The organism is uncultured Vagococcus sp. (assembly GCF_963518325.1).
In the GTDB taxonomy this organism is placed as follows: domain Bacteria; phylum Bacillota; class Bacilli; order Lactobacillales; family Vagococcaceae; genus Vagococcus_D.
On the sequence record NZ_CAUQJB010000013.1, the window covers coordinates 1 to 57,671 of the forward strand.

General features: G+C 38.5%; 51 protein-coding genes and 3 pseudogenes (1 of these 54 running past the window's edge). 35 read left to right on the forward strand and 19 right to left on the reverse strand.

The features are described from left to right. Positions 1-236 precede the first annotated feature (236 nt). From RWN13_RS11990 to RWN13_RS12000, 3 genes are read right to left on the reverse strand one after another with little or no spacing between them, the layout of a single operon-like run. Positions 237-2,012, reverse strand: a complete 1,776-nt coding sequence (locus tag RWN13_RS11990) for an ABC transporter ATP-binding protein (RefSeq protein WP_314063791.1) — start codon at positions 2,010-2,012, stop codon at positions 237-239. A gap of 22 nt (positions 2,013-2,034) precedes the next feature. Next, positions 2,035-3,399 (reverse strand): glycosyltransferase, encoded by a 1,365-nt coding sequence (locus tag RWN13_RS11995; protein WP_314063792.1) that lies wholly within the window; start codon positions 3,397-3,399, stop codon positions 2,035-2,037. 9 nt (positions 3,400-3,408) lie between these two features. Beyond that, positions 3,409-6,393: a thiopeptide-type bacteriocin biosynthesis protein gene (locus RWN13_RS12000; RefSeq protein ID WP_314063794.1), complete on the reverse strand. Its 2,985-nt coding sequence runs from the start codon at positions 6,391-6,393 to the stop codon at positions 3,409-3,411. A gap of 180 nt (positions 6,394-6,573) precedes the next feature. On the opposite strand from RWN13_RS12000, the gene RWN13_RS12005 reads away from it, so the two are divergent. The 16 genes and pseudogenes from RWN13_RS12005 to RWN13_RS12075 all read left to right on the forward strand — a co-directional run bounded on the left by RWN13_RS12005 (position 6,574) and on the right by RWN13_RS12075 (position 19,603). Continuing rightward, on the forward strand, positions 6,574-6,744 hold the full coding sequence (locus RWN13_RS12005; RefSeq protein WP_314063796.1) for a hypothetical protein: 171 nt from the start codon (positions 6,574-6,576) through the stop codon (positions 6,742-6,744). 434 nt (positions 6,745-7,178) lie between these two features. Next, complete coding sequence (locus RWN13_RS12010; protein ID WP_314063798.1) at positions 7,179-7,493, forward strand: PadR family transcriptional regulator; 315 nt, start codon at positions 7,179-7,181, stop codon at positions 7,491-7,493. A gap of 5 nt (positions 7,494-7,498) precedes the next feature. Next, positions 7,499-8,263, forward strand: coding sequence for a hypothetical protein (locus tag RWN13_RS12015; protein ID WP_314063801.1), 765 nt, complete (start codon positions 7,499-7,501; stop codon positions 8,261-8,263). 153 nt (positions 8,264-8,416) lie between these two features. After that, the gene (locus RWN13_RS12020; protein WP_314063804.1) at positions 8,417-9,019 is read left to right on the forward strand and encodes a recombinase family protein; all 603 of its coding nucleotides are present in this window, start codon (positions 8,417-8,419) and stop codon (positions 9,017-9,019) included. Continuing rightward, entirely contained in the window at positions 9,009-9,314 is a 306-nt protein-coding gene (locus tag RWN13_RS12025; protein WP_314063807.1) for a BRCT domain-containing protein, read from the forward strand. The genes RWN13_RS12020 and RWN13_RS12025 overlap by 11 nt, the downstream gene beginning before the upstream one ends. Before the next feature lie 178 nt (positions 9,315-9,492). Continuing rightward, the gene (locus tag RWN13_RS12030) at positions 9,493-9,972 is read left to right on the forward strand and encodes a hypothetical protein (RefSeq protein WP_314063809.1); all 480 of its coding nucleotides are present in this window, start codon (positions 9,493-9,495) and stop codon (positions 9,970-9,972) included. A gap of 153 nt (positions 9,973-10,125) precedes the next feature. Beyond that, the gene (locus RWN13_RS12035; RefSeq protein WP_314063811.1) at positions 10,126-10,653 is read left to right on the forward strand and encodes a GNAT family protein; all 528 of its coding nucleotides are present in this window, start codon (positions 10,126-10,128) and stop codon (positions 10,651-10,653) included. Positions 10,654-10,864: 211 nt separating this feature from the next. Continuing rightward, positions 10,865-11,438: pseudogene (locus RWN13_RS12040) on the forward strand (recombinase family protein). Between the two features lie 330 nt (positions 11,439-11,768). Then, positions 11,769-11,873, forward strand: coding sequence for a putative holin-like toxin (locus RWN13_RS12045; RefSeq protein ID WP_314063813.1), 105 nt, complete (start codon positions 11,769-11,771; stop codon positions 11,871-11,873). 364 nt (positions 11,874-12,237) lie between these two features. Next, complete coding sequence (locus RWN13_RS12050) at positions 12,238-13,221, forward strand: tRNA-dihydrouridine synthase (protein WP_314063814.1); 984 nt, start codon at positions 12,238-12,240, stop codon at positions 13,219-13,221. A 188-nt stretch (positions 13,222-13,409) separates the two neighbouring features. After that, a complete protein-coding gene (locus tag RWN13_RS12055) occupies positions 13,410-14,306 on the forward strand; it encodes a metallophosphoesterase (RefSeq protein WP_314063817.1) in 897 nt (298 codons plus the stop codon). A gap of 150 nt (positions 14,307-14,456) precedes the next feature. Beyond that, a complete protein-coding gene (gene mnmH, locus RWN13_RS12060) occupies positions 14,457-15,503 on the forward strand; it encodes a tRNA 2-selenouridine(34) synthase MnmH (RefSeq protein ID WP_314063820.1) in 1,047 nt (348 codons plus the stop codon). A 155-nt stretch (positions 15,504-15,658) separates the two neighbouring features. Continuing rightward, positions 15,659-15,778, forward strand: a pseudogene (locus RWN13_RS23655) (hypothetical protein); the annotation flags it as partial. Between the two features lie 58 nt (positions 15,779-15,836). Continuing rightward, positions 15,837-16,241, forward strand: coding sequence for a YbaN family protein (locus RWN13_RS12065; RefSeq protein ID WP_314063823.1), 405 nt, complete (start codon positions 15,837-15,839; stop codon positions 16,239-16,241). Next, positions 16,234-17,946, forward strand: a complete 1,713-nt coding sequence (locus tag RWN13_RS12070; RefSeq protein ID WP_314063825.1) for an ABC transporter ATP-binding protein/permease — start codon at positions 16,234-16,236, stop codon at positions 17,944-17,946. Before RWN13_RS12065 ends, RWN13_RS12070 begins: the two co-directional genes overlap by 8 nt. Before the next feature lies 1 nt (position 17,947). After that, a complete protein-coding gene (locus tag RWN13_RS12075; RefSeq protein WP_314063827.1) occupies positions 17,948-19,603 on the forward strand; it encodes an ABC transporter ATP-binding protein in 1,656 nt (551 codons plus the stop codon). Positions 19,604-19,655: 52 nt separating this feature from the next. Here RWN13_RS12075 and RWN13_RS12080 read toward each other — a convergent pair. After that, positions 19,656-20,410, reverse strand: a pseudogene (locus RWN13_RS12080) (MurR/RpiR family transcriptional regulator). A 176-nt stretch (positions 20,411-20,586) separates the two neighbouring features. Here RWN13_RS12080 and RWN13_RS12085 point away from each other — a divergent pair. The 4 genes from RWN13_RS12085 to RWN13_RS12100 all read left to right on the forward strand — a co-directional run bounded on the left by RWN13_RS12085 (position 20,587) and on the right by RWN13_RS12100 (position 24,963). Continuing rightward, entirely contained in the window at positions 20,587-21,966 is a 1,380-nt protein-coding gene (locus RWN13_RS12085; RefSeq protein WP_314063829.1) for a glycoside hydrolase family 1 protein, read from the forward strand. A gap of 23 nt (positions 21,967-21,989) precedes the next feature. Then, positions 21,990-23,315, forward strand: a complete 1,326-nt coding sequence (locus RWN13_RS12090) for a PTS transporter subunit EIIC (RefSeq protein ID WP_314064030.1) — start codon at positions 21,990-21,992, stop codon at positions 23,313-23,315. Between the two features lie 80 nt (positions 23,316-23,395). Continuing rightward, positions 23,396-23,626, forward strand: coding sequence for a hypothetical protein (locus RWN13_RS12095; protein ID WP_314063830.1), 231 nt, complete (start codon positions 23,396-23,398; stop codon positions 23,624-23,626). A 254-nt stretch (positions 23,627-23,880) separates the two neighbouring features. Next, entirely contained in the window at positions 23,881-24,963 is a 1,083-nt protein-coding gene (locus RWN13_RS12100; RefSeq protein WP_314063832.1) for a hypothetical protein, read from the forward strand. Between the two features lie 53 nt (positions 24,964-25,016). On the opposite strand, the gene licT is transcribed toward RWN13_RS12100, so the two are convergent. From licT to RWN13_RS12115, 3 genes are read right to left on the reverse strand one after another with little or no spacing between them, the layout of a single operon-like run. Beyond that, the gene (gene licT / locus RWN13_RS12105; protein ID WP_314063835.1) at positions 25,017-25,868 is read right to left on the reverse strand and encodes a BglG family transcription antiterminator LicT; all 852 of its coding nucleotides are present in this window, start codon (positions 25,866-25,868) and stop codon (positions 25,017-25,019) included. Between the two features lie 41 nt (positions 25,869-25,909). Then, a complete protein-coding gene (locus tag RWN13_RS12110) occupies positions 25,910-27,352 on the reverse strand; it encodes a glycoside hydrolase family 1 protein (protein WP_314063838.1) in 1,443 nt (480 codons plus the stop codon). Between the two features lie 21 nt (positions 27,353-27,373). Continuing rightward, the gene (locus RWN13_RS12115; RefSeq protein WP_314063841.1) at positions 27,374-29,233 is read right to left on the reverse strand and encodes a beta-glucoside-specific PTS transporter subunit IIABC; all 1,860 of its coding nucleotides are present in this window, start codon (positions 29,231-29,233) and stop codon (positions 27,374-27,376) included. 442 nt (positions 29,234-29,675) lie between these two features. Here RWN13_RS12115 and RWN13_RS12120 point away from each other — a divergent pair, with 442 nt between their 5' ends. From RWN13_RS12120 to RWN13_RS12155, 8 genes are all read left to right on the forward strand, one after another. Then, complete coding sequence (locus RWN13_RS12120) at positions 29,676-30,539, forward strand: helix-turn-helix transcriptional regulator (protein ID WP_314063843.1); 864 nt, start codon at positions 29,676-29,678, stop codon at positions 30,537-30,539. A gap of 133 nt (positions 30,540-30,672) precedes the next feature. Then, complete coding sequence (locus RWN13_RS12125) at positions 30,673-30,876, forward strand: CsbD family protein (RefSeq protein WP_314063846.1); 204 nt, start codon at positions 30,673-30,675, stop codon at positions 30,874-30,876. Between the two features lie 150 nt (positions 30,877-31,026). Further along, a complete protein-coding gene (locus RWN13_RS12130) occupies positions 31,027-31,266 on the forward strand; it encodes a helix-turn-helix transcriptional regulator (RefSeq protein ID WP_314063849.1) in 240 nt (79 codons plus the stop codon). 322 nt (positions 31,267-31,588) lie between these two features. Beyond that, entirely contained in the window at positions 31,589-32,821 is a 1,233-nt protein-coding gene (locus RWN13_RS12135; RefSeq protein ID WP_314063852.1) for a cation:proton antiporter, read from the forward strand. A gap of 335 nt (positions 32,822-33,156) precedes the next feature. Then, entirely contained in the window at positions 33,157-34,239 is a 1,083-nt protein-coding gene (locus RWN13_RS12140) for an iron ABC transporter permease (protein ID WP_314063855.1), read from the forward strand. A gap of 3 nt (positions 34,240-34,242) precedes the next feature. Beyond that, positions 34,243-35,007, forward strand: coding sequence for an ABC transporter ATP-binding protein (locus RWN13_RS12145; protein ID WP_314063858.1), 765 nt, complete (start codon positions 34,243-34,245; stop codon positions 35,005-35,007). Positions 35,008-35,032: 25 nt separating this feature from the next. Beyond that, positions 35,033-36,055, forward strand: a complete 1,023-nt coding sequence (locus RWN13_RS12150; RefSeq protein ID WP_314063860.1) for an ABC transporter substrate-binding protein — start codon at positions 35,033-35,035, stop codon at positions 36,053-36,055. 48 nt (positions 36,056-36,103) lie between these two features. Then, positions 36,104-36,421, forward strand: coding sequence for a MazG-like family protein (locus tag RWN13_RS12155; RefSeq protein WP_314063863.1), 318 nt, complete (start codon positions 36,104-36,106; stop codon positions 36,419-36,421). Positions 36,422-36,455: 34 nt separating this feature from the next. Here the strand turns inward: RWN13_RS12155 and RWN13_RS12160 are convergent, their stop codons facing one another. Together RWN13_RS12160 and RWN13_RS12165 are read right to left on the reverse strand one after the other, a co-directional pair. Next, complete coding sequence (locus RWN13_RS12160; protein ID WP_314063866.1) at positions 36,456-37,964, reverse strand: response regulator; 1,509 nt, start codon at positions 37,962-37,964, stop codon at positions 36,456-36,458. Positions 37,965-37,995: 31 nt separating this feature from the next. Next, entirely contained in the window at positions 37,996-39,708 is a 1,713-nt protein-coding gene (locus RWN13_RS12165) for a sensor histidine kinase (protein WP_314063869.1), read from the reverse strand. 150 nt (positions 39,709-39,858) lie between these two features. Here RWN13_RS12165 and RWN13_RS12170 point away from each other — a divergent pair, with 150 nt between their 5' ends. The 5 genes from RWN13_RS12170 (at position 39,859) to RWN13_RS12190 (ending at position 44,992) form a co-directional block, all read left to right on the forward strand. Next, entirely contained in the window at positions 39,859-40,884 is a 1,026-nt protein-coding gene (locus RWN13_RS12170) for a glycoside hydrolase family 18 protein (protein WP_314063872.1), read from the forward strand. A 142-nt stretch (positions 40,885-41,026) separates the two neighbouring features. Then, entirely contained in the window at positions 41,027-41,908 is an 882-nt protein-coding gene (locus RWN13_RS12175) for an ABC transporter permease subunit (protein WP_314064033.1), read from the forward strand. 18 nt (positions 41,909-41,926) lie between these two features. Continuing rightward, positions 41,927-42,847, forward strand: a complete 921-nt coding sequence (locus tag RWN13_RS12180) for a carbohydrate ABC transporter permease (protein ID WP_314063875.1) — start codon at positions 41,927-41,929, stop codon at positions 42,845-42,847. 21 nt (positions 42,848-42,868) lie between these two features. Next, the gene (locus tag RWN13_RS12185) at positions 42,869-44,320 is read left to right on the forward strand and encodes an ABC transporter substrate-binding protein (protein ID WP_314063877.1); all 1,452 of its coding nucleotides are present in this window, start codon (positions 42,869-42,871) and stop codon (positions 44,318-44,320) included. A gap of 57 nt (positions 44,321-44,377) precedes the next feature. After that, positions 44,378-44,992 (forward strand): DUF624 domain-containing protein, encoded by a 615-nt coding sequence (locus RWN13_RS12190; RefSeq protein WP_314063880.1) that lies wholly within the window; start codon positions 44,378-44,380, stop codon positions 44,990-44,992. Positions 44,993-45,054: 62 nt separating this feature from the next. On the opposite strand, the gene RWN13_RS12195 is transcribed toward RWN13_RS12190, so the two are convergent. The 10 genes from RWN13_RS12195 to iolA form a co-directional block, all read right to left on the reverse strand. Then, positions 45,055-45,465, reverse strand: a complete 411-nt coding sequence (locus RWN13_RS12195; RefSeq protein ID WP_314063881.1) for a hypothetical protein — start codon at positions 45,463-45,465, stop codon at positions 45,055-45,057. Continuing rightward, positions 45,462-45,905: a LytTR family DNA-binding domain-containing protein gene (locus RWN13_RS12200; RefSeq protein ID WP_314063884.1), complete on the reverse strand. Its 444-nt coding sequence runs from the start codon at positions 45,903-45,905 to the stop codon at positions 45,462-45,464. Before RWN13_RS12200 ends, RWN13_RS12195 begins: the two co-directional genes overlap by 4 nt. Positions 45,906-46,041: 136 nt before the next feature. Continuing rightward, positions 46,042-46,896 carry a class II fructose-1,6-bisphosphate aldolase gene (gene fba, locus RWN13_RS12205; RefSeq protein WP_314063886.1) on the reverse strand — a complete coding sequence of 285 codons (855 nt, stop codon included), beginning with the start codon at positions 46,894-46,896 and terminating at the stop codon, positions 46,042-46,044. A gap of 10 nt (positions 46,897-46,906) precedes the next feature. Next, on the reverse strand, positions 46,907-47,926 hold the full coding sequence (gene iolG / locus RWN13_RS12210; protein WP_314063888.1) for an inositol 2-dehydrogenase: 1,020 nt from the start codon (positions 47,924-47,926) through the stop codon (positions 46,907-46,909). 34 nt (positions 47,927-47,960) lie between these two features. Further along, positions 47,961-48,854 carry a myo-inosose-2 dehydratase gene (gene iolE, locus RWN13_RS12215; protein WP_314063890.1) on the reverse strand — a complete coding sequence of 298 codons (894 nt, stop codon included), beginning with the start codon at positions 48,852-48,854 and terminating at the stop codon, positions 47,961-47,963. A 223-nt stretch (positions 48,855-49,077) separates the two neighbouring features. Continuing rightward, entirely contained in the window at positions 49,078-50,109 is a 1,032-nt protein-coding gene (iolG, locus tag RWN13_RS12220; protein ID WP_314063894.1) for an inositol 2-dehydrogenase, read from the reverse strand. Positions 50,110-50,203: 94 nt separating this feature from the next. Next, positions 50,204-52,117 carry a 3D-(3,5/4)-trihydroxycyclohexane-1,2-dione acylhydrolase (decyclizing) gene (gene iolD / locus RWN13_RS12225; RefSeq protein ID WP_314063896.1) on the reverse strand — a complete coding sequence of 638 codons (1,914 nt, stop codon included), beginning with the start codon at positions 52,115-52,117 and terminating at the stop codon, positions 50,204-50,206. Between the two features lie 25 nt (positions 52,118-52,142). Beyond that, entirely contained in the window at positions 52,143-53,111 is a 969-nt protein-coding gene (iolC, locus tag RWN13_RS12230; protein ID WP_314063899.1) for a 5-dehydro-2-deoxygluconokinase, read from the reverse strand. 32 nt (positions 53,112-53,143) lie between these two features. After that, on the reverse strand, positions 53,144-53,956 hold the full coding sequence (gene iolB / locus RWN13_RS12235) for a 5-deoxy-glucuronate isomerase (RefSeq protein ID WP_314063902.1): 813 nt from the start codon (positions 53,954-53,956) through the stop codon (positions 53,144-53,146). A gap of 72 nt (positions 53,957-54,028) precedes the next feature. Next, positions 54,029-55,489, reverse strand: a complete 1,461-nt coding sequence (iolA, locus tag RWN13_RS12240; protein ID WP_314063904.1) for a methylmalonate-semialdehyde dehydrogenase — start codon at positions 55,487-55,489, stop codon at positions 54,029-54,031. Between the two features lie 437 nt (positions 55,490-55,926). Here iolA and RWN13_RS12245 point away from each other — a divergent pair, with 437 nt between their 5' ends. Together RWN13_RS12245 and RWN13_RS12250 are read left to right on the forward strand one after the other, a co-directional pair. After that, positions 55,927-56,682 (forward strand): DeoR/GlpR family DNA-binding transcription regulator, encoded by a 756-nt coding sequence (locus RWN13_RS12245; protein ID WP_314063907.1) that lies wholly within the window; start codon positions 55,927-55,929, stop codon positions 56,680-56,682. Positions 56,683-56,960: 278 nt separating this feature from the next. Beyond that, on the forward strand, positions 56,961-57,671 hold the 5' portion of the coding sequence (locus RWN13_RS12250; protein ID WP_314063910.1) for a substrate-binding domain-containing protein. Its footprint extends 243 nt past the window's final position; only the first 711 of its 954 coding nucleotides appear in the window; the start codon lies at positions 56,961-56,963; the stop codon falls past the right edge of the window.

Consider the following 57,671-nt stretch of genomic DNA (forward strand, 5'->3'; position numbering starts at 1 on the left):
GTTTTGGTGGCTCAAGCTATCCGAATTGATGGCTCAAATCAACCCGAAATAATCATTTCTTTAAGCACTTTGCCAATATGACAATCATCGGCAAAGTGGTCCGTTTGTAATACTTCCTTCAACATTCTGATCAGCTCTCTTCTGCCTCATAAATGGATTTTAAATTAACAAAACCCACATAACATAACAATCTTATACTCATTCATCCACACTAATAGCTCTATTAAATGAAAAGTTCAGTCTTCAATTATATTTTGAATATGATAAAACTTCTCAAAATTACCTGCTTTTTCTATTAAATCATCAAAACTTCCATGGTCTTCAATTTTTCCGTTGTTTAGAAAGAGTATTGTCCCTCTTAATTCAAAATTTCTTAATCGATGAGTTATAAAGATACCTATTTTTTTTTGACTTAATTTTTGAAAACTTCGATAAATATTACTCTCAGAAATAGGATCTAAGGAAGAACTAGGTTCATCCATAACAATTAAAGAAGAGTTTTCTCTGAAAAATGCTCTTGCAATAGCAATTTTTTGCCATTCGCCACCTGATAACTGCTTTCCATTTTCAAACCAATTACCTACTTGTTGTTCAAACTTATTAGGTAGCATTTCGATAAAATCAGCGTTAGCTTCTTTACTAGAATATATAATTTTATTAATATCAGCTGCAGCCTCAATATGGCTTGCTGATATTGAATCTCTTACTTTAAATTCGTATTTAGCAAAATCTTGGAATATGGCTGATAAACAAGATTTATAATTATCACTGCTTATATTTTTAATATCAATTCCATTTACTAAGATTTCCCCTTCAAAAGAGTCATAAAATCCTAAAATTAATTTTATAAGAGTGGTTTTCCCCGATCCATTTTTCCCTGTAATAATATAATTTTTTCCTTGCTCAAATAAAAAGTTCACATTTTTCAAAATATAATTAGAAGTATTTTTATATTTAAATGAAACATCTATTAATTCCAATGTTCTGATCTCACTAATTTCAATCTTCTCATTAGTATCAGTAATTCTTTCATTCTTCCAATTTAATACAGTGACAATATCATTGGTGTAAAGTGTATCTTGATATGTTTGAAAAATTAACGAAGTAATTGCGTTAAAACTATTTTTTGTATTTGATACTGAATTTATATACGTCATTAAAGAGCCAATTAAAATGACTCCAATACTAGCATCGTAAAATATTAGAAAAATAATAAAAGATGTTGATAAAATTGAGAGGAATTGAACTAATAAATTCAAAGAAGATCTCTTTCGGTACATTTTTTTATTTTCCAAAATAAATTTACTTCTTATATTCATAAACTTTTCTAAGAAATAATCTTCTAATGAAAACAATTTAGTTTCTTTAATATTGGTGTCTTTATTAAGAAGATGAGCAAAATACCAACTAGATCGCTCATATTTGGTTCTATTATATCGTATTTCATATTCTTGTTTTCCCAAATTAATCATTTGTATACTACTTAACAAAGGGAATACTATTATAAATAAAATAGTCCACCATCGCCAATTTATTAAAATAATCATAAAACTAATAGACGTAACACTTTGAGAAAATAGAGTTAAAATATTATTCATTACTTTATAAGGATAAATCCCACCTGCATATTCCGCACGCTGAATTAAATCATAAAAATTAGAGTCTTCAAATTGCTCAAAATTTTGTTCATTTATCACACGAAGCAACATAGTACTGAATTCAAAATTCAATAAATCAGAATACTTTGAAGATAGATTTTGAATCAGAATATTTATCATTTCTGAGATTAACAGAATTATCGGATATAAAACTAAAGCAAACAGAAATGTAGAGTTGGTAAAATTTATTCCAATTTGAATACTATTGATTATATTTTGTGTATTAATCAAACTAAAAACTGATAAAAAAACTAATATAGCGTTTAAAAGCATCAACACTAGAAAATAAAATTTGTTGACGCTAAAAGAAATTTTTAGTATATTTGAAATATTTTTGAAGACATTAGTTTTCATAAAGACTCCTTTCAAAAAATCACTAATTTTTTTCTATTAATTCAAAAATAAGTTGCTTTAAGTTATTGTCATTCCAGTACAATTTTTTTAAATAAGCCATCCTTTCTTTTATTAGTATTTGGTTATCTTCTATCTGCTGTAATGCTTCGTCATTTGTGTATTGTGTAATCCCCTTAATTGTTAATGTTCTTGCAACTCCATATTTTTCCAGAGTTATCCCATTCATGACTTGTTCTGGGGAAATCGGTGTTATTATAATTGGGACTCCAAAATAAATTGATTCAAATATACTATTGGCTCCGCCAGCATTTATGAATACATCAGCATTTTCTAAAATATATTTTTGTGGTAAGTAGGAACCAAAAAAAACTAAATCTGAACTTCTACTATCTATAAAAATACTATCGGTATCTATTTTTAAAGACGAAATTATAACTTTATAATTTTTTTTAATTAAGCTTTTAACCCACTGAGAATAAAAACTTGACTCTAGATTTACAAAAGACCCTGTTGAAATATAAGCAATTTTTCTATGCACATTGCTATTAATAAATTTTTTTAAATCCTCAGAAATATTAACATTATTTTCTTTTTGAAAATCCTTAGCATAAGGATGAACAAAGTAAAAATTTTGATGTTTTGAATATAGACTTATTTCTGAATGAAGATCAGGAATAGAAAATATTATATTATTTTTTTCTTTCAAATTGTAAGTAGGATATGGAAATAGTTTAGGAATATTCAACTCATAAGAAACTTCTTCATAAATATGCTTGATTTCATCAAATAGACTTTCGAAAAAAGAATCGCTCAACAAAGAATCATTACCAATATTAAAAAAACTTGAGTATAATTCTCTTTTGGAGGAATTTAGATAGTCAAATCCATAGGAATTATTTGTTATGTATTCAATACATTTAATATTTCTTTCTTTTGCAATAGAGCTAGAATAATTTTCTAGTGTATCTTTGAAAATTAAATTAGGCTCAATAATATCAATAAGGTTTTCTGAAAATAAATAGTTGCTTTTTTTAAAGTTATAAATCTTTAATGCATCTGCTCTAATTGTATTATGTATATATGACTCTAATCCCTTAATTATACTATTATCTATCTTGTTTAAGTGATTTTTCTTTATCGAATTAAAAAAAATTCTATTCTCAGTATCTATTTCTTCTAAAATTTTATTTTTTTGATTAAGATGTGTTTTTTCAGAATAATTTTTCGGATATGATACAAATCTGCATCCTGAGCTCTGAATTATTTCTTTATGTTTTCTTATTCCGACACAAAAAACATCGTATTCATTAGATAGATTTTTCAGCAAAGGGATTATCGGAAAAATGTGACTATCAAATTCAGCTGTAAAGAATAATAATTTTTTCAAAATATCACCTCATTTTTTTTTTGCGTTTTCATATGAAAAAACATTGTGGATAGTTTTGGAGACCATATTTTGAATAAAAGTTTCTTTATCTCTATCGACACCATAATAACGATTACAAAACATATGTATTATACTCATTAACACATTAGTTTTATCGTTAGTTACATACGGTTCATTTTTCTCTAAACTTATCCAAATATCTTTGAGTATTTTTTTTTGACTATCTAATATTTTATTTATTTCCAAATTACTGATATCTTTTTCATTAATAAGTAAATTCATATATTCATGTCGTTTTGCTCGAAATTCTTTTTTGTGTTTTTTTCTATTACCTAAACGTTCAATAAAAGACAAAATTTCTTCATCTGGCATTTCTGTATCCAATATTAACCTAGAAATCGCTATAATCGCTAAAGAATCTTTATCAATATTCCTTTCTTCACGATATTTATTCAACTCTAAGACAACCATACTATTTAGAAAAAATAGATATTCCATTTTAGAAAAAATTTTTTCTCCTCCGTATCTAGAGATTTCTGGAATATAAGTATCGATTATAACAGTGCTAGTAATGTGATTATCTTCTAAATATTTTGTTAGATCTGTAACAATATTGGCAGATATATTAACTTTCGTGGAGTATTTAAATCTGAGACGAATATGTGGTTTTGGGTCTTCATACCTAATGAAAAAAAATTGATCTATATTTTTATCTTCCAACATTTTCTTTAAAAAAGGTGATAATTTTTTATTAATCAAATAGTCTTCTAATATTTTAGTAGTATATATTTTCAAGTAAACATAATTGTCGAATGGCAAAAATCGCTCTTTAATTTTTTTAATTGGTTCAAAAGAATATCTATTACTTATATCAGTAAAATCTTTATTACTATAATTAAAATAAAATACACATTCTGATAAAAAAACCTCTTCATCAGACACGTCATTATATAATATATTTTCAACAAGTTGTAAATTCGGATTTTTTTGGTACGATTTATAAATATACTTTTGAGTGTTATAATCCATGATATTAATGAGGATTCTATTATCAAATTCTTGTATAAATATAAATTGTTCGATATTCATTTCTTTTGAAAAATCTAAAAAACGTCTAATAAAACTATCTTCGTTGAGATTTTCAAATTCATGAGGGGGTAGTACCCATTTTTTTTCTGATAAAACGATATCTTTATATGTTATTCTAGGTAATATTGTCAACTTTTGCATACTGGATTGTATTTTATTTAACAGGGTGAAGGTGTTTTTCCTTTGATAATATTTTGAATTTAATAAAAATTGGATTACTGGAGGCGCAAAATCAATCCTAGTGGAGTGCGTAGCAAAAAATACTAAACGTCGATTAGTTTCTTTATGCTTGAAATAAATACCTTTTGGTGTAACATTAATAATAATTTCAGAGATTGATAGACGCCTTTTATTACTAATATTTCGGTCAGAACATCCAAACTCCATTACATATTTTTTATTAGATTTGGTATTGATTATATTACATATACGATCTATTTGAGGATAGTATGTTATTTCAACTGAATCATATAAATCATTACTTTCTAAGCTTGAAAAATATGAATCGTCACTTTCTTCAACTTGATATAGAAACCTACCAATCGTAGACCCAAGATTATTATTTCCCAACATAGGAGACATCGAAAATGTTTTTTTTCTATTTTTTTCTTGAACAAACATAGACAACTCTATACGGTCATCGTCGATATAATTATTATTTATCGATTTCATTTTTAAACTGTTAAAGTCTGATATGTCTATTTCACTCATTTCAGATAAACATTGTATGTTGTAAAGTAATTCTTTTTCAAAGCTAATATCTGTATTATTCAATATATTTTGTGCATCAAACCTAGGCAAACCAATTCCCGTATTTTCATTGATCACATCAGCCAACAACTGTTCAGTATTTGAATAACGTTCTATATATTCCCCACCCCAATTTTCTATATTTGGAAAGTAATAGAAATCACTATTACATTTCAAAAAAGATACCAAATCAAGTAACTTGGCTTTATCACTAGTACTTAAATACATGGTATTTTTCTTAAAAGAGTCGATTCGAATATAGTTCTTAGAACTATATATACTGCTCATTAATTTTATAATTTGATCATATATCTCAATTCCTGTACCGATGGAGGTTTCATTATATTGATTTATTAAAATAGCAACCTTCTCTAACTTATTAATCAATTCATCATTTTGGTTATATTTGAATTCAGCAATTGTTGCTAGTAGTTCGGTCAAGTAATCTGATACAAGAGGACCACTTCTAATATTACTTAGTAAAAATTCTTTTTCTAATAAATCTTTTAAAAAATCTGAAAATACACTTTGTTTAACATCTGGATAAGTAGATTTAAGTATATTTTTCAGATCCTCTACTCGAATAAATTCTAAAGAATTGTCTTTGATTAACTTTACAGCGTTTGTACAGTTAATTACACTCTTATCTCCAATTTTATTTTCATTTTGAATGAAACATGTATTCCACTCATTAATATATTTTTCACCTAATTCTAGAGTATAAGAATTCCATTTCACTGTTAATTTATCAAAGTTATCCTTTTCTATCATTTTGAATATTGGACATATCCATTCCATATCAACTCTAGCTCGCTTTTCAATTTCAGCTATACTCTTATTATTTTTTTCTTTTTTAAAATTTCCATAAGAAATATTAGACAGTAGTCCATATGGCGTTGTCCGCGCTGACATTCGCGATATATAATTTTTTAAGCTAATTTTCACTTTTTCAATATCTCTGGAACCATTCTTTAATGAATCAAATAGATCATATGAACTAGTTTGTATAATTTCTTGAACATCTAATCGGCTATTAAAAAAACTAAGCAAATCTTCATCAGAATTATCTTCCTCTAGCCATTTCAAGTAATTACTTATTGGTAATACTGGAGACCTTGTGAAAAAAAAGTCTAACATATTATATTCTTTTTCCATTTTATAACCTACCTTTTTATTTATTTACTAATATCATATATAATAACACAAAAACCCTATAAAAATACCTTTAACATCGATAAAAATAGTTTTTCTTTCAAAAAAACAAGAAAACGCTTTTACTTTTGTTTTTTTATGGTATAATATAAATTATAAACGGAATGAAAGGAGGTAATGAACTTGGAAAATAATGACTTTAATTTAGAAGCAATGACTGTTAGTATACCTAGTAGTGAGCATGTACAAAATAATCAAGAAGTTCAAGGAAGATCTTGGACCATAGCTATTTGGACAATAACAATCAGCATGCAAACAAGTACAACTGGTGCATTCCCATATACAACTATTTAACTCACTTAACAATCGCTAAATTAATATTCCTATATTGAGAATAAAAAAAGGAATCGTATTTTTCGATTTCTTTTTTTTATTGACTCCCTCCTTTGTTATTCAAAACATTGGTAACTTTCCTTATACCACTCGCCTTCTTCAAAAACTCTCTAAGCTTTTGCTTACTCCCCAATTTTTTGATCATAAGACTTGATACCAAAAATATCTGTAGCATTAAACCGGTTAAGTTAAAATTAATTTCATAACACAAATACTAAATTCTTAAAGACATTCAGATATAATTATTACCAATAACCACTTAAAGAAAGTAAATCGAATTCAAGTTAGACTTGTAATTAGACCTCATATCCATTTTAATTGGATTTTCGAAAAAAACATGCTACAATAAAGATAGGTCGCAATACGACCTATCTTTATTACTTGGAGGTGATCAATTGTTTGACAAATATATTCCTTTGAGTGAGCCCAGTTGTTATATACTACAATCTATTTACTCCAAACCAAAACATGGTTACGCTCTCGTTCAAGATATAAAAAAAATGAGTGGTGGGACAATAACTATTAGTAATGGGACGCTTTATGGTATTTTGAAACGTATGGAAATGGATCAACTGATAGAACGGAGGTCTTCTGATGATAAAAAAATTTATTATATAACCCACCTTGGAAAAGATATACTTCATCAAGAATATAAAAGAATAAGTAAAATTATTGCTAATTTTGAAAACATAGAATTTTGCAAAGGATGATAAAGATGACTATAAAATTTATACCAACTAAAAATGTTTTGCTAGATGAAGAGAAAATATATTTAAATGATATGTTAAAAAAAGGTTTGATACTGCGTAATAAAGGTTTGATTTTTTACCATTTTGAAAAAAAAGATATAGAATCAATAAATAATTTATCCAACAATATTTTACTAATTGACAACAATGAAAATAACTCCAGCTTAAATCTATCAAGTGCAAAAGTATTAATAAAAAAAATAAATAAAAAAGAGAATACAACAGTTCTTTATACATTAACTGACAAAGAATCCCGATGGTTGTCAGATGATTCTTACTTATTAAAGTGGTATCAAAACAGACAAGGAAGATATTTAAATTTGGCTAATTTGTTTGGTTTTATAGCCGCCTTAATATTTGTTTTGGCCATAACACCTTTTAATATGCCAACTTTTATTTTCTTACTCTTCCCATTCTTTTGTGCTTTAGCAATTCCTAACTTAAGAAAATCAGACTTTTGTTTTGATGGTGCTAAAAAGATTACATATGAAATGGGAAAACTCACTGGTTTTGAAGCTGAATATTTTTTAAGTTTTTTAAAAAATATTGACGTAAAAGATTTAGAATCAGAACTATCATTATTAGGTTATTGTAAAAAAATGAATGAAAACACTTACAAAATAAAAACACCTATGTCTAAAAATGAGTTAATTGACTTCATAATGGAAGCTGGAAATCTAAAGATAAAAGACTTTAGCATTGTACATTTAGGAGAATTATATGTACCATAATCAAACAAGTTGTTTTTAAGAGTAGTCCGCTTTATTCCATCGCTAGTGTCAACAACTATATAGTTGTTGGCACTGTTTATATTTCCTGTTATAATAAGCTTTGTACGATATCTTAAACTTATGTCACAAAGTCAAAGGGAATTATTTCGAAATATGGACAAAAAAAGAATTTATGGATATGCGAGGGTCAGTACAACGAGTCAGTCGCTCGCACCACAAAAAGAAGTATTGATTAATCAAGGCGTTCTGAGAAAAAATATTTTTGCAGATAAATTTACCGGAACTAAAACAGATCGGCCAGCATTCAATCAATTGTTAGACACTGTAAAAAATGGTGATACTGTTATTGTGACAAAATTAGATCGGTTTGCCCGAAACACAAAGGAAGCGCTACAAGTAATAGAGACGCTTTTTCAAAAAAATGTTTCTATCCACGTGTTGAATTTAGGTAGAATTGAAAATAATCCTGTGGGTAAAATGATGTATACTCTTTTGTTAAGTGTGGCTGAAATGGAACGTGAAGTGATTATAGAGCGTTCTCAGGAAGGGAAAGCTTATGCTAGAAGACATAAGCCGAATTACAAAGAGGGCAGACCAGAGGCAATTTTAACACAGCGTAAGCGTGATGCCTACAATATGTTGAAAGAATGTAGCTATAAAGAAGTTGCTGATCGGACAGAATTTTCTGTCTCTACTTTACATAGAATTCGTCGTCAAATTGAAAAGGAACAGGATGGTATTTCTGATGAAAACTAACTTACGCGGACAATTAGTTGTTTTTACTGGCAGCTTAATCACTATGACAAGAAAAGAAGCTTGCCATCTTGTTTTATCAGCAAAAGGAAATATTGCTAATCATGTTTCAAAAGAAACAAATATCCTTGTCGTTGGTCACTACTCTAAAAATTTATTTGATAAGGAACAGTTAACTAAAAAAGAAAAAATGGCTCAATTATATCAATCTGAGGGATTTCCAATCATGACTATAAATGAAAAGCAACTTTTGAAATATGCTATCGATGACTTAAAGAGTAAGTACACATCCATATAAAGTAACAGATTAATCTCTAAAAATATAAAGAACTCAACCAGAAAGTAAATACGAGAATAAAGAAAATAGCGGATAATTTAGGTTTGAATGGGAAAATACAATATACCATTTCCTCAAATTTACTTTACAATGAAGTTTTGTATCAAATTCAAAATATAATGAAACGGAGTAGTTAAAAATGAAAAAAATATTTGTCAGTCGTCCTAATTCGTATAACCCTATGTATAAAAGTACTGTACTAAGATTAGAAAAAATTATAAGAAATCGTGGTATGGAACCAGTGACTATTGGAGCTACTTATTTTCCTAATGAATCTCCTATACTAGCAATTAAAAATAAAATGCAAGAATGTGACGGAATTATTATCTTAGCTCTTCCTCAGATATATGTAGAAAAAGGGATTTCAAAAAAAGGGTCTCCTTCAGAAGCGAGTATTGTGGAAAAGCAATATCCGTCTCCTTGGAATCAAATTGAAGGTGCTATGGCTTACATGCTAGAACTGCCTATGATGATTATCGCTGAAGAAGGAATCAATGATGGTTTATTAGAAAACGGTACTTTACCAGTCTTTAAGAATGAATATAATTTACGCTCATACCATTGGATAGAGCAACAAAATTTTTTAGAACCTTTTAATGAATGGCACTCTAGATTGTGATTTTTTTGCTTGGTATAATGCGCATTATGTTAACTAATCTGTTAAATAACTATTTTAAGAAAAATTGATATTCTGCTTCTATACTATATAGCTTCAATATGCTACACTTATTGATAATATTTTTAAATACATCGTTTAAGGAGAATGAGTTAAATGCCAAAAACACTTGAAACTCCTCGTTTACAATTACGAAAAATGACTCCTGCTGATTCTGCTGAAGTTTTTCAAAATTGGACAAGTTCTGAAGTTGTTGCTAAATATTTAACTTGGGCTCCCCATTCTTCTGTAGAAGTAACAAAAGACTATTTAACATTCGAAGAAAAGAATAGAGAAGAGGGGTGGGGAATTGTCTTAAAAGAAACAAATCAATTAATTGGAAATATTGCTGTCATTGATAATAAACCTAAAATTAAAACTAAAACAATTGGATACGTTTTAGGCGAAAAATTTTGGAATTATGGATATATGAGTGAAGCTTTAACAGAAGTTATTAATTTTTTATTTGAAACAACAGATGTGAATAGGATTGAAGCTGAACACGACATTAAAAATCCTGGCTCTGGTCGAGTTATGGAAAAATCGGGTATGATTTTTGAAGGTGTTTTACGAAAATCTGGTTTTAACAATCAAGGTATTGTTGATGTGGCAGTTTATAGTATTTTACGTTCTGACTCAATATAAAAATATAGAATTTAACTAGGTATAATAGCGATTATGTCAATGCACGAATATCACACAACTGTGTTGCGTTAGCGTTCTATCAAAAACGACGAGTTCAGAGAGAGTATAATACTATCTCTGAACCTTGGATAGTTCACTCATTTTTTATGTCAAAACTTCTGCCAAAAACAACATGTCTTTAACTAACTTTAACAACACTTTTTGATACGTAATGTTACTTCTGTGTTTTGCAAAAATTACCAATTTAAACCAATTCGGTGTGGAACTATTTTTCACTGAAAAGAAATCAGGAGCATCAGCTAATAATCGAGAAGAGTTTAAAAAGCAATTGAATATGTTAGGTATGGAGATAGTTTTATGGTTAAAGCAATTGACCGACTCGGAAGGAATTATGATAAAATAATTCAGATGGCTAATTTATTAAAAGAAACGAGGTTCAACTGGTTATTACTAGCTTGCCAATAATGGCTGAAGCAATAGGTAATCCTTTATTAGATAAATTTATCAAAGATTTGATTGTTCAAATTCTAGCGATGATTGCAGAACAAGAACGAGCTGAGAGTAAGCGACGTCAGGAACAAGGGATAGAATTGGCAAAGAAGCAAGGCGTTTATAGCCGTCCTATCCTCTATTCTCCCACGTAAGCAGACCTACAGAAACGTATCATCTATGAACGAGTGATTGACATGTTGAAGGCTGGAAACTTAAGTACAGAGATTGCTAAGACGAATGGAATCACAAGACAAACTGTTTATCGAATGAGAAATAGCTTAAATCTAAAATAGATAAAGAGGTTGAGGCTTCAGGGGATGAGCAATAAACTGAGTGGTCAATTAGTTGTTTTTACTGGAAGTTTAATCACTGTGACAAGAAAGAAAGCTTGCTATCTTGTTTTATCAGCAAAATATAGACCAAAACTTATTCATACATACTAAGAGAAAAATATAAGAAAGTCAGTTGATTAAGATAAATTTTTTTCTGAATGTTATAAAATCCATGAATAAGGAAAATAAAAATGAAAAAATACGTAAAACCACTCATTATAGTTGTTATAGGATGTATTTTGTATTTATTGACTATAAGAGGGGTAATGAGATAGGAAAGGAGATGCCCTTTTGTCCGCAATAGAGGCAATTCAGTTAATTTTAGCCTTTGGTATGTTTACCATTGCTTTAATTAAATTGATTGTTGATTTGCTGAAAAAAGACAAAGAAAAGTAACCGTCAACTTTTGCAGGAGGACGATTACTTTTAAGTAAATAAAATTTTCTTGCTACCGTCTTTAGCGGTACTTCCATTAGGGGGCATGTTAGCGCATGTCCTCTTTTGTTGCCTTTAGTATAGCATTATTCGTAGGATATTTCAATTTTTCTCTCTTTGAATCGATGAGACTTAATTCAGGGGCTTGACTCTAGCAGTTACATCCAACGCGTATGAAGCACACGACAGAAAAATATAACGAACAAGGCCCAGTCACACTATTTCCCATTCCCTAAACATTCCCTTTGATTCTTAGGCGTTTTCCTAGTATAATTATGATGTTTTTGGGAGACGAAATAGGACCCGATGGAATGGAGACTAGTAAATGACAACTAATTTTTGGGCAGACTTACCTAAGCCCTTTTTTGTATTAGCACCAATGGAAGACGTGACTGATGTGGTCTTTCGCCATGTCGTAAAGGAAGCTGGGGCACCGGATGTCTTTTTTACTGAATTTACTAATTCAGATAGCTATTGCCATCCAGATGGCAAGGAGAGTGTCCGCGGACGCCTACTGTTTACAGAAGATGAACAGCCAATGGTCGCCCATATTTGGGGCGATAAGCCAGAGTTCTTTCGGGAGATGAGTCTTGGTTTGGCCGAAATGGGTTTTAAAGGAATCGATCTTAATATGGGATGTCCTGTTCCAAATGTGGCTGGTCGTGGCAAAGGCAGTGGTCTGATTTTACGGCCAGAGGTGGCTGCTGAATTGATTGAGGCTGCTAAGGCGGGAGGCTTGCCGGTCAGTGTCAAGACTCGGATTGGCTATGCCCAATTGTCGGAGTTGGAAGATTGGATTAGCCATTTGCTAAAACAAGATATTGCCAATTTATCGGTTCATCTGCGGACACGGAACGAAATGAGTAAGGTGGACGCTCACTGGGAGATGATTCCTCAAATTATGGCACTTCGCGATCGTCTGGCACCTGAAACGCTGATTACGATTAACGGTGATATTTCTGATCGCCAAGCCGGCTTGAAGCTTGCTGAAGAGTACGGGGTGGATGGGATTATGATTGGCCGTGGCATTTTTAGAAATCCTTATGCCTTTGAAAAAGAACCTAGAGAGCATTCTGCTCAAGAATTGTTGGGATTGTTGCAACTGCAACTGGATCTACAGGATCAGTATGCAGAATCAATTCCACGCTCAATCGTTGGTTTACATCGTTTCTTTAAAATTTATGTCAAAGGTTTTCCTGGAGCCAGTGACTTGCGGGTGAAACTAATGACGACTAAATCAACAACAGAGGTTCGGCAGTTATTAAGGGATTTTGAACAAGGCAAATCAATTGAACACGACGAGGATTGAGACGCTGATTATAATAAGAGGCTGGGACAATAGTCCCAGCCTCCGATGCGTTTACGAACGTTGTGCAGGGCTCGGAGTAAAAGGACTTTATGTCCTAGCTTGTTTTTATTAGGAATTTTTGAGGGGATTGGGTGAATCAGTTTTACTCATCCCTTCTTTAAGCTATACTGGAAGATGGAGGGCGAAAAATGGGCAAATTAGCGATTCTTAGTGATTTACATGTGGATAGTAATCAACTTGGCGAGCTGGAGCTGGGGCTGCTTGTAGAGGTGCTGCAGGCCAAGGGGATCACTCGTGTCCATTTAGCTGGTGATACTGCCAATAAGCTGGAACTGTTGTTGGCGACGGTTAGATTTATTGAGGGACATCAGATTCCTGTTACTTATAACTTTGGCAATCATGAGCTGCCTGATTTAGATGAATGGGCCATGGAATATTATGAGGATCCTCATTTTTTAAATCTTCGAACAATTCCTTTGGCTGAGAATCAGGTATTATTGGCTTTTAATGGCTGGTATGATTATAGTTATGCGATTGAAAAGGATGATAGAAAGATTTTAGCCTCAAAAAACTTGTATTGGTACGATCGTTTTATTCAGCGTGAATTAGATGACCCTAGTACCCAAGACGTGATTTTAGGTCGGTTGGCCATTATCTTGGATCAACTGGCAGAGACCGATCAACAAGTAGTGGTGGCCACTCACTTTGTACCTAAAAGAGAGTTTATCGTTTATCAACAAGGTAAATATGAACGTTGGAATCAATTAAATGCCTTCCTCGGATCTGAAAAAACCGGAGAGCTTTTTGATCGGTATGACAATATTCAACAGGTAGTTTTCGGTCATACTCATCGTCGTTTCCCCGATCAGTTATTAGCTGGGACGTTATATAGTGCTAGGCCGTTTGGCTATTTTTATGAGTGGCACCTAACCCGTGAGTTTATGCTGACGAATCAGTTGATGGCCTCGTTTAACCCCATGAAAGTTCGGGGAGTGCTTAAAAATCATAAAGAGGCCTTTGGGCTTTTCCGTAGGGAACACTTGCAGCGGGAGTTTGCTGAAAGTCTGACAGTGATTGATTATTAATAAAGAGGGCTTGGCGCTAGTGTCAGGTCCTTTTTATTTGATTGAAAGATTAAGGTGGATGGTGGCAGAAAAAATAAAACAGGAAAAGTCTAATAATTAATAGTATGATAGAAGGTAATCAATAAAATGCAAGCAAAGGAGGGGCAGCAAATGAAACCAACGGTGACTTATCAGGAGATTATGGACGCCAGCACCAAGAAAAAAATCTGTTTTGTGGACGTTCGCAGTCCTAAAGAGTTCCAGCAGTCAACGATTCCTGGTGCGGTTAACATTCCAGTTTTAGATAATCAGGCTCGGGAAAAAATTGGCCTATTATATGTCAGTGGCAAGATTGATGAAGCTAAACAATATGGTATTGAGTGGGCATCGGGCCAGTTGCCTAGTATGTTTGCCCACTATCAGCAGCTCTTGACGGATTTCGATGAACTGACTATTTTTTGCAGTAGAGGGGGGATGCGTTCAAACTCGATTTATTCCTTATTAAAAGCTCTGGGACTGCCCGTCAGTCGACTTCAAGGTGGTTATAAAGCCTATCGTCATCATGTGGTGTCCCACTTGGATGAAGAGCTGACAAAGGTCAAGTTTATGACTCTTTACGGCCTTTCTGGCAGTGGCAAGACAGATATTTTAAAGGAGTTGGCGGCACTGGGGGTGCCTGTTCTGGACTTAGAAGGATGTGCCAATCATCGGGGGTCTTTGTTGGGAAGTATTGGGTTAACAGAACCCCATACGCAAAAAATGTTTGAAAGTTTACTTCTCGACGCTAGTCGTCAATGGCAGGCAGGTGCGACTGTTTTTACTGAAGGTGAGAGCAAACGAATCGGTCGGGTCATGATGCCTCCTAGTTTATATACGGCTATTCAAGCAGGTGAGAAGTTGTTGATTGAGGCAGATTTGGCTAAGCGAGTGGCCCAGATTCATCACGATTATGTGGTCAATACGGATGAGGCAGAATTGAGTGTGACCCTAGGCCAGCTGAAGCGGGTTATTAATCCTGAGAAAGTTAAGCTGATGCAAGGGCAGTTGGAAGCTGGGGCAGTCGATCAAGTGATTGAAAAGTTGCTGGTGTCTTATTATGATCCTCAGTACAGCTTTCATAAAAAAACATATGCTGCAACCTTTAGTAATCAGGATAGCCATGAAACGGCTAAAGCCATTTTATCCTGGTATCAAGGAAGAGCTAAAAATAGGGTGTAACCCAAATAGAATTAACAATGAGAATCATTCTCAAATAACATGTTATGTGATATAATAAACAAGTGATAATTAATGTGGGTTAGGTAGAAGATGAAAGCGAAAAATAAGGGGCCTGTCTAAGAAGAAATCAGGTTGATAAACGTGATGCTCAGAAAGGATTGGATTTTTGTCATTTTAAAGAGACGAAACCGATCTATCAGCATTGGCCGATCCATTGTTATAGACGTTATGGCGAACAAATGATACGAATTATGGGCTATTGCCACGACGGCTAATTCATCACCCTATCTTAAGGATTAAACACGCCTATCGGGGCATGATACGGAGGAAAAAATGAAAAAAGGATTATATATTGGCTTAGGTGGAGTGACACTTGCTTTGGGGACGATTGGTATTTTTGTGCCGTTTTTACCGACGACTGTCTTCTATTTATTAACTGGCTTCTTTTGGCTGAGAAGTTCGGAGAAACTGCATACTAAATTTATTCAATCGGAAAGCTATCATAAGTACGTCGAGGAGCCCTTGGTTAAAAGGAAAATGACGACTAAAAGCATGGTGAAAATGTTTATTGTCATGTTTATCGTCTTCCTGATACCTTGTATCTTGGTGGATAACTTAGTGATGCGGGTCACAATGGGCATTGTGTATGTGTCTCATGTCATTTTTTTGACTTGGTATTTAAAGGGCAAGAAAGCAAAAGTAAGCGAAGCGGTTGAACTAGGTGATGCCAATGATTGATAAACGATTGTTTCAGTTAATCGAAAAGAGGCCATTGATCTTAATGGTCTTATTTCGAGTCATCAATTTAGGGGCATCGATGATGTTGTGGTTCGTTTTTGCCCGCCAGTTAGCTGCCTATCTTAATGGGGATGTGGTTGTTTCTCTGGAACTGACGGTGACGATCTTGCTGGTGCTGTTGACAAAAGCTGTGGTGGTTAAATTAATGGAGAAACAAACCTATCGAGCTTCAGGGGAGTTGCGTTTAGCCATGCGAGAAGCGGTGATGGAGAAAGCTTTTCGTTTAGGAAAGAGTGGGCAATTGCCTGCCGCCACATTGACTCAACTGGCAGTGGATGGGATTGAGCAATTGGAAATCTATTACGCGCGCTTTTTGCCTCAATTATTCTATTGTTTAGTGGCCTCGCTGATGATTTTTGCCTCATTAGTTGGATTTGCTTGGCAACCGGCTTTAGTCTTGTTGTTATGCATGCCGGTGATTCCGATTGTCATCATGGCTGTCATGAAAATTGCCAAACGAATTTTAAGTCACTACTGGTCGGATTATACCAACCTAGGTGAAAAGTTTCATGAAAATCTCAGTGGCTTAAGTGTGCTGAAAGCCTATTCTCAAGATGAAGCCAAACAAGAGGCGATTGCCAGTGATGCGGAGCGTTTTCGCAAATCGACCATGAGTTTGCTCTCCATGCAATTAAATTCGATTACCATTATGGACATTATTTCTTACAGTGGCGCGGCTTTAGGGATTGGTTTGGCTTTGATTGGCTATGCCAATGGCAGGGTCAGTACTCTTGGCGTGTTGATGTTTTTGCTATTAAGTGCCGAATTTTTTATTCCCATGCGTCAATTAGGATCTTTGTTTCATGTGGCTATGAATGGGATCAGTGCCTGTGGGAAGTTGTTTGCTTATTTAGAATTGCCAGAACCGGTTTTTGGGACGGAGACCTTGTCAGAGCCGTTGACCAAGTTGGTAGTCGACCAGTTGGAATTTGGGTATGAAGAAGACCAGGCGTTGGTTTTGGCAGATGTTTCAGTCACCTTCACTAAAGGCAGTTTCTCGGCCTTGGTTGGGAAATCTGGTTCTGGTAAAAGTACCTTTGTCCGGCTGCTTCTGCATCAGTTAGCGGGCTATGGCGGCAGGATTTTATGGAATGATCGGCCCTTAAAGGCCTTAAGTGGTGAACTGATTCGTCAGCAAGGTCTGTTGGTGGACAATCACGGTTATCTTTATCCAGAGAGCATCCGAGATAATTTGTTAATCGGTAAGTCCCAAGCTAGTGAAGAGGAATTATGGCAGGTTTTAGAGCAAGTTCATTTAAAAGAGTTTGTGGAAGGTCTATCCAAGGGATTGGATGAGCCTTTGTTGGAAGATGGTGGGAATTTGTCTGGTGGTCAGAGACAGCGATTATTACTAGGAAGAGCTTTATTGCGGGATGCTCAACTTTATATTTTCGATGAAATTACGTCAGGTGTGGATTTAGCCAGTGAAGAGATCATTTTAGGGGTCTTGCAAGAGTTGGCCAAGGAGAAGATGGTGTTGTTTATTTCTCATCGCTTATACAATGTCCTTGATGCCGATCAACTGCTAGTTTTTGAAAAAGGCCAATTGGTGGAAGTGGGCTTGCCTGCAGATCTGCAGCGGCATTCGACGTATTTCAACCATTATTTTCTAGAAGAAAAACAATTGATGAATGGGGGGGCTTAGTATGAGCCAGTGGACGGTTATTCGGTGGTTATTGTCTTTTGTTAAGCCTCTCAAAGGTCGGATGACCTTGGCGATTGTCTTAGGGATTATCAGTAATCTGGCGGTGATTGCTATTTCAGTTATTGGGTTGCAGGGTGTCTTGGCTATTCTTTTGAGCCAACCAGTCAACCCTCATGGTTTGTTAGTGCTGATGGTTGGTTGTGGGGTGATTCGAGGGGTGGCTCGTTATTGTGAGCAGTACTTAAACCACGATATTGCCTTTCGGTTATTGGCGATTATCCGTCAGCGAATCTTTGCGACCTTACGACACTTAGGGCCGGCTAGACTAACAGGGAAAAAAAGTGGTGATTTAGTAGCGGCAATCACGACTGATGTGGAAGCCTTAGAGGTTTTCTTTGCTCATACGATTTCCCCAGTATTTATTGCTTTAGGGACGACGTTGGTGACAGTCGGCTACCTAGCTAGCTATCATCTGGGGTTAGCTTTACTGTTGTTGTTCGGTCAGTTCTTGGTCGGGGTGATGTTACCGGTTATGAGTTATCGCCACTATCAGGCGATTGGCCCTGCTTACCAAACGGAATTTAATGGCTTAAATCAACAGGTGATGGAAAACATTGCCAGTTTACAGGATATTTTTCAATTTGGTTTGAAAGAACAGCGCTTAGCTAAATTAAGGGCCAGTGGTCAGGCTCTTAATCAGCAGTATCAGAAACGTTTAAAGCAGGGGAGTGGGTTACAGATCTGTAGTGAAATCACCTTGATTGGGACGGCAGGTATTATTTTTATAGTCGGAACAGGCCTTCATTTACCTATTGGGACGGTTTTAGTCGGGACAATTCTTAGTTTGAGTTCCTTTGGCTCTGTGTTAGCATTAAATGGCTTGGGTAGTGGCTTGTTAACAACTTTAGCAAGCGGTCGTCGTCTGTATGAGTTAACCCAAGAGCAAGCCAGCGTTTCTTTTGTTGATAGTCAGACAGTGGTTGAGGAATTAAGAGAGCTTCAGTTAAAGGATGTTGGCTTTCGTTACAATCAGGGGCAAGAGGTCTTGAAAAAGGTCTCTTTATCGTTGAAACAAGGCCAGTGGTTAGGCATTGGTGGCGAGAGCGGCAGTGGGAAAAGTACTTTAGTGAAGTTATTGATGCGCTACTGGGATCCCGATGGTGTGATTGCGATTAACCAAGAGCCGTTGCCCACTATTCAAGAAGCGTCTCTTCATCGACTTGAAGGGGTGATGGAACAAAACACGTTCTTGTTTGAAGAGACCATCGGCGCTAATATACGGCTAGGTCGTCAAAATGCCTCTCAGGAAATGGTGGAGGCAGCGGCTCAAAAAGCCGCTATTCATCAGTGGGTGATGTCACTACCAGAGGGATACGAGACGCGAATTGGTGGCCAGGCTCGTAGTGTTTCAGATGGAGAGCGCCAACGATTGGGCTTGGCTCGTTTATTTTTACACGATGGTCCCTTGCTATTGTTGGATGAACCGACTAGTAATTTAGATTATGTTAATGAGCAGGCCATTCTTAAGACCTTAAGTGCTGAAGCAGAAGGGAAAACCGTTGTGGTTATTTCTCATCGAGAGACGACCTTATCTTTGGCAACGGAGCGCTACTATTTAGAACGAGGCGCGTTAAATGAGATAAAAGTCAGTGAATGAATGTGCTGATTAACAAAACCGTGGCTGCCAAGTTTGGCAGTCACGGTTATTTTTATATTTTCTTTCCCAGGCGGAGTTTTTTTGCTATCTTTTCTAAAATAAACAAGGCAGGCAACTGGCTGGTTAATTCAATGGTTTTATCATGATTGTTGCTGTTTTTATAGATCGTTTCACGATTAATGTAGTAGGGGATGTTGAGATCAGAAAGGCGACTAATGGTTGAATTATCATTGTTGGTAATGGAAATAATCGAGCAAGATTTGCTGTTTAAGCGTTGCAGATAATGACTGATTTCTTTTGTTTCTCCAGTGACGGACAAAGCAATAATACACGTACGGGCTAAAATATCATCTGGAAAGGACTCAATTGGGTAGTTGGATGGGTCGGAGATTTTTAAGGCGGTCTGCGAAAGATTAGTAAAATAGAGAGACCCGTAGCTAGCAATGGCTTCAGAAGAGCCAGAACCAATCCCTTTTCTGCGAGCATGGCAACCGCTTGATTAATTTTATCGGCAATCAGAGGTTGATTGACCCGTTCTAAAAAATGAATAAACTGATGCTCGTCGATATCAGCGATTTCTATCTGTTGAATAGATGTGTGATACAGGCCCAATTTCACTTTAAACTCGGAAAAGCCATTGCATTCAAACTTATGACAAAAGCGCAAAATACTGGCTGTACTGGTATGGGTTTCGGTAGCTAAATCTCGAATTCGCATATAGCTGACAGTATTTAAATTATTGGCAATATAATGGTAAATATCATATTCCAATGGGCTTAATTCAGGTACGTAATCCAGAAACAACATGGGTGTGTCCTCCTTCTCGTGTGTGACAGGTTGTGTCAAAATTGTTACTTTTGTCAGTTAAGGACAATCGTAACAGATGGAGATGAAACCGTTATTAAACATTATAATCAATGCTATACTTCATTATATATTCTAGTTGTTTCTGATGCAAGGAGACAGTGAAGGGGGAAAATATTATGTATAAATTTCCAAGTGACTTTTTTTGGGGAGCGGCATCTAGCGCTACTCAGTCAGAAGGGCGAGTACCAGGAGATGGCAAAGGAGAAAATATTTGGGATTATTCGTCACAGCAGTTCAATCATCGCTTTTTTCAAGGGGTTACTACCGAAAATACCTCTCATTTTTATCAAGACTATCAGGGGGATATCCAACGAATGGCGGATATCTCATTAAATTCATTTCGACCATCCATTTCTTGGTCACGATTAATTCCAGATGGTGATGGGCCAGTTAATCCGCAAGCCGTTATTTTTTATAACCAGATGATCGATGAATTGCTGGCAAAAGGCATTCAACCTTTTATCAATTTGTATCATTTCGATATGCCTATGGCCATGCAGGAAATCGGTGGTTTTGAGAACCGGCAGGTGGTCAGCGCCTATGTCCGTTATGCCAAAATTTGTTTTGAGTTATTTGGTGACCGTGTTCCCTATTGGTTTACATTTAACGAACCGATGATTCCAGCAGAGGCAGGTTACCTTCATGATCGACATTATCCATATGTGGTTGATTTTAAGCGGGCGGCCACGGTCTTACATCACACCATTTTGGCTCATTGTGGGGCCGTAAAGGTTTTTAGAGAGATGGCGTTATCGAGTAAGATTGGCATTATTATGGATGTGATACCCGTCTATCCGAGAAGTCAGCATCCGGCTGATTTAGAGGCAGCAGAGATGGCTGACTTATTTTACACTAAAAGTTTGAATGACGCTATCTTAAAAGGGGCGTATCCTGCTGAAATCGGTCTACTTTTAAAACAATATGATCAGATGCCGATGATTGAAGCGGGGGATTTAGATGTGATTGCGGCGACTAAAATTGATTTATTGGGAATCAATTATTATCGGCCGAGACGGGTAAAGGCGCGGGAATCAGTGCCTAATCCCCATGGTGTGTTTTCACCTGAGTGGTTTTTTGAAAATTATGAGATGCCCGGCCGACGGATGAATACTTCACGAGGGATTGAAATTTACCCTCGAGGACTTTACGATATTGCGAAAAAACTCCAAGTTGAGTACGGTAATATTGATTGGTTTGTCTCGGAAAATGGAATTGGCATTCAAGGAGAAGAAGCCTTTATAGAGGACGGGATGGTCCAAGACGATTATCGGATTGCTTTTTTACGGGAACATCTGGTAGAACTTCATCGGGCCATGTCAGAAGGCAGTCGCTGTTTAGGTTTTCAAATGTGGACATTTGTGGATTGTTGGTCATGGGTGAACGGCTATAAAAATCGTTATGGGTTTTACCGGTTGGAGCTACCATCGGGCGAAAAATCAATAAAAAAATCCGGTTTGTGGTTTAAAGAAGTCATTGAGAATCAGGGCTTTAATTAAAAGAAAGGGTGTTTGTTATGAATATGGTATTTTTAGATCGGTTAGCACAAAGATTGCTACCGCTAGCTAATGCAATTGGGCAACAACGTCACTTACAAGCCATTCGTAATGGCTTGATTTCTATCTTACCCTTAACGATTGTCGGGTCATTTTTCACAATATTATTAAATTTGCCTATACCGGGTTACAGTCTCATGGTAGCGCCGTACTTGGTCGCACTGGATGTGCCCTTTAGATTCACTGTCGGATTGATGTCAATCTATGCTACCTTTACAATTGGGTCTTTTTTAGGGGGAACGTATAAACTAGATCGGAATACCAGCGGTTTTCTTGCCATGGTGGCAACGCTGATGATGTCCGTGCCAATCAATCTGCAAGAAGGAGTAGATGTTGCTGGCAATGTGGTGGCTGGTGGTCGTTATTTAGCTATCGCTCCCTTGGGGTCCCAAGGGTTATTTGGAGCCATATTGGCCGCCATCCTTTCTGTTGAAATTTACCGATTTACAAAAGAAAAGAAATTGGAAATAAAAATGCCAGAAGGTGTGCCACCGGTGGTGAGTGAATCATTTTCGGCCTTACTGCCAACCTTGTTTGTTATTTTACTGTTTTGGGTGCCCCGTCATTTTTTCAATTTTAATGTAAATGATGTCTTGACAGTGCTGGTCTCACCGTTAAAGGTATTTCTGACGGGAAATAATTTGCTAGGAGGGCTTGTAACTCAATTTATGATTTGTCTTTTCTGGGTGTTGGGTATTCACGGCCATGCTGTGTTAGGGCCGATTATTAGGCCTTTCTGGGATCAGGCGATTATTGAGAATGCCGATCTTTTCCAAAGTGGTGTTAGTGCATATGATTTGCCGAATATCTTTACAGAACAATTTTATCAATGGTATGCTCAAATGGGTGGTACAGGGGCTACATTGGCACTGGTTTTTCTGTTTTTATTTTCGAAGTCTACTTATTTGAAACAATTGGGTCGTTTATCAATTTTACCGGGGATTTTTAATATTAATGAGCCAATGATTTTCGGTACGCCAATCGTGATGAACCCCCTTCTAGCCATTCCGTTTATTTTAGTCCCAATGGCGAATACGACTCTTGTTTATATTGTGACGGCATTGGGTTGGATGCCGAAGATGATGGTCAAGCCGCCATTTTCTATTCCAGCGCCATTAGGAGCCCTGATTACTTCCAATTGGAATTGGGTGGCAGCAGTGATGGTCGTTGTCTGTTTCTTTGTTTCGTTAGCTATTTATTATCCGTTCTTTAAAGTTTTTGAAAAGATGCAAGTGGAACAGGAGAGACAGGCTGCAAAAGAGGGGATGGAAGAGACAGCAGTCATTTCTTAAAGAGTTAATGACGGTCTTTCTACAGTTGGCAGAGCAGCTAGTATGTATATCACGGAATTATTTAGAAAGAAGGAAAATGAATGATGTATGTGGGGTGCGGGGCTGTAATTGTTGCGACACACATTGCCTTACGAAATAATCACTGGGTTCATCGTAAAAATCTGTTCCTTGTGGTCCTGTTCAGTCTGTTAATAGTGCTATGTTCCGTTTTTGTTAGCACATGGATTAAGACGATGGTACCGACGGTTTTGACAACGCTAGTGACAGGTACGTTATTGCAAATTCGTTTTAGTAGCATGGGGCAGGGATGATATTGTAGAGAAGGGTCTTCAGTGGCTTGTCCATAGAACCATCAACCTGTTTTTTGTGGTCTAAATTGGTTTGGAAGGGTTTGTAATGTTAGTTTTAGGTGGGTAAAATGACATATTTTTCTTATGGTTGTATTATTAGGGGGATTTTGAAGAAAAACAGCGATAATGGAGGGATATTAATTGCTAATTCGTTAATATCTCTTTATGATATTGTTAACAACTTAATCGCGTCACCCAAACTAGGAGGAAAACATATGAACTATTCAGAACTAAAAGAAATTAGTGAATTAACCAGTGATCCATCTGTAACTATTTCATTGAGCACCGATAGTCATAACCTTAAGAATCAGAAGCACACGATTGTCTTGAAAAATCTCATTAAAGAGGCGGAAGATCGCTTACTGGAATTGTATGACAAACGTGTTGTTTGGGCCGTGATAGATAACCTGAAAGCACTGGAAACAGAACTGAGTCATCAGCCAACTGAAGACAGTTTGATTTTATTCGCTTCTGAAACCTACAAAAAAGCGGTCAAATTACCGGTGACCATTGAAAAAGATGGGGTTAAAATTGACGATAAATTTGTGACCCGTAATTTAATCCGCAGTATCAAGCAAACAGAGCATTATTATGTGTTGACCTTGAGTCAGGATGAAATGCGTGTCTTGGAGTTTTTTAACGATCAGTTTGTAAAAGAAATTAAGAATGAGGAACTGCCATTTATTAATGACACTCTTTATACAACCGATCCTACGCAAAATTCAATTGGTGCTGTGCGCAATAATTACATCCGTGAATTTTTCAATCGGGGAGATAAAGCCTTCAGTAAGATTTACAGTCAAAACCCATTACCTGTTGTATTGGCCGGGGTGGAACGTAATATCGAATTTTACCGTGAAGTGGCCAATCAAGATGAATGGATTATCGGCAGTGTCCACGGGAATTTTGACAGTCGTAACACGACCAATCCGGAAATTGCCAAAGCGGCCTATCCAGTTATAACGGCTTATGTGGCCGATCAGGTGAAGCAGTCTCTGGCTGAGTTGGAACAAGCTGAGAATGAAAATAAACTAGTGAATGAACTAAGTAATATTTATCGGGCGGTGACAGATGGTCGTGGTAAAAAATTATATGTGGAAAAGGATTTTTTCCAGTCTGCCACGGTTGAAGACAACTCTTTGATTTTGAAAGAGGATGTAACCGGTGCGGAAATTGTGGACGATATTGTCAATGAGATCATCCATACGGTAGTAGCTTATGGTGGTGAAGTTATTTTTGTGCCAACGGGTTATTTAAGTAACTATCATCATATTGCATTGATTGTCAGATATGTTTAAATAGAAAAAGGGTCACCTTGTTCCGGTTTGGAATCGGGTGACCCTTTTTATGATTAGGTTGTGTGTTTTTCGGCTTCTTGGACGACCCGGTTGATGTGGATTACCAAGTAAATCATTTCCGATTCTCGGACTTCCAAATTGCGATTGTTTTCCAGATAGCTCTTGATCCGCAGCCCACATTTAAAGGCTTTTGGATATTTACTTTGAACTAACTCATACAAAAAATCGTCTTTTTCTTCGTAGCTTTTATCGGTTAAAATCCGCTGAACAAAGTATTGAAGATGAGTAACCATGCGGGTGTAACTTAGACTGGTTTCATCAAAGAGGATGCCAAAAAAATTACTGATGATGCTTAAAATATCGCGAACGATTTCCGTGCTTTTCATGGTGATGGCCATTCCATCGGGTGTTGCCATGTTATTAGCTAAATGCAAAGCGATAAAGGCGGCTTCACTTTCTGGAAAATGCAAGCCAAAGCGCTCTTCAATCATCACTAGCGCTTGTAGTGCTAATTTGTACTCTTTAGGATAAAACCGTTTGATTTCGAAGAGTAGTGGGTTAGGGATGAAGATGCCTTCCCGAGCCCGCTCAATTGTATAATGAAGGTGATCGGTAAAGCTTAGGTAAAGGGTATTGGAAAAGCTTCGTTCCAATACTTCTTCGGCAATTAAAATGATCTCCTTGGATAGTTCAATTTCTTCCAGATCAATGTCTTGAATTAATTTTTTTAATTGTAGATTTTCGTCGGCATTTTCAATGACAAAGACTTTTTCAATCAATGTGTCATCAAGGGTGGCCCCTTTTTGTTTTTGAAAAGCTAAACCGCGCCCCATCACGATGACTTCTTCTGCCAACTCATTGCGAGAGAGCACAATATTATTATTATAAACTTTTTCAATAATCACGTCGTTACTCCCTCGCGTCTGTATTTAATCCCTTATGATGACTATGCTAAGTCTTCCCCATTAGTTGCGATGACTTTTTGATACCAGTCAAATGATTTTTTCTTGTAACGATTACCTGTTCCTTCTATATTATCATCTAAATCAACATAGATAAACCCATAACGCTTAGACATTTCCCCAGTTGAAGCACTAACCAAGTCGATACAGCCCCATGGTGTGTAGCCGATTAAATCAACGCCGTCAGCGATGGCCTTGGCCATTTCGTCAATGTGACTGCGTAAGTAATCAATGCGGTAATCATCTGCTACATAAAAATTCTCGTCGACCTCATCGATAGCGCCTAAGCCATTTTCCACAATAAAGAGTGGCACTTCATAACGGCCGTATAACTCATTTAAGGCAATGCGCAGTCCGGCAGGGTCAATTTGCCAGCCCCATTCACTGGCTTCTAAAAATGGATTTTTAACCCCACTAAGGAGATTTCCCATGGACTTAGCAGCTTCAGGATCTGTGGCGTTGACAACACTGGACATATAGTAGCTAAAGCCGATGTATTCAACGGGGAATTCTTTAAGTAAGGCTAAATCCCCAGCTTCCATTTCAATAGAATCAAAGCCATATTTGTTATAAATGCGTTGTGTGTAGGCCGGGTATTCCCCACGAACTTGAACGTCAGCACAGAAAAAGTTCATTTCCTGATTTAATTCTAAATTAGCTTGTTGGTTTTTCGGATTAGTATCCCAAGCATAAGAGGTACCGTAAATAATCATACAGCCCATCTTAATCTGAGGGTTAACCTTTTTGGCGATTTTGACTGCTAAGCTACTAGCTAAAAATTGATGATGGAAAGCTTGGAAAATGATTTGCTTATTGTTTCCGCCAGTGGCAGGCACAATTCCTTGGCTTAATGCTGGAAAATGGAAAGCCGAGTTAATCTCGTTAAACGTCATCCAATAAGTCACTTTTTGACCCAAACGATTTAAAACTGTTTCAGCAAATTTTTCGTAAAGTCCCACTAGACGGCGATCTTGCCAGCCACCAAATTCTTTTGCTAAATGAAGGGGCATTTCGTAATGGGAAATCGTAATGACAGGCTCAATGCCATAGCTTAAGCATTCATCGACAATCGCTTCATAAAAAGCGAGACCGGCTTCGTTAGGTGTTGCTTCTGTTCCCAGTGGAAAAATCCGGGTCCAGGCAATGGAAAAGCGGTAGGATTTAAAGCCCATTTCAGCAAACAACGCAATGTCTTCTTTGTAGCGGTGATAATGGTCGATGCCTTTATGATTGGGATACGTGTATTTGCTTTCGTCGATACTCCAGTCAAAATCAGCACTGCCTAAAGCCGCGAAACGTCCTTTACCACCAGGCATGGCATCGGCAACAGACAAGCCTTTGCCATCAACGTCAAAGGCCCCTTCTAATTGATTGGCAGCTGTTGCGCCGCCCCATAAAAACCCATCAGGAAATTTGTTTGTATGCATCGTGAAAACCCCTTTTATTTTTTATTTTACAACAGTTAAAAATTCTTCACCAGTGATAATATCTGATTGATCTAAGTCCAAGACATCCAAGTAATCACTGGAATTGGTAATGACCACGGGTGTGATGACCGGTTTACCCGCTTCTTTAATGGCCTGAATATCGAATTTAACCAATAGATCACCAGCGTTGACCACATCGTTTTGAGCCACACATTTTTCAAATCCTTGGCCTTCTAGCTCAACGGTATCCATGCCGATGTGCATTAAAATTTCAATTCCAGAGTCAGTTGTTAGTCCCACAGCGTGTCCCGTTGGGAAAATCGTGGTAATGGTTCCCTTAGCAGGCGCTCGTAATTCGCCAACTGTTGGTTCAATGGCGATTCCTTTGCCTAAAGCACCAGAAGAGAAAACTTCGTCGGCTACTTGATCTAATTTGACGATTGAACCTGTTAATGGGCTAAGTAATAATTCTGATTGTTTGGAATCAGTTGAAGCTGCTGGCGCCTCTGTTGTATCAGCCAATCCTTCATCAAAACCTAAAACAAATGTTAGGACAAATGCAATCACAATGGCTGCAATCGAACCGATGATGGCCATCATGACATTAGATGTGACTCCATCAACTGTACTGATAAAGCTTGGTAAACTTAAGAGACTGACTAATCCAAAACTAAAGTTTTTAACTTGTGCAGCAGCGATGATTGCGCCGCCGACTGCCCCACCGATACAAGCTGCAATAAATGGTTTTTTAAGTGGTAATGTGACCCCGTAAACGGTTGGTTCGGTAATTCCAAAGACAGCTGTTAAGGCACCAGAACCAGCTAATGCTTTACGTTTTGGATCTTTAGATTTAATCATAACGGCAAGAGACGCGCCTGCTTGCGCTACAACAGCTGCCAGTAACATTGGGACCATGGTGTCGTAGCTCAATTCCGATAGGTTTTGCATCATGATTGGCACAAAGCCCCAATGCATACCGAACATAACAAAGACTTGCCACATGCTACCCATGACTAGGCCAGCAATCATTGGACTGAAGTTGTAAATACCGTTATAAAGGCTACCTAACCCATTCCCAACAATTGTGCCGATTGGACCTAAGACAACAAAAGTTAAAGGAACCATAACGGTTATGGTCAATAGAGGGACCAGAATAATGCTTAAGAAATCTGGTGAGATCTTTTTGGCGATTTTTTCAGCTTGTGCTTGTACCGCAACGGCTAAAATAATCGGAATAACAGTGGATAAGTACCCGCCACTGCCGATGATCACAGGAATGCCGAAGAAACTCAAGCCACCAGCGGCCGCGGCTGCGTTAATCTCTGGGTGAACCAGAGCGGCCGCAATCGCCAATGCAATATAAGGGTTTGTTTTAAATTTCTTAGCCGAAGTAAAGGCTAAGGCGATTGGCAAGTATTGGAAAAAGCCATCGGCTGCCGCAAATAAAATTTTGTAGGTACCAGAGTCTGTTGCAATCCAACCGGCAACGGCTGCTAATGTTAGAAACCCTTTAAGGACCCCAACACCGGCCATGGCGCCAAGGAAAGGGGTAAAGATGCTAGAGATGATGTCGATTAAACGATTAAAGATGTTGCCACCTTTGCCGTCACTAGCGTCATGGTTGCTTTCACCTAAGCCCGATAGGTCATTTAATTCTGTATAGACGTCATTGACATGACTGCCGATGACGACTTGATATTGGCCACCACTTTGAACGACTTGGATCACGCCGTCATGATTTTTTAGTTCGGCTGTTTTGGCAATTGATTCGTCTTTTAGTTTAAAGCGAAGGCGAGTCGCACAATGAACCACACTGTTGACATTCTCTTTTCCGCCAACTAAGTTTAAGACGTCCTTAGCCAGTTCTCTATTTTTACTCATCTATAATTCCTCCTAGTTGGATTTTTGCCCACAAAAAAAACCTAAACTGAGAGAAAGTTTCCATAGGATTAGAGAGTGACCTCAGAAATGAGCACACTGGTCCTATCGATAAATTTCTGTCAATTTAGGTTTTGCCTGCCGAACAGTTACAATCCTTAATTTACTTCCTCATTGTAGCATAATTTTTTTATTTGTAAACACTTACCTTTTGATTTTATTTTAAAATCGTCTTATTTAGGAGTGAAATAAAGAAGGGAGGAGTTGGATTTTTTTAGCAGGAGTCTTTGTATGTATAATAGTCAAACCCTTGGTACGACAGTCTTGCAACTATAAAGTTCGTGCCATAAAACAGGAATAGTGGTATCCTTGGTTATGGTTAAGAAATTCCTCTGGCTGTTTGTTGCAGGGAGATCAGAACCACCAGCGAAGGGAGCTTTTATTAATGGTTATTGCTTATAATAGTCGTAAATATCGTGAGGAAAAAAATATAACGCAACAGGAGATAGCAGAACGCTTGCATATTTCCCGTCAGTCTATTTCAAAATGGGAACGGGGAGAATCATTGCCAAGTATCGATAATTTGGTTTTATTAAGCGAATATCTTCAGATTCCTTTGGACAGTCTGGTGAAGGAACAATTCTTTTTACCTCTGCCTTTTGACTTTGATAAGCCAAAAAGTAGGGCTCAACTAGGGTGGTTATTATTTTTTCCAGGTTTTTTATTGACGCTGATGGTATTTCCTATGGAATTGATGGATAGATTGTTGGTGATACCGGTAGCTGCGTTTGCTTTATTGGTGGAGTTAATGATAACATTCTTTGATTTTAAACGGTATTATGCTTATTTTACTGTTGAAAAAGAAGGTATCAGAGTATTTAATGGCAACACGCGGGCACGGACGGTTTTGCCTAATTTGTATTATTTATTTTTGGCGGCAATTGGTAAACGTCAAACAGTCTTTATCCCATACTCAGAGATTGAAACCATCACAATCTATTTTGAAACACGAGGCTATGAGAGTCCTAATACGGTAGTCGTCTATCGACCGCGACAAAATGTTGCTTTAAGAGAACGATTCGAGGCCCATATTAAGTTAAAGGATGGGAGTGTCAGCCTTAATTTAGATGGTTGTTTCTATGCTCAATCTTTGGAGAGAACGTACTTTTATGCCATGTTTGCTTATTTTCAACATAAAGAAGTTCCTGTAAGTGACCCTTATCATATTTTATCATCATTGGAGCAGGAACATAATTTCATTCAAGAAGCTTATCAAGTTGGGCAACAAAAAAGGTCAGACAGCTATTAAGCTGTAACAGTTCGTTTAACCGTTATTTTTAAAGGGAAATCGTTAATTTTAAAGCGTAATGGTTTATTTTTCCGAAGATAGATGGGATAATTAAATTAGAACAAAAGTTTCATTATCAAAAGGAGGACATAACGTGGTAAACAAAGACGAACTAAAAGGTAAGGCTAATGAAGCGTTAGGTAAAGCAACTGGTGATGAGAGTCAAGAATTAAAAGGCAAGGCTCAAGGTCTTTTTGGTAAAGCCAAAGAAAAAGTTGAAGAAGGTGTCGATGATATTGCTGAAAAAGCCAATGAATTAATCGACAAAGTTAAGCATAAAGATCACGAAGATAAATAATAAGTAAAACCCGAGACGTTGTTAGCGTTGAGGGTTCTTTTTTTTGAGGAAATATGTCGTGTTTAATACCGATATCACATTCAATTGAGACAAAAGTAAATTATTTTTTACTTTTGTCTCAATTTAGTTTATAATAGGAAAAGTAAGGAGATGAAATGTGTGAAGAGGAATTTTGGGGATTCGATTAAGAATCGCGTGTACGAATACAGAGTTTTGCGCAGAATGTCGCAACAGGCCTTGGCCGAAGCTGTCGGCGTCTCCAAACAAACCATTTTTTTAATGGAAAAAAACGACTGTTCGCCATCGCTAATTTTAGCATTCCGAATTGCCCGTTATTTCGATGTTGATGTGACAGATATATTTAGTTATGCAGATGAAGAATTGACGTAAGTCTTGTTCTTGCATAATTAAGTATCAGTTGTAGTGTTAACAGAGATGGTAATAGTGTGATAGTAACAAATAAGATGGTCATCTGATGGTCATTCATAATAACTGCTCAACTGTTTGGTTCCAGTGAACCGCAAAAACTCGCGACTCTTAATATGAACGAATAAGAGAATACCATCTATTTTTTTCACTTTTTTTCTATTAATTATTTTAGGCAATGCCACTTTTCTTCGGTTATTGCGTCTTCAGGGCATTAACTTCATCGTTTTTTTCCGGTTTAACACCCTATCTCCCTTACAATCCAACATATGGAAAGGAAGAGTCTATGAATTTTTTATTAACATTAGCGCTTATTTTAATTTTAACAAAATTAGCGGATAGTTTAGCTATCAAAGTCGGGTTGCCCTCTGTTCTGGGGAGTTTACTCGTAGGGATTTTAGTTGGTCCAGCCGTTTTTGGGATTGTCCAAAAAAGCGAAGGCATTCATTTATTTGCTGAAATAGGAGTGATTCTTCTCATGTTTTTAGCAGGTTTAGAATGTGATTTGAAAACCCTTAAAAAATACTTTACGCCGTCATTGATTGTCGGATTACTAGGCGTATTTGTTCCCTTCACTAGCTTTTACATTGCTTCAACAGTTATGGGGTTCTCAACGATGTCAGCTTTGTTTATCGGACTGATTTTTGGAGCCACTTCTTTAAGTATTACGATTCAAGTTTTAAAGGAACTGCATTATGTGAGAACCAAAGAAGGCGCCTTGGTCATTGGTGCGGTGGTGTTAGATGATATTATTGTCATCATCTTACTAAACATTGTTCTAAACAGTTCGGTTTCAGCAGGTGAGAGCAAACCGTTGTGGGTGATGTTAGTCAGCAATGTCCTGTTCTTTATCTTTATCTTTGCTTTCCACAAGTTATTGATGCCTCCGATCTTGAAATTATTCAAGAAAATGAAGGCGCCAGAACGTAATTTAGGTCTTGGTTTAGCTCTTTGTTTTGGTTTCAGTTACTTAGCAGCCTTCATTGGTATGTCAGATATTATCGGTGCGTTTTTCGCTGGTGTGATTATCTCACAAACTAATATTGGTCATATGCTTGAGCGTAAAGTTGAAAGTTTAACCTTGTCTTTATTTGCTCCAGTTTTCTTTGTGAGTATTGGGTTAAATGTGAGTTTTTCAAGCTTGAGTTCAAACATTAAATTAATTGTTATTTTCAGCATTTTGGCAGTGATTACGAAGTTTGTCGGAGGCTATATGGGTGCCAGGGCAAGTCGCTTTGACCGCGATAGCAGTGCGATTGTCGGTACGAGCTTGATTTCACGTGGTGAGATGGCCTTAATCCTAGTCAGTCTGGGATTAGAGAGCGAGTTAATCTCCTTGGATATTTATGGAGCTCTTGTACTCGTTGTGATCATTACTACGGTTATTGCACCAGTTATATTAAAAGCTCAAATTCAAAAAGTGATAGCCAAGCGTGAAGCAAATGGTCTGCCATCCACTTCCCTTGATAATCATGAAAAAGATCATACACCTGAGCCTGAAACTAGTTCAACGTTGTAGTATCGTTATAAGAAACATGCTTTACGTCCTTAGCTCATTACACGTAACGATATAAGGAGATAAAACATCAAGGTATTTAAACGAATAACGAACCATGGAAACTGGCGGCTATCTAAGGGATAGTCGCCAGTTTTTTGCTTGAATTAAAGTGGCACGCTTGTTTGATCTTGTCTTTGAAGGAAGCTTAAAATCACGCAAAAATTCTCCTTTTTTCTGAAAATGAGAAGAAAATGAGAAAAAGTTTCAATTTTTGATTGTGTTATCTTTAACTTTCCCTTATAATTGAGAATGATTATCAGTATCAGTTAATAACTGATGATCTATGGAGGAACAGGATGGAAAGAAGCCATGGAAAGGCATTTTTACAAAAAAGCAATTGGTATTATCTATTTTTAGCATTATTAGTAGTTGGGATCATTTTGTCAGCGATTTATTCGATTTCGGTTGGTCAAGTGATGATTCCTTTTAGTGAGTCATGGCGTATCATGATGTATAAATTATCTGGTGGGTTATTAGGTTCTGTGGAACATTTAGCTAGCCAGGCATCGGTCAATATTATTTGGCAGTTGCGTTTTCCACGAGTGATCTTTGCCTTATTAATTGGGATGGGGTTGGCAATCAGTGGGACTGTCTTACAGGCAGTTGTCCAAAATCCAATTGCCGATCCGTATATTTTAGGTATTTCTTCGGGGGCCTCGCTTGGTGCCACCTTTGCCATTTTAATCGGCTTGGGAACGGATGCCATCTTCTCACAATTTGGTGTCGCTTTTGGTGCTTTTGCCGGGGCGTTAGCCGCCTCAGTGGCAGTTTTAGTCATCGCCAGTGTGGGTGGGAGGATTACGTCGGTGAAACTGATTTTATCGGGGACTGTCATTAGTGCCTTATGCAGTTCCTTTTCAAGTTTGATTATCTTTTTTGCCAATAATGCAGAAGGGATTAAGACCGTTACCTTCTGGTCAATGGGCAGCTTAGCGTCTGCTAGTTGGCAAAAAATTCCGATTTTGGCTATTGTAGTGGTTTTGGGTTGCGGGCTGTTTCTGTTTCAACATCGAGTGTTGAATACGATGTTATTGGGAGACGAGGCGGCGATTACCTTAGGGATTGATTTAGGTAAGTATCGTCGAATTTACATGATGATAACGGCTCTTGTAACGGGAACAATCGTGGCTTACGCAGGGATGATTGGATTTGTTGGCTTGATTATTCCACATATTACCCGAGGATTTATTGGATCAGATCATCGTCGACTAATGCCTGTTGTGTTATTGATTGGTTCTTTGTTCCTGATTTGGTCGGATATTTTGTCACGAACGTTGATTACCTCAGTTGAATTACCAATCGGCATCATTACTTCGGTGATTGGAGCGCCACTCTTTATTTACATGATTATCAAAAAATCTTACAACTTCGGAGGCTAGAAAATGGAACTAACAGTAGACGCAATAAATGTGAAAATTGGTCCACGCCGCATCGTGAAAGATTTAAATTTGCATGTGAAGAAAGGCCAGTTTGTCGGGATCATCGGTGCCAATGGTTGTGGGAAATCGACCTTGCTTAAAAGTATCTATAAGAGTTTGCCAACAAGTGGTGGCACGGTTTTTTTAAATCAGCTAGACGTTCTAAAAGCACCAGCTAAAAAAGTATCGCAAAAGCTAGGGGTTGTCGGACAGTTTAATGAGATGAGCTTTGATTTAACGGTGATGCAAATGGTCTTATTAGGTCGGACGCCTCATAAAGGGATGCTAGAACAAGATACGAGTCAAGATTTAGCCATTGTAGAAGATGCTTTGGCACGGACCAATTTATTGGCTTATAAAGATCGTAGTTTTTTGGCTTTATCAGGGGGAGAAAAGCAACGGGTGGTGTTGGCACGAACAATTGCTCAGCAACCGGAATTTATGATTTTGGATGAGCCCACTAACCATTTAGACATTCGTTATCAGTTGGAGATTTTAAATTGTGTTAAGGGCTTGGGCATTACCGTTTTAGCGGCGCTTCATGATTTGGAAATGGCGGCGGAATATTGTGATTATATTTACGCCATGAAGGATGGCGAAGTTCACACTCAGGGAACGCCAGAAGAGGTCTTTAATTCAGAAACCATTGAAGCGTTATATGATGTGAAGTGTCAAACGTTTACGAACCCAATTACCGGGCATTTAAACTTCGTGTATCATATTAAATAATTGGCTTAGCCAGGGGAGAATACCAATGAAAAAGAAATTATTAGCGGCAGCTATTTTAGTCAGTTTAGTCACCTTAAGTGCCTGTGGAGGTGCTGAGAAAAAAACAGAAAGCAGTAAGTCAGATAAAACAGCTGCCTATCCTGTGACCATTAAAAATTATGGGCGACCAGAAGCAACAGCGGAATGGAAAGAAGTGGATCAAACCTTTGATAAGGCGCCGGAACGAGTGGTTGCCAATACACGACCAGCAGCGGAATTGTTGTTACATCTAGGCTTAAAAGATAAGATTGTCGGAGTTGGAGCGGTGTTTGGCGAGCCTGACAAAGAAGTTGAAAAAGAGTTTGACGACTTGCATTCATTGGGCAAAGAATACATCAGCAAGGAAATTGCTTTAGGAGAAGACCCAGATTTAATTTTTGGCCGAGGTGGGCTGTTCGATAATGCTGAATGGGGGAATGGGACCGTTAATACCTTGAATGATATGGGGATGAAAACATTTGTCCTAGCTTCATCGGTAACAGGTGGGACCTATGATTCGGTGTATGATGATATTGAAAATTTGGGGAATTTATTCGGCGTGCAAGATAAGGCTGAGGCTTTTTCAACGAAATTAAAAACCCGTCAAAAAGCGATACAAGACAATTTATCCGCGATTAAAGAAGAAAAAGAGTTTGCTTTATTATTTATCACGGATCCAAATGAAGTCTCTGTTTATGGTGCAAAAGACGAAACATTCTTTAACGACCTGTTTAAGATGGTCAAACTTAATAATGTGTATGCCGAAACAGAAGGGGATATTAGCATCGAGGCGTTGATTGAAACAAATCCGGAAGTGTTGATTATTCCTGATTGGACGACAACGGGTGGTGTTTCACCAGAAGAAATCAAAGAAGCGTTATACAGCAATGCCAAACTTTCTAGTCTACAAGCTATTAAAAATAAACAGATTTATGCCGTTGATTATAACTACATGTTTGGTTATGGCTATATCGGGATTGAAGGCATGGAATTGTTAGCCAAAGAAATGTATCCAAAGGAATTTAAATAGGCCACGCCAATGTGCTAAAATAGAAGCATTGACACAAGGAGGCTTATGATGGAAGAATTACTTGCGGCAGTTAATCAGTTTAGGGATGATCGCAATTGGCGTCAGTTCCACAATCCCAAAGATTTGAGTTTATCGTTATCTCTGGAAGCGTCAGAACTACTGGAAAATTTCCAATGGAAGACCAGCGAAGAAGCGGTTGCTACGACCTTGCCTAATATTAAAGAAGAGTTGGCCGATGTTTTTATTTACGGTATGATGCTAGCGACTGATTTAGACGTGGACTTGTCTGAGATTATTTTAGATAAGCTGGTTAAAAATGCTGAAAAATACCCAATTGAAACTAGTAAAGAGAAGTATGATAAATGATAGGAAAACCACTGGTGAGATTCTCACCAGTGGTTTATTTTGTCAGTCGATAATCATTAGGTGTCTGATTAAAGAGTTGCTTAAATTTTCGCGAAAAATAACTGACATCTTTAAACCCCACACCTAAGGCAATTGATTCAATCGAATCCGAAGTTTGACCTAGTCGTTGTTTGGCAACTTGCATCCGGTAGTTATTTAAGTATTCTGAAAAACTGACCCCTAATTCTTTTTGGAATAGTTGCCCTAAATAAGCCGTATTAACATGAAGTGTTTTGCTACTTGTTTTTAGTGAAAGAGAGTCCTGATAAGATGTGGCAACCATTGCCAGTAAGTCTCGGGTAAGCTCTGAATAATGAGTAATCTTGGCTTCGGAAAAAACACGATCAACGGCTGTTAAAAGTAATTGGCTCATGTCGTCCAAATGGTTGACTTGGCTTAGCTTACTGGCGTACTGTTGAAACTCGTCTAAATACACTTTATGAAATCCTTGGAATAGTTTTAGCATGAGAACATAGGACAGGTTCTCGATATAAGTCGAAGATCTATTATATTCTGCCACATTTTGAAAGAGGGCGTGGATCTGCTTTTTCAACGCCTCCTGATCTCGTAAATCGATGGCTTGATCTACCTTATTAATTAATTCTTTTTCAAAATGCTGATGTTTATCTTCTTTAAAATCAACAAATTCATCGTAAAAATAACTTGTGTTAGCGGCACGTAAGCTAAAATATTCTTGCATGGTTTCAGCAGATTCGATACTTAAATGAAATTGGTTAAAGAGGGACTGTTCAGCCCCGACGTAAAAACTAAAGGTTGTAACAAACGTTAAGGAGACCATGCTTTCTTCGAACTGATGTAAGGTAGCTTTCAGCGCCTCTAAAGGTTGATCATCGATTAAAAACCCAAAACTATTTGTTTCTAGCTGGGTCATATAGGCAATGCCTCCCTTAGCTAGCAAAGTTGAAATTTGTTGGTAAACATCATGATGCTGATGAATTTGGGTCTTATCGGTCCAATTTAAGATACAGGCGCGACATTGATTGCTGGGTAGCTCTAATTTTAGTAAGTTTGCTCGTTCAATAAATTCATTTTTTTCGATTTGGTTAAAGAATATTCGTTTGGTAATATGTTCTTTCATGACTTCTTTTTCTGTAGATTCTTCCAAGGATAGGCGCAGTTTTTCAGTGATTGTTTCAATCGTCTGAAGTAGCTCGTTTTTATTGACGGGTTTCAGTAAATAATTTTCAATCCCTAATTGAAGCCCTCTTTTAATGTACTCGAACTCGTTAAAGCCACTTAGTACGACTGATTTAGCTGAAGGTTGCTGGGTAGTTAGGAATTGGATTAAATCAAGTCCGCTAATCTCATCCATACTGATATCGGTCAGCAGAATATCAATTTTTTGTTGTTCAATAATAGCCAAGGCCTCTTCACCGCTGCTAGCTGTTGCGACTATCTTGACATCAAGTTCCTGCCAAGGGATTAACAGTTGAAGTCCCTCGACAATAATATCTTCATCGTCAACAATTAATAAGTTAAACATATCTCTTCTCCTTTACGTTAATAATCATGTCTCAATTTGAGGGGGTTCTTAAGGGTATGATCAGTAAGATTTTGGTTTCTTTGTGTGGCTCACTGGTCAGTGTCATTTGATAATCATTGCCAAAAAATAGTTTTAAGCGCTCGTTGACATTTTTAAAGCCAACGGATGTTAAGGCATCCTCTGTCTCGTTTAAATAATTCGTCATTTTAATCAGTTGATCTTCTTTAATTCCTTTGCCATTGTCGACAATTTGAATCACTAAATTCTGCTCCATTTTAAAGGCTTTTAGTTGAATGACATTATTCGTTTTTTTGTAGTCGACACCATGTAAGACATAGTTTTCAATCAAGGGTTGGATAATGAATTTGGGTAATATTAACTGTTCCACATCAGAGGCCAGACTAAACTGATAAGCGATTTTATTTGGGTGTTTCGTTTGAAATAATTTCATGTAGAGTTTGCTGCTTTCAACCTCTTCGTAGAGAGTGGTTTCCTTTTGTTGAGTGATGCTATTACGGAATAATTGACCTAAAATATAAATCATTTCTGAAAGGTCTTCATTGCCATCTTTTAAAGCTGACATGCGGATGAATTCCAATGTATTATATAAAAAATGTGGATTGATTTGAGATTGTAAAGACCGTAATTCAGCCTCTTTTTGTTTAAGTTCGAGGACATAGCTCTTTTCGACGTAATTATTGATGTTGTCAATTAGATTGTTGAATGTTTCTGATACTGTTTTTAGCTCAGCCTCTTTGTCATCTACGCTGATATGAGTGGTCAAAGCATGTTGAGTACTGACCGTCATGCCTGCTACAATTGAGTCGATTTGTTGTGTGTATTTTTTAAACAATGTCATTAGTAAGGCAATAAAAAATGTAATGGAAAGTAAAAATAACAGGGTGACCAATAACGGGCGACTTGAAAAGAAGCTGCGTACATTAGGAATTGGGCAGAGTGTCAGGAGCATGGTTTGATTTTTGGTTTCATAGCTAGTTAAATAATAAGCGTTACCATTAATGACAACCTCTGAAGCATCGTCAGCTAAAGAGTGTTGCAAAGCAACTAAGGATGTGCGAATGTCTTGAGGAGCCTGATCGGCTTGCCAAATGAGCTGCCCTGTTGGTGAGAGAATCAAAGCGAAACTGTTTTTTTCACCATTAAAAACCCGATCGAAATCGCTAAAATCAAAATAACTACTGATGGTCCCAATTTGCCGATTGTTTTTAGAAAAATTCAAGGGTCGTGAGGTAACGAAAAAAGAGTCAAGATGAGCAGGATAATCGCTGACATAGGTTAGCTCGTCGTCTTTTTGGGAGATTTTACTGTATTGATAACTAGGATCATTGGCAAAGAAGGTCTTAGCAGATGATTTAAAATCAATTCCGGCTATTGAATCTGACAAATAGTAGCGATCGAGTTTCTGGTCGATGTAATTAGAGTAGTCATCAGAGAAGTAACTGACAATGTCGTCCATGGCTTCTTTATTGTTGTTAATACTATCGGTGAAAGTGTCCATCAAGCGCTCTTTGTCTTCTGCCACACGGGACATTCGCTCATGAATTCTTTCTAAATCCTGATGGGTTCGTTGCCTCATAGTATTTAAGTAATAGGCAGCGCTGATGGAAAATAAGACAACTGCGAATGAAATAACTGCCAAAGAATACCAGAAGAGAATCCGTTGTAATAAATATTTTTTTTCATATGTTCGTCGATAATTGCTAAAAAAGGAATGCTTCATCATGTCCACCTCGTCTAAGATAACTGTGTTGGTTAGGTTAAAAATAAACCAGAATACGGAGAGCATCTATAATTTTTTATAGTTTACCTATGATAAGTTCATCGTCTGTCGATTGACCTATCGTTTAAACTAGAGATAGGAAGGGTGAAGAGAATGGAACTTATAGCATATTTAGATGATAACAGAGAATGGCAGAAAAAAGATATAGGGGCACAACATTTATCTTGTATCAATTACGCCTTCGCTAATATTATCAATGGAGAGGTGCAGCGACCACTCAAAAAAATTCATTTGATCAATGAATTGAAAACGGATTATCCACAGCTGAAAACATGTATCAGTATCGGTGGTTGGGGGGCAGATGGGTTTTCGGATGCGGTCCTTACGGTAGAAAGTCGTCGGAAATTGATTGACAGTTTACTGGCCTATATGGAACAGTATCATTTTGATGGGGTCGATTTAGATTGGGAATACCCTAAGCTGGATGTGGCTGGAATAAAGGCTCGCCAAGAGGATTCAGAAAATTTATTGTTGCTACTAAAAGAAATTCGCCAAGCTTTTACGTCTTTGGAAGCTAAAAATAAGCGGAATTATTTATTGACGATCGCAGTTGGAGCAGCACCAGATTTATTAGAGACAACGGCAACGAGTCAGGGACATGAATATGCAGCCTATTTGGATTATATCAATATTATGACTTATGATATGCGAGGCAGTTTTACGCATACTACAGGTCATCATACCAATTTATATTCGTATGATCAGGATGATTTACTAAGTGCAGAGACGGCGGTTAATCAGTTACTAAAAGCAGGCATACCAAAAGAAAAGCTAGTGATTGGTGGTGCATTTTACGGCCGTGTTTGGCAAGGTGTTCACACAATGGAAAATAATGGGCTGCTACAAGAGGCAAGACAACCAGGCAATCAAGCTATCGATTATAATGAACTAAAAGTGCTGCTTAAGGAACATCCTGAGAATTGTTTTTATGATGAAACCGCCGAGAGCCCTTATTATTGCGATGGACAGCAATTTATTTCATATGAGGATCAACGTTCTTTAGAGGCTAAAGCTCGTTATGTCAAACAAGCTGGTATCCGAGGATTTATGTATTGGGAGCACTCATTAGATCTTTCAGGTAGCTTATTCAACGCTCTAGTGAAAGAACGAGAGTCATAATTTGTTATAAAAGAACGATAATTTTATCCTATTAAGAATAGTCTTGGCAGATTAGACTTATGATAGACGGAAAGGGGCGGTTGAGTTGGTAAAAGTAAAAGGGATACTGAAAGATTTGAAGCAAAATAAAGCCCTATTATTGATGGTTTTGCCGGGATTGATCTGGTTGGTATTGTTTTCTTACATACCCATGGTTGGTACGGTTATTGCGTTTAAAGATTTTCGGATTTCAGGAAATGGTTTTTTTGACAGTTTAATAACTAGTGAATGGGTAGGTTGGGAAAACTTCAAATTTCTCTTTGGAACCTCAGATGCCTGGGTGATCACTCGTAATACGGTTGCCTATAATTTAACGGGACTCATATTGGGGACGGTAATGTCGGTGGCAGTGGCAATCATCATGAGTGAGCTGACGAAGAAAAAAATCGTAAAAGCGTATCAAACGGGAATGCTTTTCCCTTATTTTTTATCTTGGGTAGTTATCAGCTATTTTGTATACGCCTTCTTGAGTACGGATAAAGGCCTAATGAACGGGTTGCTTCAAACCTTTGGTAAAGAACCGATTAATTGGTATGCGGAACCAAAATACTGGCCGGTTATCATTATTTTCTTAGGTGTCTGGAAGAGTCTAGGCTATAGCAGTATCATTTATTATGCTTCAATTATGGGAATCGATCGGACTTATTACGAAGCGGCGATGGTAGATGGGGCTTCTAAGTTTAAACAGATAATGAAGGTAACCATTCCATTGTTGATGCCATTAGTGACGATAATGTTGATTTTAGCGGTAGGTGGTATTATTCGTTCAGACTTTGGTTTATTTTATCAAGTTCCCCGAAATTCAGGGGCCTTAAATGATGTGACCAACGTGTTGGATACTTATATATACCGTGGGTTAACGAATAATGGTGATTTAGGAATGACCACAGCAGCAGGATTATATCAATCGGTAGTTGGCTTTATCTTAATTGTTGCCACGAATATGATTGCTCGTCGAGTAGACGAAGATTCTGCCTTATTTTAAAAGGAGGCTCAGTATTAAATGGCAAAAACTAGTAAACTTGCCAAGCGCATGAATAATTTTTCCCGACCAGTTGAAATAATGTTTACCATTTTGTTAGGATTATTTACACTTAGCTGCATTTTTCCTTTTATTTTTGTTATCATTATCTCATTATCCAGTGAGACGTCTCTAGCTCAAAATGGCTATGCGATCATTCCCGAGAACTGGAGTTTGGAAGGGTTTAAGTACTTGTTTCAAATGAAAGAGCAGTTACTACGATCGATTGGTGTCTCGTTGTTTGTGACCATTGTTGGAACGTTGATGACGATTTTTATGACGTCAACCTACGCTTACGCCTTGTCACGTAGTAACTTTAAGTACCGTAAATTTTTTACTTTTTTGATTTTGTTTACGATGCTCTTTAGTGGTGGTTTAGTTCCAGGTTATATTGTAATGACGCAGATGCTTCATTTGAAGGATACGGTTTGGGCACTGATATTGCCAATGTGTCTGAGTCCGTTTTATGTGATTGTTATGCGAACGTTCTTTAAACGTTCGGTACCGGATTCGATTATTGAATCTGCTAAAATTGATGGGGCTTCGGAAATACGTGTTTTTGTTAGCATTGTATTGCCTCTGGCTTTGCCGGGGTTAGCGACTATTGGGTTGTTTTCAACCTTAGGATATTGGAACGATTGGTTTAATGCGCTGTTATACATTGATAGTGCCAAACTGGTTCCTCTCCAATTCATGTTAATAAAGATTCAAAATACTATGGAATTTATTTCCACGAATGCACAGATGAATGCCGATGTGGCATCAAGTGTTAATACGAATTTACCGCAGGAATCTACCCGGATGGCCATGGTTGTGGTGTCCGTTTTGCCAATTGCCATGACTTATCCTTTTTTCCAGCGTTATTTTGTGGAAGGGTTAACGATTGGTGGCGTCAAGGAATAAAAAAAGAGGAGACGATACAAAATGAAAAAGAAATTAATGTGGCTTTTGGTTAGTTTAATCCCAGTCTTTTTAGTTGTTGCAGGTTGTGGCAAGAAAGAAGCAGAAGCGTCTAAAGATGGTATCACTAAAATCACCTGGTATATGGCGGGTGATGAAAGTAAGGATCACGAAAAAGTAGTGGAGGAAGCTAATCAATACTTGCGTGAAAAAGTAAACGCTGAAATTGACATTAAGATGATTGGATTTGGCGACTATGAGAAAAAGATGCAAGTTATTATTTCCTCTGGGGAAGCTTACGATATTTCTTACGTGACTAACTATGTTGCAAATGCGAATAAAGGAGCCTATTTAGATTTAACGGACTATCTGGATACCACCTTAAAAGGTGCGGCTGATCGCTTGGCTGACGGCTATATTAAAGGGGCATCAATTGACGGCAGACTGATGGCATTTCCAATTAATGGGGCAATTGCTTCTGCTAATTATTGGGTATTTCCAGAAGACTTAGTTAAGGACAATGGCCTTAATATTGAAGCGGTTCAGGGGTTAGACACATTGGAACCTGTACTAAAAGGATTTAAATCAGCCAATAGTGATGTGACACCTTTGGGGATAGGGGCTGGTTTTAGAGTCGATATTCCTTACGACAGTATTTTAGGTGATGGGCTACCATTTGGTGTTTCTTTGGTTGGTGATGAAACGACAATCGTTAATACTTACAAAACACCGGAAATGATGGCATCACTAGAAACGATGCATGACTATTATCAAGCGGGCTATGTGATGAAGGATGCGGCGACAGCAGTCGATGATCCATTCCCATTGAAAAAAGATAATAAAAATTGGTTCGCTCGCAAGCAAACATCGGGCTATGATGGCACGTCGGGGATTGAATCGTTAACGGGTTTCCCGGTAGTAGCTAAGCGGCTAACACCTGAAGGCATTAAAACCACTTCATCTGCAACGGTAGCACTGCAAGCCATTTCTGCTAATAGTAAACATAAAGAAAAAGCGATGGAAGTCTTAAATTTAGTCAATACTGATGAGACATTAGCTAATATTTTGGCCAATGGTATCGAGGGAATTCACTATGAAAATAATCAAGATGGCTCAATTACTTTCTTGGATCAAAAACAAGACTATACGTTAGGTGGTTGGCAGTTTACCGACTATAAGTTGCAAAAAGTCAGTAAGTTGCAAACGCCTGAACAAATTGCTGAACAAGAAAAATTTATTGAAGAAGCCCAAGAATCACCAGCGCTTGGTTTTGCTGTTGATACTAAGCCAATTAGAACAGAAATTGCCAGTATTCAAGGTGTAATGGATCAGTACTTAGCTAGCCTGCATACAGGAACGGTTGATCCAAAGGAAAAAGTGAAAGAGATGAATGAAAAATTGGATAAGGCTGGGATGGAAAAGGCCTTGGAAGAAATTCAAAAACAATACACAGAATGGCAAAAGACAGCTAAATAGGTCAAGCCTAGCTGATTGTTTAGCAGATATCTGCCGTTAAGAGAGGAGTGACATGCAATGGGGAAATGGTTGGTCATAGGGTCGGAATGGGTATATCGCGTGGTAAAAGCTAATCTGACTTGGCTAGGCTTAGTTATTTTAGGTGGAGGAATTTTCGGTTTTTTCCCAGCGACGATTGCATTAGCTCGGTTGGTTAACAAATGGCTCCAAGGGGAAAAAAAAGTCCCCATTTGGCAAGTAATGTGGCGTGAGTATCGTCTTCATTTTAAATTAGGGGCCCAACTGACGATAATCTATGGCGGTAGTTTAGTGGTAATTCTGGTTAATTTACGTTTAGCATTTCAAATTCATCATTTGTATTTTATGATGATTGCTTATATGTTGATATTCCTATTGGCTATCTGGTTGATATCATTGATGTATTTGTTTCCTTTAATTGCCAATTTTGAAGGCAGTTGTTTTGGTTATTTGAAACAGGCCATTGCTATCGGGTTAAAGGACTTTAAAATTCTTGGCATGCAAATTATCGGCATCTTCTTGATTTGGTTGCTTAATTTAGAATTTTCATCTTTACTTCTGTTTGGGACTGCCGTGATTTGGCAATTGTACACAGCTTATTGTTGTCGTAAGGTTGTAGAGAAAATCACTAAGGCGCAAGTTGCTTATCAATAATAAAAGCAAGAGGAGGGACAAACGTCTCTCCTCTTGTTTTTATTATATGTTGTTCAGTTTCCCTATCTTAATAGCTTATTCAATCGCGCCACTTCCTGGTCATTTTTCTTTTTGGCATAGACGTAAAACCCTAGAACATGGCCAATTAATGAAAGAAAGAGCATTCCAAGGGCCCAAGGAAGGACTCGGTTGAACATCTCAGGTGATAACAGCCAAATGACGGCTAATCCACCAGCTAGATTTAAACTAGCGGAAATTAGAATATTAACACTGGCAGGTAAAGTGAAGTAGTGCCATAAACTTGTATAAAGGACACCGAATAGCAAAGCGGAAATAAAAGCAACGGCGAGGATTCGCCAAATGAATGAGATCCCAAAGCTGCTTGATTGGCCAAAGAGGGTAAGTAATAAGGTGACCCAAATAGTGGTAATGCTAAAGACTTGGAAAAACTGGTTTTTTAGTGTGTGACTCATAAGAAATTCCTCCTAAATTGTTTGAGATAGTGGCGGCTAACGTAATAAGTTAATTGATTGGCTAAATGAAGTTCAATACGGGCGTTACTGGCAGACACAAATTGGGCCACGTGATCTAAATTCACTAGTACTTGGTTATTGATTTGCATGATACGCGTTTTAGTTAGGTCCTCTTTGACGACTTTAAGTCGCTGGTTTAATAAATACATGGAACCATCCAGTGTTTGAACATTGCACATCGTTCCTTCGGTTTCGATTGCTAAGACCTGATGTAAATCTAATTTGAGTTGACGGTCATTTTTAGCGTTAATGACGGTCAGTTTTTGTTGTTGGTTTAGGGCTCGCTCAATGTCTTGCCAACTTTGTTGTTGATCTGGATGAGTGACGATTTTAGTTGTATCTCGGGCTTGTTTGGTATCAGTTGTAAAAAATAATTTCACAGGCTCTCCTCCTCGAAAATAACTATACCATGAGGGACCTAGTAGTGGGATGTTTTTGTGCTAGGTTGCATAAAAGAGCCATTTTGTTGCAAAAAAAGAAGCTTATCGCCGATAAGCTTCTTTTGACCGTCCTGATTTAGCCTTTTCCTGCAGAACCAAAAAGAGTGATTTTGTCACTGACTACCGTTGAAATAGCGGCAGTGGCGGGGGCTAATACTAAGCGGGGTTCGTGATTCTTTGACCCAGTGGCTAATGATTCTCTAATAGATTGAAACCATGCTTGATTTGTTTCGGTGTTGATGTTTATCTTAGCATGGCCAAGCTGGATTGCTTTTGTTAAATCGGCATCTGGAATACCTGATGCACCGTGGAGAACTAGTGGTACTTGGCAGTTTTCTGCAATTTCAGCCATTTCAGTGAATCCTAGTTGCGGTTTGCCAACGTATTCTCCATGAACTGATCCTAAAGCGGCTGCCAGAGCGTCGATTCCCGTCTCTTGGACCAGACGCTGGCAATCTGCTAGTTTTGCGTATTGGATCCCAGAGATCAGGCCATCTTCATTGCCACCAATCGTGCCGACTTCCGCTTCCACGGAGACGCCTCGTTTGGCGGCGTAGTCGGTCACTAGTTTTGTTAGGCGGCTGTTTTCAGCAAGAGGTTCATGAGAGCCATCAAACATTACAGAGGAAAAGCCGGCATCAATGGCTGCCAGACAGCGTGCCACTGACTGGCCGTGATCCAAGTGAAGGACAACTGGGACGGTAATCTTTAGTCGTCTAGTGGCAGCCGTGAGGGCCAGTACAATCCACTCGAAGCCGCCTAAAAAATCAACCAGTCGATCGGAAGCCGCCACAATAACAGGGGACTGATTGTCTTGGGCGGCGTTTAGAATAGCATCAATCCACTGAATGCCGTTAATATTAAATTGTCCGACTCCATAACGTTCTACTCGTGCCTGGGGCAAGACATCCTTGAGTGTGACAAATGCCATAGTCTTTTCTCTACTCTTTCCCTTGAATTTTTTTAACAGCAACTGGACGACCACTTGTCAGGGACTCTTTAGCTGCGGCTGCAATTCGTTGAGCCATAATGCCATCTTCGAAGGTACATGGAACAGCTGAGCCAGTTTGAATGGCAATGAAAAATTGTTGCACTTCAGCGATGTAAGCATGGTTGTATCGTTCAAGGAAGAAGTGTAACGGCTGGTCTTGGCTGACAGACTCGCTGGAGGAGAAGGTTACCCGAGTTTCCGTTTCATTCTGACTTTCGGCACTGCCTTTTGATCCAAAGGCTTCAATTCGTTGATCATAGCCATAGACTGCTTGACGACTGTTGTCGATAATGCCGAGAGCGCCGCTTTCAAAGGTTAATTGAATTAAAGCAGTATCTACATCTCCGACAGTAGCGATATCAGGATTAACTAAAGCAGCGCCAATGGCATAGACTTCTTTAACCTCGCCAGCTACAAAGCGTGCCATGTCAAAGTCATGAATGGTCATGTCCATAAAGATACCGCCAGAACTTTTAACATAATCAAGGTTTGGTGGTTCGGGATCGCGAGAGGTAATTCGTAAAATATGCAAGTCACCTATTTTACCGGTGGTGACATAGTTTTTCACCCGACCGTAATTTTGATCGAAGCGGCGATTAAAGCCAACTTGCAGTTGAACACCTGCTTTTTTGACAGCGTCATAAGCTGCCATGGTTTCCTCATCAGAGAAACTAATGGGTTTTTCACAAAAGATATGCTTGTTAACAGCTGCTGAGCGCTTAATTAAGTCTACATGGGTATCGGTTGGTGAACAGATAAAAACGACATCGATTTCCTTATCATTAAAAATCTCATTTGGGTCGGTTACTAATTGAGGAATGTGCCACTTGTCAGCCCATTCTTTAGCCTGCTCTGCATGTGGATCAGCGATGGTTTTTACAGTTATACCATCCATTCGCAACATGTTTTCAACGTGTAATTTACCAATTCTACCAGCGCCGACGACGCCGACTGTTAGTGTCTGTGTCATTCTGTTTCCTCCTTATAACTGAATCGTAGTTGGCCTAAATGGCCCAAGTATCTTTAATGTAACGACGTGCTTTGATGGCGTACTCTAATGGATTGGCCAGAGCAGGGTCTTGTTCTGCTTCAACGACAACCCAACCTTCATACCCACTGGCATCGATGGCCTTACAAATTGGTTTAAAGTTAATCATGCCGTCACCAGGAACCGTAAAGACTCCCTTTCTAACCCCTGTGAGGAAGCTATCTTCTGCTGTGACCACTTCTTTTGCAATAGCTTCTCGAATATCTTTAAAGTGAATGTGTTTAATTCGTTGGTGGTGAGTCTGATAAATGGCTAAAGGATCTTCTCCTGAAAATACCAGATGACCAGTGTCATATAACAAAGAGACTTTTTCTGGGTTGGTTTCAGCCATTAGGCGATCAATCTCTGAAGTGGTTTGGACGCCCGTTCCCATGTGATGATGATAAACGATGTCCATCTCTTTTTCGGTTGCTAAATCCCCAAGCGCTTCAAGTCCTTCAGTTAAACGGTGCCACTCTTCGTCAGTAAAGATCGGTTTCTTAGTGAAAACAGGTAAATCTTGTCCTTGAATGCTGTGACCTTGTTCTGAGACAACGATAACCTTGGCCCCCATGGCTGCTAGAAAGTCACGATGCTTAATAAAAGCCTCAGCTGTTTCTTCAAATGGTCGAGTAGTTAAGAACGCGCTGAACCAAGCACTGGCAACTTCTAAATGGCGTAACTCTAGATAAGGGCGTAAAATGGCAGGCTCTTTAGGGTATTTATTGCCAATTTCGGTACCGCTAAAACCAGCCAGAGCCATTTCACTAATACATTGTTCAAAAGAATTTTCTTTCCCGAGCTCAGGCATGTCGTCATTGGTCCAGGCAATCGGAGCGATTGCCAGTTTGATTGGTGAAGCAGTTGTCATAAATTTTCCTCCTTAATATTGTAGGTCCGGTCTCCACTATCGGTAAGTATTGAAGTACCAATCATAGGGGGCCTCTTTTTAACTAGGTGTCCAGTCTCTGTTATCACTACGCTTTCCTTCTAGGGCATCAATCTCTAGAGGTTAAAACCTTAAGAATTGAAGGGTTTACCAATAGAGGAGATTCTTCGTTAACTAGCATTCAGTTAGTCGGTCATTAGCTCAATTAGTTGGAACGGTCAATTTCAACGATGCTGTTGGTCTCAAAAGATGTTTGGCAGGCAGTGGCAATTTTGGTGGCTTGCAAGCCATCTCTAGCAGAAACAGGTGTTGGCAAGTCGTCTAAGATGCAGGTGGCAAAGGCCTTCATTTCGCTGACAAATGCTTGACCAAAACGTTCTGGAAAGTTTTGACTAGTTGGACGAACGACCCCGTGCTCATTAAAAAGAGTGACCAGATTTTTTTCAGGAGCGGCTCCAATTCGTAACATGCCTTTCGTGCCAATGATTTCCGTTTCAACATGATAACCATGAGCTGCGTTACGTCCTGTAACTAAGAGAGCCATGGTCTGGTCCGTCAATTGCATCATTGCTGTACCGGTCTCCAATTCGTTAACCTGGTCCAACTCTGGATAAGCGGCATTTTTACCGAGTGCCCAAACACGACTGACCTCTTGTTGACTAAACCAGCGGATCAGATCAATGTCATGAATGGCCATATCGGCAAAGATACCACCGCTGTTACTGTCAGCCGCAAACTTGACGAAACTTTCCATGCCGCTACTAGGGTCGATGCCGTAGCACCTGATAACGGTTAGCTCGCCTAATTCCCCTGCGGCTACCAGTTCTTTAGCATACTGGTAGGAGTCGTCAAAGCGTCTCATAAAGCCAATCATCAATTTTTGTTCAGGGTGTTTCTCACTAAGGGCCAATGTTTGATCGATTTCAGATAGGGAGAGGCCGATTGGTTTTTCGCAAAAGACATGTAGCCCTGCTTCCAGCGCCAATTGAATTTGCTGACAGTGGAACCCTGAAGGTGAGACGATAACAATGGCGTCCAAGTTAGGGCTTGCTAGCATCTCTTGATAGTCTAAATAGGTTTCTTTGACGTTTAGCAAAGCCTGGGCAGTGGTTAATTCATCCTGATTAAGACTACAGATGGCAACTAGGTCCATTTCAGGAATATTCGTGGCAATATTAGTGGCATGGGTCATGCCCAATCTTCCGAGTCCAACTAAGCCAATTTTAATCTTTGACATAGGGTAACCTCCTTATAATTAGTTTTAAGCGCGTTTGGGTAAACAGGAAGGAGGCCGGATGTTATTTGGGGCCTCCTAAAGTGTTGTATCTAAATCAGTAGGGTTTGGCTTGATTAAGTCCCTTATTTTTTTCGTTAAAGGCGGTCTGAATACTTGATTTTTCAGAGACTTCCGCTACCCCGACGTGCCACCAAGCATCATAGCCGTCTGTCATGGTTTTAGGCAGTACTTTGATGTCAATCAAAGTGGAAACAGCTTGCGTTGCAGCATCTGCCAAGGCGGCTTTAAGTTCTGCATAAGTGTGAACTTCATAGGTTTTAGCCCCATAACCGGCTGCAACTTGAGCGTAATTAATCACCATGGGTTGATGGCTTTCACTATCTTTTAATTCCGTATAAAAACTGTTACTACCATTACTCATCTGCAAGTTATTGATACAGCCGTAACCAGCATTATCAAAGAGTAGGACATTTATTTTTTTATGATACTGAAGGCTGGTGACTAATTCGGTATGCAACATTAGAAAACTGCCGTCACCTACCATGGCATAAACTTCTTTATCTGGATGAGCTAGTTTGGCTCCCAATGCGCCAGCAATTTCATAACCCATACATGAGTATCCATACTCCACATGATAGGTATTGGGCTGAGAACTCTCCCAGAGTCTCTGTAAATCACCGGGAAGTGAGCCGGCGGAACCGACAATCACAGCGTGAGGAATCAGGTTATTAATCATCAGTAAAGCACGGGTTTGGGTCATTTCAGTCTCTAAGGCATCCGCATACTCAATTAATTCAGCTTGAGTAAACTGATCCGCTACCTCAGGGGTAAACTGCTCCCGATCGAAGGTAATACCGGCCAGGCGTTGGCGCTCTTTTTGCCATTCCTCTTGGTAAAGGCTTAGTTGATTATTGTAAGCAGACGTATAATCGCCCAGATGTTGAGACAATAGCTCAAGAGTAGCCCTCGCATCGCCAACAACAGGTAAGGCATCTAGCTTATAAGCTTGTGTTCGACTGACGTTAATATTGACAAAGGAGGCCTCTTCGAAGTTAAAGAGGGACTTTGAGCCAGTGGTAAAGTCCGTATAGCGGGTGCCGACTCCGATGATGAGATCTGCCTGGGCGGCTGCTTTATTGGCTGCCAGATTGCCGGTGACGCCAAGGCCACCTAGATTATGTTTGAAAGAAGATTCAACGGTGGATTTCCCAGCTTGAGTTTCAACTAAGGGAATCCCGTGGGTGTCGGATAGTTTAATCAAAATATCCCGAGCACCTGAGTATTTGGCACCGCCACCGACGACGATCAGTGGGTATTGACTTTCGCGTAAGGCCGCAATCAACTCCTTTAACTCACGGTCTGTAGGAGTCCTGCGATCTAAATAATGAACCCGTTCTTGAAAGAAGCTCAAAGGGTAATCATAGGCCTCGCCTTCCACATCTTGTGACAAACAAATGGTTACAGGCCCGGAGGTTTCCGGATTAGTCAGAACATCAAAGGCATGAATCAAACTGGACATCAATTGTTCAGGGCGGGTGATACGATCCCAGTAACGAGAGACTGGCTTTAAGGCGTCATTGGTCGTGATTCCGGGGCTTTGAGCCTGTTCAATTTGCTGTAAAACCGGGTCGGGCTGTCTGGTTGCAAAGGTGTCTCCAGGCAGGAGAAGCACTGGCAAGTTGTTGGCCAAAGCTGTGCCTGCTGCTGCTACTAAATTGGCTGCGCCAGGTCCAACAGAGGTGGTAACAGCATAGATTTTGCGTCGCAATTGTTCTTTGCCATAGGCGATTGCAGCTAACGCCATGCTTTGTTCATTTTTTCCTTGATAAATCTTTAAATGCCCTGGATGTTGTTCCAGAGCCTGACCGATGCCAAGTACATTGCCGTGGCCGAAGATGTTGAAGACACCTTCAACGAAAAGTTTTTTTTCACCGTCAATTTCAATGTATTGCTGATGGATAAATTTAACTAAGGCTTGAGCGGTTGTTAAGCGAATGGTTTTTTCCATAATAATGTCCTTTCTACAGGTAAACTTAGTTCAAGTCTTGTTCCTTTATCAAGGCTTCAATCTCGACAGCCGTTGGCATTGCTTCCGAGGAGCTGTGTTGGCTGACTACAATTGCTGCCGAAGCGCTACCATATTTTAGCGCTGTTTCGATGCCTTTGCCGCTGTTCAAGGCATAGAGAAAAGCCGCAGCATAGGAATCACCAGCCCCAAAAGTTTTTAAGACCTTTGTTTTATAGGATTTGCCACGATAGGTGTTGCCCTCCTTGGTATAGGCGTAGGAACCTTCAACACCGTGTTTAATCACAACTAGTTCTGGGTGATGGTTAAATAAATGGGCAACCGTCGCCTCATTTGTTCCTTTTTCAAGATTTTCCATCATGTCGTATTCATCCCGTGTCCCAATAACGATATCGGATTGTTGAGCGACTAATGAATAATAGATGGCGGTTTCATCTTTGTTTTTCCAAGTATAAGGCCGGTAGTCCAATTCGAAGACAATCTTCACGTTATTTTTACGAGCCAGTGCCACTGCTTTTAAGGTGGCTTCACGAGAAGGACTTTGGGACAGGGCCGTTCCAGAGATGACGAGTGAGCGACTTTCTTTGAGGTAATCCTCGCTGATTTCATCGGGACTTAGATACAAATCTGCTACTTGTTCGCGGTACATTAAGATACTGCATTCTTCTGGGCTTAAAATTTCAGTAAAGGCTAAACCAGTTTTATGACCATCCTGATCAATAATCATCTGACTGGTGTCGATGCCAGCAGTTGCCATATACTGTTCGATAAAACGGCCGTGCTGATCATCGGGAATTTTTCCGATAAAGCCAACATTTAGCCCTAATTTAGCTGAACCAATGGCAATATTAGCTGGTGAACCGCCGACGTATTTTGAGAATGTCATAGTATCTTCCATGGGACGGTTGTATTCAACGGCGTTTAAGTCGATGCAAGCTCTGCCTAAGGCAATCATATCGTACTTTTTTGTGTGCATGAGAGTCTCCTTCTTTCAAGTGTCATTAATGTTTATCTGTTTAAAATCCATTCGTGGTCAGGATCGTTGTGGAATTGCCATTTTCGTGTCGGACCTGCCATGATATTTAAGTAATAACTGGTGTAACCATCAGGGACGCCCACAGGGTGATAACCTTTTGGTACAACCACCACATTGCCATTTTCAACGCTCATGGTTTCGTCTAAGGAGCGGTCATCAGTATAAACCCGTTGAAAGACGAAACCTTGTGGGGGATTTATTTCATGATAATAGGTTTCTTCCAGCAAAGATTCCTCGGGAAGGTTGTCTTGATCATGTTTATGAGGGGGATAACTAGAAAAGTTACCTCCTTCCGTATAGACTTCCACTACGAGCAAGCGGTCTGCAATAGGGGAAGTGTCAGGTAAAATATTGTGAACGAGACGTTTGTTGTTTAAGATGCCTCGCGCTTCAATTGAATTATCTTTAGCAGGGATGAACGTCAGCTCTTTTGTAACCGTGGTTGGCGAATAACATAATAGGATACTGGCTTTTCTTTCAGTTGTCAGCGTAAAGGTCGTCTGCCGTGGCAAATAAACACTGTCTGTGGGAATCTTGTCAAAAACCGACTGTCGTGTGCCGATATTAGTCAAGTGAGTATTGCCAGAAATTAGGGAGGCTTGTCCGGTTAAAATCACTGCGCAACATTCATAATCTGTTAAGGTCTCTTGATAGCTAGCCTCTGGTCTTAAGTCAATCAGTTTTAGTTCAATATAGTCAAGGGAGGCATTCTGTTTGTTTATGGTCTGACGCAACGTGACCCCGGGACTGATCACCTGTGGTTGTTCCTTATATAAAAGCTTCATGTCAACCGAACTCCTTTTAAATTAGTTATCACACAAGGATGGCGTTGAAACGTGTTAACACCATTCTTAGAGTTAAATAGATGCTTTGGGGTAGCGGGCAGTGACGACTTTTTTACGTGTGTAGAAGTCGACCCCATCTTTCCCATTGGCGTGCAAGGTGCCGTAGAAAGACGATTTCCAGCCTGAGAATGGGAAGAATGCCATGGGGGCCGGAACACCTAAGTTAATGCCTAGCATGCCAGCGTCAATCGTCTCTCTAAAGTAACGAATGGCTGCTGCATTATTGGTAAAGAGGCAAGCGCCATTGGCGAACTCAGATTTATTGGCCGTTGCGATGGCTTCTTTTAAATCTTTGACGCGTATGATTGACAGTAGCGGAGCAAATACCTCCTCTTTCCAAATAGTCATATCCGTTGTGACATGATCGAAAATAGTTGGGCCGACGAAAAAACCTTCTGAAGGGATATGTTGACGACCGTCTGTGAGTAATGTGGCACCCTCGGCCAGCCCAGTTTCGATATAATTAAAGGTTCTTGTTTGATTGTCTTTACGAATGACCGGACCTAGAAAAACACCATCATCTAAGCCATTACCAATTTTGACTTCTTTGATCTCGTTGAGCAATTTTTCAATAAAGGCATCTGCGACCTCTTCTTCAACGGTGACAACAGCCGCCGCCATGCAGCGCTCGCCAGCCGATCCGAAAGCTGCCCCAATAATATTAGTGACCGTATCATCTAAATCTGCATCTTTCAGGACGATACTGTGATTTTTAGCTCCAGTTAAGGCTTGAACTCGTTTTAAGTGTTGGCTGCCTTTTTGATAGACATACTCACCAACTGTTTTGGAACCGACAAAAGAAATCGCTTTAATTTCAGGGTGTTCCAAGATACCGTTAACAATGTCGTGTGCCCCATAGACCACATTAAAGACGCCTTTAGGTAAGCCGGCTTCGGTAAATAGCTCGACTAATTTTTCAGTTAATAGAGGCGTACGTTCAGATGGTTTTAAGATAAAACTATTGCCGCATGCGATGGCCATTGGAAACATCCAGCATGGTACCATCATGGGGAAGTTGAAGGGCGTAATGCCACCAACAACACCTACAGGGTAACGATAATTGACTGCCTCGACATCTGTCGCAATCGAAGCGAGAGAATCCCCCATCATTAACGTTGGTGCGCCAGCTGCAAATTCAACGTTTTCCAAGCCCCGTTGCACCTCGCCTAAGGCTTCTTTTGTGTTTTTACCATTTTCAATAGTGATGAGCCGAGCCAGTTCGTCTGCATTTTGGGCTATTAATTGTTGGAAGCTAAAGAGAATTCGGGCTCTTCGTGGAACGGCCACCTCTTTCCATAAAGCAAAGGCTGCTGCGGCTGCTTGAGTGGCCTCTTCTAGATCTTCTTTAGTAGAGAGGGGAACTTGGCAAATAATCTCACCTGTCGCTGGGTTGAGGACATCTTCATAGTCAGTGGTTCGACTCTCAACCCATTGGCCGTTGATATAGTTCTTTAACTTTCTTGGTTCCATCATATCGTTTCCTCCTTGAAAAGCTTTATCAATCAGTGATTATTTCCTCAAACCCAGGGATGTGGATCTGTATGTGTGGAGCTGATTTAGAAAGCTAAACTTATTTTTCTGATAATAATAAAAATATTTGGTTCTCTTTTGGTTATGTCTTGGTTACATGTTATCGCTAAATTTCAAAATAGTCAATCTTTTTTTATAACAAGCCAGAAACATTTTCATGTCAGTCTGTGAAAGGGAAAATGACGTTAATAAAGAGAGGGAAGATTAGTGAAAATAGGCGTTGAAAGAGAGTGGCTAGTATGGCTAGTAATTATCAATTGATTAACTCTTGGTCATGTGTTATATTTTAAACGTGATAAATATGAGGTATTATTAAATGGAGCCGTCAGCAGTCTTCAAAAAACTGTCAGGGGGAAACGATAAGAGAAAGGGGGCAGAGGATGAAAGTTCAACGAATTCATGAGATTGAATCCTACGTCAAACGTCATGGGGCTGCGTCTTTAAATGAGTTATGTGAAGTATTTGAAGTCTCGAAAAATACCATTCGAAGAGACACTAATTACCTCATAAAAAAAGGGTTAGTTGAAAAAGTTTATGGGGGGGTTGTCTTGAAAGAGGATAATTTGGTCTCATTTGAGAACCGTCAGATCAAACATCAGGAAGAAAAGCGGTTGATTGGCAAGGAAGCGGCCAAATTAATTGAAGAAGATGATCTGATTTATGTCGATTCCGGCACTACGACTAAGTACTTAATGGAGTTTGTCCCGCCAGATATGAGCTTTACGGTTGTCACGAATAACCTGGACGTCATCAATTCGGCTGCGCAATTGGAACACGTGCAATTGTTGGTAGTGGGCAGTAAATACAAGCGTAAAACCCGCTCATTTATTGAGATGCAGAATCATCAGATTTTGCCAAATTTTAATATTAATAAAGCCTTTATGGCCACAACAGGCTTAACCTTACAAAACGGTCTGACAAACTCGGACATGTTAGAAACTCAGATAAAGAAAGCCATTTGTGAGAAGGCTGCTCACATTTATGTCATGGCTGATACGAGCAAGTTTGGCCATTCCACTTTGTTAACATATGCAAAACTGGATGAAGTCGACGGCATTATTAGTGGAGGAACTCTTGGAAAAGAGTATCTTGACTATTTCCACCAACATAATATTGTTTTACACAAAGCTTATTGATTGTTCAATAGGCTTTTTTTTCACTAATAAATCCATTGGCAGTGCAATTTTAGTAGGATAGTGTGTGGCAAGTTAGTGAAAAAATAAAAATACTTCTTGACTATCGGTCAAAATGACACTAAAATGTAATCAACACTTACTCATCTCCTTGATTTATGGGTGTGAGGAAGAAAGGTATTAATGAGTGATGTCAAAGCTTACATTGGGGAAGGATTGGGTGTCAAAAGCGGAATCAACTTTTTGAGAATAGCGATCAAAAAATTTAGGAGGAATAGTCAATGAAAAAAATGGTCAAGTTTATCGGTGTTTTATTTGTAAGCCTTTTCTTGGTGTCGTGTGGAACAGAGAAAGAGGCAGGGGATAAGTCGAAGGAACAAATTGGTTATGCCATTAATAATTTAAATGATACCTTCCAAACGTATATTTTAGATGCTGCCAAAGCCAGTGCTAAAGAAAATGGTTACGGCGTGCGGGTTGAGAATGCCAAAGAAGATTTAATTGCGCAACAGGATCAGGTTAATACGTTGATTCAAAATGGTGTTAAAGCATTAGTCGTCGTTCCCGTTGATACGAGTGCTATGGAGCCAATTACTAAGGCAGCCCAGAATGCCAAGATTCCACTTGTGTATGTCAATCGTAATCCTTATGCGGGCAAAGAAAAAGAAATGCCGAAAGATGTTTATTATGTAGGGTCAGAAGAAATTACAGCCGGCATCATGCAGATGGAATTTATTGGTGAGGAATTAAAAGGTGAAGGCAAAGTGGCCGTATTAATGGGGATTTTAGGCAATGAAGGCACTATGAAACGAACTGAAGGGGTAGAGGAGACGATGAAAGAGCAGTTTCCAAAGATGGGCATCCTCAATAAAGAGACGGCGGAATGGCAACGGGACAAGGCTTTGGCTGTGGCGGAAAACTGGATCTCAACCTATGGCAATGATTTGAAGGCCATTGTTGCCAATAACGATGAAATGGCACTAGGGGCTGTT

Excerpts from the sequence above, each read along its gene's own strand:
- iolC (WP_314063899.1), bottom strand. The coding sequence starts at position 53,111 with ATGCACACAAAAAAGTACGATATGATTGCCTTAGGCAGAGCTTGCATC.
- RWN13_RS12115 (WP_314063841.1), bottom strand. The coding sequence starts at position 29,233 with ATGAGTAAAAATAGAGAACTGGCTAAGGACGTCTTAAACTTAGTTGGC.
- RWN13_RS12075 (WP_314063827.1), top strand. The coding sequence starts at position 17,948 with ATGAGCCAGTGGACGGTTATTCGGTGGTTATTGTCTTTTGTTAAGCCT.
- RWN13_RS12035 (WP_314063811.1), top strand. The coding sequence starts at position 10,126 with ATGCCAAAAACACTTGAAACTCCTCGTTTACAATTACGAAAAATGACT.
- mnmH (WP_314063820.1), top strand. The coding sequence starts at position 14,457 with ATGAAACCAACGGTGACTTATCAGGAGATTATGGACGCCAGCACCAAG.
- RWN13_RS12190 (WP_314063880.1), top strand. The coding sequence starts at position 44,378 with ATGGGGAAATGGTTGGTCATAGGGTCGGAATGGGTATATCGCGTGGTA.
- RWN13_RS12015 (WP_314063801.1), top strand. The coding sequence starts at position 7,499 with ATGACTATAAAATTTATACCAACTAAAAATGTTTTGCTAGATGAAGAG.
- RWN13_RS12110 (WP_314063838.1), bottom strand. The coding sequence starts at position 27,352 with ATGCATACAAACAAATTTCCTGATGGGTTTTTATGGGGCGGCGCAACA.
- fba (WP_314063886.1), bottom strand. The coding sequence starts at position 46,896 with ATGGCATTTGTCACACTCAAGGATGTCTTGCCCCAGGCACGAGTAGAA.
- RWN13_RS12135 (WP_314063852.1), top strand. The coding sequence starts at position 31,589 with ATGAATTTTTTATTAACATTAGCGCTTATTTTAATTTTAACAAAATTA.
- RWN13_RS12245 (WP_314063907.1), top strand. The coding sequence starts at position 55,927 with ATGAAAGTTCAACGAATTCATGAGATTGAATCCTACGTCAAACGTCAT.
- RWN13_RS12025 (WP_314063807.1), top strand. The coding sequence starts at position 9,009 with ATGAAAACTAACTTACGCGGACAATTAGTTGTTTTTACTGGCAGCTTA.
- RWN13_RS12095 (WP_314063830.1), top strand. The coding sequence starts at position 23,396 with ATGATGTATGTGGGGTGCGGGGCTGTAATTGTTGCGACACACATTGCC.
- RWN13_RS12145 (WP_314063858.1), top strand. The coding sequence starts at position 34,243 with ATGGAACTAACAGTAGACGCAATAAATGTGAAAATTGGTCCACGCCGC.
- RWN13_RS12055 (WP_314063817.1), top strand. The coding sequence starts at position 13,410 with ATGGGCAAATTAGCGATTCTTAGTGATTTACATGTGGATAGTAATCAA.
- RWN13_RS12070 (WP_314063825.1), top strand. The coding sequence starts at position 16,234 with ATGATTGATAAACGATTGTTTCAGTTAATCGAAAAGAGGCCATTGATC.
- RWN13_RS12175 (WP_314064033.1), top strand. The coding sequence starts at position 41,027 with ATGGTTTTGCCGGGATTGATCTGGTTGGTATTGTTTTCTTACATACCC.
- iolD (WP_314063896.1), bottom strand. The coding sequence starts at position 52,117 with ATGGAAAAAACCATTCGCTTAACAACCGCTCAAGCCTTAGTTAAATTT.
- RWN13_RS12065 (WP_314063823.1), top strand. The coding sequence starts at position 15,837 with ATGAAAAAAGGATTATATATTGGCTTAGGTGGAGTGACACTTGCTTTG.
- RWN13_RS12195 (WP_314063881.1), bottom strand. The coding sequence starts at position 45,465 with ATGAGTCACACACTAAAAAACCAGTTTTTCCAAGTCTTTAGCATTACC.
- RWN13_RS12020 (WP_314063804.1), top strand. The coding sequence starts at position 8,417 with ATGGACAAAAAAAGAATTTATGGATATGCGAGGGTCAGTACAACGAGT.
- RWN13_RS12160 (WP_314063866.1), bottom strand. The coding sequence starts at position 37,964 with ATGTTTAACTTATTAATTGTTGACGATGAAGATATTATTGTCGAGGGA.
- RWN13_RS12130 (WP_314063849.1), top strand. The coding sequence starts at position 31,027 with ATGAAATGTGTGAAGAGGAATTTTGGGGATTCGATTAAGAATCGCGTG.
- RWN13_RS12000 (WP_314063794.1), bottom strand. The coding sequence starts at position 6,393 with ATGGAAAAAGAATATAATATGTTAGACTTTTTTTTCACAAGGTCTCCA.
- RWN13_RS12090 (WP_314064030.1), top strand. The coding sequence starts at position 21,990 with ATGGTATTTTTAGATCGGTTAGCACAAAGATTGCTACCGCTAGCTAAT.
- RWN13_RS11990 (WP_314063791.1), bottom strand. The coding sequence starts at position 2,012 with ATGAAAACTAATGTCTTCAAAAATATTTCAAATATACTAAAAATTTCT.
- iolG (WP_314063888.1), bottom strand. The coding sequence starts at position 47,926 with ATGACACAGACACTAACAGTCGGCGTCGTCGGCGCTGGTAGAATTGGT.
- RWN13_RS12185 (WP_314063877.1), top strand. The coding sequence starts at position 42,869 with ATGAAAAAGAAATTAATGTGGCTTTTGGTTAGTTTAATCCCAGTCTTT.
- RWN13_RS12100 (WP_314063832.1), top strand. The coding sequence starts at position 23,881 with ATGAACTATTCAGAACTAAAAGAAATTAGTGAATTAACCAGTGATCCA.
- RWN13_RS12170 (WP_314063872.1), top strand. The coding sequence starts at position 39,859 with ATGGAACTTATAGCATATTTAGATGATAACAGAGAATGGCAGAAAAAA.
- RWN13_RS12050 (WP_314063814.1), top strand. The coding sequence starts at position 12,238 with ATGACAACTAATTTTTGGGCAGACTTACCTAAGCCCTTTTTTGTATTA.
- RWN13_RS12150 (WP_314063860.1), top strand. The coding sequence starts at position 35,033 with ATGAAAAAGAAATTATTAGCGGCAGCTATTTTAGTCAGTTTAGTCACC.
- iolA (WP_314063904.1), bottom strand. The coding sequence starts at position 55,489 with ATGATGGAACCAAGAAAGTTAAAGAACTATATCAACGGCCAATGGGTT.
- iolE (WP_314063890.1), bottom strand. The coding sequence starts at position 48,854 with ATGACAACTGCTTCACCAATCAAACTGGCAATCGCTCCGATTGCCTGG.
- iolB (WP_314063902.1), bottom strand. The coding sequence starts at position 53,956 with ATGAAGCTTTTATATAAGGAACAACCACAGGTGATCAGTCCCGGGGTC.
- RWN13_RS12030 (WP_314063809.1), top strand. The coding sequence starts at position 9,493 with ATGAAAAAAATATTTGTCAGTCGTCCTAATTCGTATAACCCTATGTAT.
- RWN13_RS12155 (WP_314063863.1), top strand. The coding sequence starts at position 36,104 with ATGGAAGAATTACTTGCGGCAGTTAATCAGTTTAGGGATGATCGCAAT.
- RWN13_RS12180 (WP_314063875.1), top strand. The coding sequence starts at position 41,927 with ATGGCAAAAACTAGTAAACTTGCCAAGCGCATGAATAATTTTTCCCGA.
- RWN13_RS12085 (WP_314063829.1), top strand. The coding sequence starts at position 20,587 with ATGTATAAATTTCCAAGTGACTTTTTTTGGGGAGCGGCATCTAGCGCT.
- RWN13_RS12165 (WP_314063869.1), bottom strand. The coding sequence starts at position 39,708 with ATGATGAAGCATTCCTTTTTTAGCAATTATCGACGAACATATGAAAAA.
- RWN13_RS12120 (WP_314063843.1), top strand. The coding sequence starts at position 29,676 with ATGGTTATTGCTTATAATAGTCGTAAATATCGTGAGGAAAAAAATATA.
- RWN13_RS12140 (WP_314063855.1), top strand. The coding sequence starts at position 33,157 with ATGGAAAGAAGCCATGGAAAGGCATTTTTACAAAAAAGCAATTGGTAT.
- iolG (WP_314063894.1), bottom strand. The coding sequence starts at position 50,109 with ATGTCAAAGATTAAAATTGGCTTAGTTGGACTCGGAAGATTGGGCATG.